Genomic DNA, 57671 nt, shown 5'->3' with positions numbered 1-57671 from the left:
ATGCCGCTGACGTTTCTTGCTGGGATCTATGGGATGAATTTTAATAATATGCCGGAGCTCAGCTGGCACTGGGGATATTTTGGCCTCATAGGCTTTATGGTGTTGATCGGGGCAGGTATGTACGTCTGGTTCCGTAGAAAAGGCTGGTTCGATTAGGAAGAGAATGGCGGGGGATTGAAGTACATAATGAATAACGAATCGATAGAGACAATCAATCGAAAAAGAAAGCTGCAAATCATTGGTGTGATGGTTGGGATCTTTCTAGTCCTTGCGTTGCTGTTTGCTGTTATGCTCTACGCCCTTCAGGTGAAGAGTAAAGGGTCTGTGGAAAAGGGGCCAACTGCTTATACATACAAAGAGCTGTTAGCATCAAACGGAATGGAACTGCATGTGCTAAAGACAAGTCCATCGAATGTAACGCTCACTTCTATTCAGAATAATGTTGCGCTAACACCGTATTATGGCGTGAATGGCGGATTCTTCTACGAGAAGGCGCTGCTTAGCATTGCTGTTGTTGATGGGATGCCCGTTAACGGTGACATTAAAGAGTATGGTTCAGGTGATGAAAATGCTAAATATGCACGGGGAACACTCGTCTGGGATGGAGCATCCGATAAGTTGTCTGTCCAAGTGGTACGTAACGCATCTGATTTGAAGGTAATGGATCATACGAGATTTTGGGCGCAGGGCGGAATTAGTATGAGCCTTGGCGAGGATCAAGATTGGCTTAAACAAATGAAGAACGAGCAGGCACCAAATCCAGAGGATAATCGTCTTCGTTCCGCGATGGTATATGACCATGAAGGTATGCTGTATTTGATCGTCAGCAGTACAAAAGGCTCCCTGCAAGTGTTCCGTGATGCAATTGTGGAGCAGGTGGCAGGAGGCAACCTGGAAGACGGAATTTTCTTGGACGGTGATGGCTCCTCCCAGCTTCGGTCAGCGGAAAAAATATTGACCGGCGATAATCGCCCGGTTGCTCAGATGGTCCGGCTTGTAAAATAATTTACGGCATTAATTATTAGTTATTTTACGTCATTAAATAATATTTATTAATGGCATTAATTTGTCGGTGATTAACGAGGTTAAACGAATGAGAGGAAATGTGTGAATCATGACGCAACTGCCAATAGACCAAGTATTGCCTCAAGTTTTGGAGGCGCTGCAGAAAGGAACAAATGCCGTATTAGTCGCTGAGCCCGGGGCAGGTAAGACGACTCGAGTTCCGCTTGCTCTTCTTAAGGAAGCTTGGCTGGAGGGACGCAAGATTATTATGCTGGAGCCGCGCCGGCTTGCTGCACGATCTGCTGCGAAGTATATGGCGAGCATGCTTGGAGAACAAGTTGGTGAAACCGTTGGTTACCGTGTCCGTCTTGATACAAAGGTAGGCGCACGAACGAAGATTGAAGTCGTTACGGAAGGTGTCCTGACGAGAATGCTGCAGGAGGATCAGGCTCTGGAACAGGTTGGGGCTGTGTTGTTTGATGAATTTCATGAGCGGCATCTTCATGGTGATCTAGGACTGGCGTTAGCCTTGCAATCCCAAACCCTGCTGCGAGAGGATCTACGCCTTGTAGTTATGTCTGCAACACTTGATGCTGAGCCGGTGGCAGAGCTGCTAGGTGGAGCACCAATCATTAAGAGCAGCGGTCGAGTATACCCGGTGGAGACGTTTTATCGGAGCACAAGGATAGAAGGCAAAGTAGAGCCTCAGATTGCTCAGACAATCGTACAAGCCCTTCGTGAACATGACGGCGATGTGCTAGTTTTTCTGCCTGGTATAGGGGAGATTCGGCGTACAGCTGGTTTACTTGCTCAAGCCGGACTAGATTCATCCATACGAATTGCCGAGCTGCATGGCAGTATGCCGCTGGAAGCACAGGATGCGGCAGTTGCACCATGCAAGCCAGGGGAGCGCAAAGTTGTTCTCGCCACCTCGATTGCGGAGTCCAGCTTAACAGTAGAAGGAATACGGATCGTTGTGGACAGCGGACTTATGCGGGTACCACGCTTCTCGCCTCGTACGGGAATGACAAGACTTGCGACAACATCTGTATCGCAGGCTTCCGCTGATCAGCGGCGAGGTCGGGCAGGACGCCTCGCACCTGGTGTCTGTTACCGGCTTTGGACCGAGCAGGAGCATCCTTATTTGCCACTTCATAACACACCAGAACTGCTAGAGACAGACTTGACACCGTTAGCGCTCGAGCTTGCCGTATGGGGAGTGATGGAACCAACTGAACTGGCATGGCTAGATTCCCCACCACAAGTTGCCTACCGCCAATCGATTGCTCTCTTAATGCTGCTGCATGCTATAGATGAAGAGGGAAGGCCAACGGAGTGGGGGAGCCAAATCGCGAAGCTAGGCCTCCATCCAAGGCTAGGCTTTATGCTGCTGAAGGCAGAGCAGCTTGGCTTAGCAGCGGCAGCATGTGAACTCGCTGCTTTGCTTAGTGAGCGTGATCTGCTGCCACAGGAGCGTAATGTGGATGTTAGGCTTCGACTAGAAGCGCTGCATGGCCATAGTAGCCGAATGGAAGCGGATCGGGGAGCCAAGCAGCGAATCAAAGCTCAAGCTCAGCAATGGAGCCGAATGCTTCAAGAGAATGGGAAGCAGCAGCAACTAGCTGTTGGATCAGGAGATACGGCCGATGTAGGATTGCTTCTTGCTCTCGCTTATCCGGACCGGATTGCACAGCGGCGATCGGATGGCCGATATTTGCTTGCGAACGGGAGAGGAGCTGTGCTGCCAGAGCTTCAGCCCATTTCTCGAGCGGCGTATCTTGTGGCTGCTGAGCTGGATGATGCGGGTACGGAAAGTCGAATCCGGCTCGCGGCTGAGCTGGATATGGACAGGCTGGAGCAGGCAGCAGGTGAACAGCTGCAAGTTGAAGAAGCTGTGGAATGGGACATGGACGCACACGCGGTTCGAGCCCGCCGAAGAATCCGGCTTGGCGCTATTATTTTAAAGGAAGCACCGCTTCAGCAGCCTTCACCTGAACGAGTAGCTGTAGCGCTGGCTGACGGGATTGCCCGCGAAGGGCTGGAGCTGTTATCCATGTCGAAAGCTGCTAAGCAGCTGCAGGCGAGAATGCTCCTGATGGCACATCATAACAGCGGATGGCCAGACGTATCCGAAGAAACACTTCTAGCAACGGTCCAAGAATGGCTGTTGCCTCATCTATATGGAATGAAAAACCGCTCCGATCTGCAACGGCTTAATATGGTCCAGCTGTTGGAAGGCATGCTGAGCTGGACACAGCGGCAGGAGCTTGACGAGCAGGTGCCCACACATATGACGGTTCCAAGCGGTTCGCGGATACCGATTGATTATAGCGATCCAGATGCCCCGTTTATTGCGGTTCGTCTCCAGGAGCTGTTTGGACTTCAGGAAACGCCGCGTCTAGCAGGAGGAAGGCTGCCATTGACGCTGCATTTGCTGTCTCCTTCGCAGCGACCGGTTCAGGTGACAAGAGATTTGCGAAGCTTCTGGAATGAGGCTTATTTTGAAGTGAAGAAGGATTTAAAGGGACGATATCCGAAGCATTATTGGCCGGATGATCCTTATGCGGCGCAGCCGACGAATCGGGTAAAGCCGCGTACTTAAGCAGGAGCAGGGGGATTATTATGCAGATTCTTATTATCTATTTTCTTGTTATTAATATTATTGGCTTTGTCATTATGGGGATGGACAAGAGTTATGCCAGACATAAGAAGAGACGTATTCCTGAGAAAAGGCTATTTGGTATCAGTGCAATCGGCGGCGCACTTGGTGCTTGGATCGGGATGCAGGTATGGCGGCACAAAACCAAACACACTTCTTTCCGGGTAGGTATTCCTCTCTTATTTGTCTTTAATCTAGTCGTCATCTATTATCTAATGGAATTGATCGGAATGAATTTCGAGCTGTAATTGCTTACAGCTCTCGTCCTGTGGTATATTGGGTATTCGTTTTTTCCACATTCTTACGAGCTAAGAATCACCGCCAACGGCTGTAGTGCAGCCTATGGTACGATAATTCTTTGGATTATGCTTACGTTGCAAGAATCACCGCCAACTATGGTACGATAATTCTTTTTAGGAGGTAACTGACATGACACAGGTTCAAAGTGCCTATCAAGAAGAGCAAGAGAGACTGGCTCGATCGATGGACGATATTAAGAGTCAGCTGGCTGGCATTGGTCCCCGTTATACGGGTGATGATTTTACGGAGCAAATGCTCGATTTGCAGCGTGAAGAACGCAAACGGCGTTTGGAGGTAGCCTTCCGCGAACCCTACTTCGGGAGAATTGACTTCGAAGAGCTGCCAAATGGCGAGAATAAGCCGCTGTATATCGGCAAAGCTGGTGTTGCTAAGCAAGGCAGCAATGAGCTTCTCGTCGTTGATTGGCGTGCGCCTGTAGCCAGCCTATTCTATTCCTTTACAGGCGGGGAGGATGCAGCAACCTATGTCGCGCCGGAAGGCGAGATAGAAGGCTTTGTTCATCTGAAGCGTAACTTTATGATAAGGCAAGGCGAGCTTGTCCGTATGGTAGACAGCTATGTTCGTGGGAAAGATGAAGAATCCGTAACGGATGAATTCCTCTTATACCGCCTAGGCGAGAACAAAGATAATAAATTGCGGGATATCGTTTCTACAATTCAGCATGAGCAGGACCGGATTATCCGATCGGAACGTAATAAAGCCCTGTTCATTCAAGGGGTTGCAGGTAGTGGTAAAACAACAGTAGCTCTTCATCGTCTGGCGTTCCTTCTTTATCAATATGCCGACCGAGTAAAAGCCGAGCGGATGATTATTTTCGCTCCCAACCGTATGTTCCTTGATTACATCTCCGGAGTCCTCCCTGAGCTTGGGGTAGGCGACATTCTGCAAACGACATTCGTTGACTGGTCGTTGGAGCTGCTTGGCCATGAGGTGAAGCTGCGCAGTGCATCGGATGCCCTATCGTATTGGTTTGAGGAGCATCGGTCGGCAGAAGAGATGGCGACTGCACCGGGCAGAATAAAAGGCTCGCTAACATTTAAAGAAGCGATCGACGCCCGCATCGAAGAACTCGAACAGCGGCTTGTACCCGTTATTCCTTTTGAGCCTCTGCCTGGATTAGTTTTAAAGCCTGAACTGATGAAAGAATGGTTCGAAACCGATTACGGTGATGAGACTTTAATGAAGAAGCGGGATCGGCTCGTCAACCGTATTCGCCGCTGGTTTGAATCGGAGCTGAAGCTTCGGAAGGTAGTAGATAAGAAGCTGCGCGCCAAAGCACAGACCAAACTGAATGCTTTTTCGAAGAAAATCCCTTCTTACACGGCACCTCAGCTATACGCTTCCTTGTTCCAAGGAAAACAAGCCGTAACGGTTATCCCGAAAGCAATTGCTTCGGCGACTGCTGCTTCCTTAAAGAACGAACAGGTAGAAGCTGAAGACCTAGCACCGCTAGTGTACATTCATCTTCGTTTGTATGGCCTGCAGATCTCGTCTTACGACCATATCGTTATTGACGAAGCGCAAGACTACTCTCCATTCCAGTTGGAGGCACTGCGGTTGTGTCAGAAATCGCCATCGATGACAGTGCTTGGTGACTTGCAGCAGGGGATTCATGCTTACGCTGGTATTCAAAGCTGGACGGAGCTTATTGATCTATTCACAGAAGAACAGACAGGTTTCTTCGAACTGAACCGAAGCTATCGTTCAACAATGGAGATTATTGAATTCGCGAACCGTATTCTGGGAGCAATGGGCGGCGGTGTAAAACCAGCGGTACCTGTGTTCCGTAGCGGCGATCCGGTTGAGGTCGAGCAAGTCACAGATAAAGAATGGCTGAGCAAAATTGTATCGTCCGTTCAAGAATGGCAGGCTACTGGCCAGTTCCAGACAATTTCGGTCATCGGCCGCACAGCAGAACAGTGTTCAGAACTACATGAATTCTTGCTTAGCAAGGGACTTGATGCATCATTAGTCCAAAGCAAACAGCCGGAATATGGCGGAGGCTTATCTGTTGTGCCGGTGTATTTGTCCAAAGGATTGGAGTTCGACGCGGTATTAATTGCTGACGCAGGGGCAGATAAGTATTCGGAAAATGATGCGAAGCTGTTGTATGTTGGCTGTACAAGAGCACTTCATAAGTTGAAACTGCTTCATCGCGATTCGTTAACATCATTAATTAGTAAAGAATAGTTACTTAAAATATGACAGTATTTCGTCATGTTTCAGCTTCATATTGACATTAAAGCCCGTTGTAACTAGGCTACAAGTATAGGCATACAAGAGCATCGTGCACGCGAGAAAGGTGTGCGGTGCTGCTGAGCCTCATTCAAATGCCGGGAAGGAATGGACAAGTTTGAGTAATCAAATGAAAGCAAAACAACGGCCTAGGCCAAATACGAAGTATCAACCGGTCAAGAAGCAATCCAACAAGTCGCTTATCGTATTAACACTGGCGATTGTAGCAGTTATTGTTGTTATTATTCTAGGTATCAATCATCAATCGAATCAACAAGCGGAGTTAAGCAACAAGGTATATGATATCGATTTAACTGGCATGCCTGTGAAGGGCAATGCAGATGCTCCGGTTAAAATTGTCGAGTTCGGTGATTACAAATGTCCGATTTGTCAATATTTTGCTCAGAACGTAGAGCCTCAGATTGAAAAAGATTTCATAGATACGGGTAAAGCAGCACTTTATTTCGCGAATTATACGTTTATCGGTCCTGATTCCGTAACCGCTGCACTAGCGGCAGAATCTGTACAACAGCAAAGCAATGATGCTTTCTGGCCTTATTACAAAGCGATCTATGATAACCAAAAAGATGAGAAGACCAATTGGGCAACATCCGATTATCTCGTACAGCTCGCGAAGGATGCGAATCTTTCGATTGACTTCGACAAGCTGAAGAAGGATATCGATGATAAGACATATCAAAGCGAAGTAAACAAGGATAATGCAATGGTAGGCCCGCTGAATGTTACCGGTACACCAACACTCTTTATTAATGGTATGCAATATGCAGGCAACCTGGATTACGCAAGCATTAAAGCAGCAATTGATAAAGCGGTTAATAAGGAGTAGGAACGATTGACAACGACAACCGAAACCGAAATCTATGAAAGCTGGTTCCAGCGATATGGTTTGTATTTGGCGTGGATTGTCTCATTAGTTGCTACAGGAGGATCCTTATATTTCAGCGAAATACGAGGCTTTATCCCATGCGATTTGTGCTGGTACCAGCGCATCTTCATGTATCCGCAAGTTATTCTGCTTGGTATAGCTGTTTACCGCAGCGACCGTAGAATCATTGGATATGTATTGCCGCTTAGTGTGATTGGGATGCTTATTTCGATCTATCATAATTTCGAGATCTGGTTCCCAAAGGTTGGCGAAATGATGCCGTGCCGCTCAGGTATTCCATGCAACTATGATTATTTGAACTGGCTTGGTTTCATTACGATCCCGCTAATGGCTTTGACGGCATTTATTTTAATTCTTATTTTCTTGGTGCTTGGCCGTCAGAAAAGCGAATAATTAAGATGGTTAATTATAATCGCCGCATTCTCTTCAGATGAGGGAATGTGGCGATTGTTCTGTTTAATATTGATGTGACATTTACACCTTGCATAGGGCTTGTCTATAATGGTTTACATCATGGCTATTGGTATCGGAGTGAATCAGATTGTCGGAATGGACATGGGAGGATTGGTCAGCACCACTGGCGTTATCCTTGAAAATATGTTTAACAGCCAGCCTATTCGTAGCCATTCTTGGTGTATGGGCTGCCTGGTGGATGACCAGAAAGAAACGCCGAGGGAGGCTGATTCTTGAGACGATCTTTATGCTGCCGCTTGTATTGCCGCCAACGGTCATTGGATTCCTTTTGCTTGTTACGCTAGGGCGCAGAGGATGGGTTGGAATCGCTTATGAATGGCTGTTTAATCAGCCCATTATCTTCACTTGGATTGCTGGCGTCGTTGCAGCTGTAGTAGTAGCTTTCCCGCTAGTTTACCAAACGATGAAGACCGGTTTTCAAGGGGTAGAGCGGCATCTGGAGGATTCAGCAAGATCGGTAGGAGCAGGAGAATGGCAGGTATTTCGTTATATTACGCTGCCATTAGCTGGTCGTTCGTTTATATCTTCTTATATTCTCGGCTTCGCTAGAAGTCTTGGCGAGTTTGGAGCAACACTTATGATAGCAGGTAATATCCCTGGAGTGACCCAAACAACGCCAACAGCAATCTATACAGCAGTCGAATCCGGACATATGCCGTTAGCCTGGTCCTGGACTGCAGCAATTATCGCAGTATCCTTCTTGATGTTAATTGTGACAGGCCGGTTAAATGAAACGTTGAACAATAAGTGAACTCCGTTGTTTCTGGGCTTGCCGAGGTGGCGACAGCGGATAAAATACGGTATCGTAAGAGGAAAGTCGTTTTAGGAAGTAGGCATAAAGGATGATTGCAACAGAACTCTACAAAGAGGCAGAGCAGTTTATCGCCGATTGTTATATAGAACTAGGTAAATCTGAAGTAGAAGCAAAGCTGCGTCTTACGGAAATTGAGCAGTCTATCGTAAAGACAGGCAGCTATGAGCATACCATGGAGGAGCTCCGTCACGGGGCAAGAGTGGCTTGGCGCAACAGCAATCGCTGTATTGGCCGTTTATTCTGGCAGTCACTTGAAGTGAGAGATGCTCGTTTTTTACATAAGCCGGATGAAATTGCAGACTCGATATTTAGCCACATGAAATATGCAACAAATGATGGGCGTATCCGTCCGACGATTACGGTCTTTGCCCCGCAGCAGAGAGAGAAGCGAATTCGTATATGGAATCACCAGCTGGTACGTTATGCAGGGTACGATACGGAGAAGGGAATGGTCGGTGATCCGGCTTCAGTAGCTTTTACTCAAGTATGTACAACACTAGGCTGGCAAGGTGCAGGAACAGCCTTTGATATTCTGCCGCTTGTCATTCAAGTGAATAACGAGCCGCCAAGCTGGTATGAGCTGCCGGCGGGACTTGTGAAGGAAGTGCCCTTATCCCATCCCGATATCACAAACTTCGAGGAGCTGAAGCTGCAATGGTATGCCGTTCCGTTCATCTCGGATATGTTGCTGGAGATCGGTGGTATTACGTATACAGCGGCGCCGTTTAACGGCTGGTACATGGGAACGGAAATCGGAGCACGCAATCTCGCTGATATTGGCCGATATAATCAGCTTCCGAACGTTGCCAAGCTTATGGGCCTTGATACATCGTCCAACACTTCCCTTTGGAAGGACCGTGCGATGACAGAGCTGAACGTTGCTGTTATTCATTCTTACAAAAAACATGGTGTCAGCATTGTGGATCATCATACAGCAGCCGAGCAGTTCATGCGTTTCGCTCAGCAGGAGCAAAATAACGGTCGCCAATTAACTGGCAATTGGTCGTGGTTAATTCCGCCTATGTCGCCTTCTACAACTCCTGTCTGGCATCGCGGATTTGATAACACGGAGCTGAAGCCGACCTATCGCTATCAGAAGCTGCCATATGTTCTTAATGATTATGAAGCTTAATGACATGGGGGAAACGACAAAGTGGATTTCAGAATGGAATATTTATCTTTCTTCGTTATCGTAACAGATGGTGAGGACAGCTCGTCCTCGAAACGTTACAAGCATTTTCAAACGCTGGATGAGGACGATTATGAAGATAGTGAGATCAAGCGATTCCTTGATGGCGAGTTTACCCGGATTGTTAAACGTAAGGTAGAGCGCAACCCTAATACGGAGAATGCTCCGACGAAAATTGGACGATTTATGGTTGAACCAGGCTATGAGCTGGGTAGTAATCAAAACTATAACTTGTTCCAACGTCTACGGGAAGCCGATAGCAAGGAACGTTTTATCGGTATCGCCGATGAATTGGTACATATTTATATGGATACGACAGCGGTTCGCGGCGGGGCGTTTATAATCGCCAGAGCGAAGCTGAACACTTATTTCGATGAACCATTCTTGTTCCTGCTCAAATGTGATTTTGAACCAAAAATCGCACGGATCTCGGACGAACGAAGCTTGATCTCCCATGTTGAGATGGCTATCAGTGCTCGTGGCATGAAGTCAATCCAATATCCGCATATGCCGGAGGAAGGATCTCTTGATCAATGGGAGCTCAAAATTCATCAGGCTTCACATGCCCGTTATTTCGAGGATTTCTTGAAATTCGTATCCTACGAGAAGCCTTTGCCTGAAGTAATGGGTGAGCAGGTGCTTGGGATGGTCCAGCAGTATATGGAGAACAAATGGCAGGCTGCTCCTGAAAGTGTGGAACGTCGTGAGGAAGAGAATGCTATTGAAGTTTGGGCGGCAAGCGAGAAGCGTGAGCTGCAGGAATATTGGACGCATGAGCAGGTAACAACCGCTTCCGCCGCTCTTGTTGAGCAGAAGCCGGACCTGCCATTCTCGTTTAAGCTTGGTGGGGTAACGATTAAAGGGCTGCTTGCTGACTTTGGGGTGACTTTGCATTTCGCTAAACATAATGGACGTTATGTAACCGTAATTGAGGGTGATGCGTTCCAATTCGAAAAAGGCGTCTCACCAGTTGAGCTGCTGCTCCCGCCGGATCTCGAAGAAATTCTGCCGATTATCGGTACGAATGTGAAGGAAGAGCCAGCAATACCGACGTATGAAGATGACAACTCGATAGCGGCGCAAGATGATGATGTACCTTGGTAATGGAGGGGAACGGAATGGATAAATTATTTTTTATTGAGATTGGAATGGGCTGTGATCTTCATGGTCAGAACATCACGAAAGCGTCAATACGTGCGGTTCAGAATGCGATTCATCATAATTCAATGCCGGGTCTTCGATCGGTCTTGCCAGGTGGTACGCTCGACAATATGAAGGTACATGTCAAGCTTGCCGTTCCTTGTGATAAGGAATTGCTTGATGTAGAGCAGGTTAAGGCTGTTCTGCCTTATGGTCAGGTTACGGTAGAAATCATGGACGGCGGCATGATGACAACAAGTGGTGTCGTTCTGCCGGATAAAGAGGATAAGAATGATCTGATCTACATCGTGAATGCATCGGTGGAAGTGGGTTATTAATAGGCGAGGTAAAGTGTAAACCGTATATCTGTCCTTTAGTGGATAGGTATACGGTTTATTTTTGCAGGATTCATGAACGCGTGGACGGGGTAACATACAAGTAGTTATCAACAGTTCAGAAGAAAAGAAGGAGACGCTCATGGTTCTGAAACTGATCTTGTTTGCGGTGCTGCTGTTTTGTTCCGCTTTCTTCGTAGCAACTGAATTTGCAGTCGTCCGCCTTCGTACCAGCAGGGTACAGCAATTGGTCGCTGAAGGGGTTCGTAATGGGGCAGCGGTTCAAAATGTTCTGCAGCACTTGGACAGCTATTTGTCCGCCTGCCAGCTTGGCATAACCATCACTGCGCTGGGACTCGGCTGGCTTGGAGAGCCGACGGTTCATGATTTGCTGGATCCGTTGTTTCACCAGCTTCATATTGGCGGCGAACTGGTTAATGTCCTGTCGTTTATTTTATCTTTCGCCGTTGTTACCTACTTGCATGTCGTTCTTGGCGAGCTGGCACCAAAGACCGTAGCCATTATCAAACCGGAGCAAATTAGTTTATCCGTTGCTCCTATTATCATTGGCTTTTATAAAGTGATGTTTCCGTTTATCTGGCTGCTTAACGGCTCCGCAAACGGCGTCGTCAGGCTGCTTGGCTTCAAGCCAACAGGAGAGCAGGAAGCTCATTCCGAAGAAGAGATCCGGAGTATTATGTCGGAGAGCTACGAAAGCGGAAAAATTAATAAGAGCGAGCTCAGCTATGTAAACCGGATATTCGAATTTGACGAACGGTTAGCTCGGGAGATCATGGTTCCGCGGACGGATATGGTCTGTTTGTTTATGGAGAACTCCAAGGTGGAAAATATCTCGATAATCCGAAGAGAACAATATACCCGGTTCCCTGTCGCAAAGGGCAGCAAGGATAATATCGTCGGGATTATCAATACGAAGCAGTTCTTTATGCAATATTTTGGTAACAATGAGACAGATGTTGCAACGATGCTTCAACCTGTGATGTCTGTGCCGGAAGTGATGCCAATCAAGAAGCTGCTTCGTAAGATGCAGCTGGAACGGGTGCATATCGCTATTTTGCATGATGAATACGGGGGGACATCCGGACTGATTACGATCGAGGACATTATCGAGGAGATCGTTGGCGAAATTCGTGATGAATTTGATGCCGATGAGGTGAAGGAAATTGATGCGGTTGAGCCGAATCGTTTTATTATAGACGGCAAAGCGCTAATTGGTGAGGTTAATGAAGCCATTGGCTGTCATCTGGAAAGCCATGATGTAGATTCGATTGGCGGCTGGTTATATAATCAATACCCGGATCTGGAAGTCGGGGAGCCACAGGATCACGAGGAGCTGACTTTTATCATCCGGGAGAAAGAACGGCATCGGATCCGCAAAATCGAAATTATCTTCCATGTCGTTAACCCCGTTAATGAATAGGGACTGATGAGCCGTTTTCCTATGATGGAAATGCGGCTTTTCTCCTAAAACGTTGGTTGCTTTCGCTCGTCTTACGCTTGTGCTATTATTAAAAGGTTGGTTTAAAGAGAAGTGCCACATACGGAAATAATAGGAGATGGAGGACTACATTTGGGAGATTTATTTAATGCCATAATTATGGGCATCATTGAAGGCTTGACGGAGTTTTTACCTGTCTCGTCAACCGGACATTTGATTCTGACTGCAGATTTGCTGAACTTCCAGGATGACCGTGCCAAAGTGTTCGAGGTTGTTATACAACTTGGTGCCGTGCTAGCCGTCCTCGTGCTGTATCGGAGAAAGTTTATCAGCTTGCTTAACTTTAACTTCAAGGAATCATCTGGCATTAACGCCTTGCACATTATTTTGGCCATGATTCCAGCTGGCGTAATTGGCGTGTTGCTTCATGGATTCATCAAAGATTATTTATTCAGCTCACAAACGGTTCTTATTGGTCTCGTTGCAGGCGGTATACTTATGATTGTTGCAGATCGCATCAAGAAGAAAGTTACAGCAGAAGAGCTTGATGACATTACATACAAGCAAGCATTCGCTATTGGTTTATTCCAGGTTCTCGCGCTTTGGCCAGGCTTCTCGCGTTCTGGCTCTACGATGTCTGGCGGTATGTTCTTCGGAACAAGCCAAAAGGCTGCTGCCGAGTTCACTTTTCTTGTATCGGTACCAATTATGGCAGGTGCAAGTGGTGTAGACTTGATTCAGAGCCGTGAGTTTCTGACTGCGTCGGATACACCGCTCTTCCTTATTGGTTTTATCGCTGCATTTATCGTTGCAATGATTGCTATCGTAACCTTCTTGAATCTGATTAAAAAGCTTAGCTTGTCTTGGTTCGCGTATTATCGCTTTGTACTTGCTATTGTATTTGCATTTATTATCTTGTAAACAAACAAAAAAGGATGATTCAAAGGGTCGAGAGACCTTTCGAATCATCCTTTTATTTATACTCGTTTACACCAGGAACATCGCTACGACTGTAGTCACGCACAAGCCTATAATAACTGGCTTCAAATTGCGGCGGGCTAATTCAAACGGACTGACACCACAAATAGCTGCTGCAGGGATAAGCGCCCAAGGTACAAGAGTACCGCCGCCAACCCAAATCGCGGCTACTTGACCGAGAGCGGTTAAAGTAGCGACACCAGAACCGATTGCACCGCCGAAGAGCTGGGCGATAGAGCCAGCAAGCGAGATGCCGGAGAAGCCAGATCCATCAAGACCGGTGACGGCTCCCACGAGCGTCAAGGTCACAGAGCCAACCTCGCCATTGACGGGGACATTATTAGCAAGGGCAACACCTAGATCGTTCACGATGCCTTGAGAGCCGGCTGGCAGTGTATCTCCGAAGATAGCGGTAAAGCCGGAATCACCAAGGTAGAAGAACGCTGCGATTGGAATGACAGGTCCAAACACTTTGAAGCCAAACACGAAGCCTTCGATCAAATAACTTGTTGTTTTCTCCAGACCTTTGTTCTTATGAGCCAGCATTGTGATGAGGAGCATGATGAAGATGGCAGTTCCGCCTACAAGTGCGGTTGCATCGCCGCCCTGGAGATCTAACAGGAACATCGTAACGACGTCAGCAGCAAAGAGCAGTGGGATCAAGACGGCTAAAAAGATTTTTGCTCCGCGAGACAGTACATTTTTATAGGCTAGATCTTCACCGCCTGTAAGCTCTTTATCTCCTTCGACATTGCTGATAATGCCGTCATTCCATTTGCCGGTCTTCATATCCCGGCGCATCATCCAGAAGGCAGCGATTGTTGTTACTAAGCCCATCACGATGACGAGGGGAATACTCGCCTGCATTACTTCGCTGACGGGCAGGCCTGCCGCATCAGCTGTAAGCTTTGGAGCGCCTTGGATAATGTAGTCACCTGATAACGCAATACCGTGACCAAACAAATTCATGGCCATTGCTGCTCCAAGTGCTGGCAGACCTACTCGTAGAGCAACAGGCAGTAATACTGCACCAATCAAGGCAACGGCAGGAGAAGGCCAGAAGAACCAGGAGGTAACCATCATAATTATTCCGATTCCCCAGAAAGCTAGTGTAGGTGTTCGTAGGAAACGGGTGAACGGGTAGATCATCACTTCGTTTATGCCGGTTCGGATCAGGACCCGGCTCATTGCAACGATTATGGATATAATGAGAATAGTGCCCATTAATTCTGTAATTGCGTAGATGAAGCTGTTGAACACGCCGCTGACGGAGTCGCTCAGCGATTCGGTTGCCAATAGGCCAAGTACAAAGATGCCGACGATACATATGAGCGACGTATCGCGCCGCATCAGCATAAAGCCGATGATGGCAACGATAAACACGAGATACACCCAATGCAGCGCCACTAAATCAATGGCCATAACAATCACCCTCTCATGGGATACCTGGCTGCGGTATCCGCTGCCGTAATGTACAGTATGCAAAGCCCATCATAGGCGTTCATCACGGGAGTTATGAGAATGTGCTTAAGAGCAGTGATCATTTGTTGACGAATGTCACAAACCGTATACAATGAATAAACAGGCTATTTTTACAAAATGAACGAATCTCGGAGGGAAGATTAGAACAAATGGATAATGTAAAAATATTAGGTGCATCAATGGACTATACGAAGGAAAATGGCTTCGTTGGCCGTATACAGTTCGAAATTGCTGGACAACAGAACCAATACGAAATGACCATTCATAGCCGTAAAAGAACAGAATGGGGATATGGTTTGTTCTTTCTGAATGAATCTGGGGACGAGGACGAGCTGCTTGCTGTGGAGGATATGCTGGAAGAGGATGACGAGCTGTTTGATTACCTGGTAAATGCAGCAGAAGAGAAGTTAGTATTAGAGCACCATTAAGAATGGATATAAAAAAAACCTCCGATGCATCCCGAAGCGGGAATCGGAGGTTTTTTATGCTTACATGGAACGTTCTGCTTTTTCGTTCTTCTTCGCAGTACGGTTCCGGAGGAACAGCCAGGCTGCTGCACCAGCCGCTACGGCTAGAAGGACATATACAACGATCATGCCATTATCGGCAATCGTATTACCGAGGGATTGAACCTTGTCGCCTACAAACGTACCGATAATAAAGTAAATCAATGTCCATAAGAAGGCGCTTGGATAAGCAAATAGGGCAAATCGTCTGTAATTCATTTTGTTCGTGCCTCCAACAAACGGCATCACATGCCGCAGGACAGGGAGGACAAGACCGATACTAAGCGCGAAACCACCGTATTTTTCACTCATATGTTGAGCTTGATTGACGAATTTATCCAAATTCTTCTTTTTCATAAACCAATCGAACACTTTGCTTCCGGCAAATCGGCCGATAGAGTAATTAAAGGTCATAGCCGAGCAGATTCCAAGGAAGACCATTAAGTAAGCTGGAACCGGGCTCAGCAGACCCGATGCTGCGAATGCTCCTCCTGTCATGACGACAACCTCATTCGGAACAGGCAGCCCGATCAAGCCCAAACACAGGACAAGGAAGAGGGAGACATAGCCGAACTGATCAATAATGGATACTAAGAAGTCATAACCCATTTGTATATTCATCCCTTACTAATAAGCATTTTTTGAGTTACATTTTTAATTTTAAGGCACTCCTATAAGGCTAACATAAAATGAGTGGTTTCGGGTAGGGTGATTTCTCATCCAAAAAGCCAAAAAGGATTGATCTTTTCCAGCTGTGAGTACCATAATAGAGAGCTCAGACAAATGACATAAATTCATAATAGCACCGGAAAGGAGAAATAATGAATACAACAAGCAACCGACGTACTGTAACTATTGCGTTATTCGTCGCAACCTTCCTGGCAGCGATTGAAGGAACAATCGTCAGTACCGCGATGCCCAGCATAACTGGCGAGTTGCATGGCATTCAGCAATACAGCTGGATTATTTCGATTTACTTATTGGCTACGGTCATTACCACGCCGATTTATGGCAAACTATCCGACCTGTTCGGACGGAAAAGAATGTTTATTGCGGGAGCAGTCATTTTTCTTGCAGGCTCTATGTTGTCCGGGCTTGCCCAGACGATGTCGCAGCTTATTGCTTTTCGAGCTTTACAAGGCCTTGGGGCAGGAGCTTTAACGACGATTCCTTACACCATTATCGGTGATTTATATCCATTCGAACAACGGGCTAAAGTCCAGGGCTGGATGTCAAGCATTTGGGGCATTGCAGGCATCACAGGCCCGCTGGCAGGCGGCTTGCTCGTCGATTATGTCTCCTGGCGGGCGATCTTTTATATGAACCTCCCGTTTGGCATCGTGGCGATCTTGCTGCTTTCCATATCCATGAAGGAAGCGTTCGCGAAACAGAAGCGTTATATTGATTATCCGGGAATAGCTGCTTTCTCTATAGGGATGTTTGCGTTCCTGTATGCTCTGACTATTCTTCGTGAGACGAATGAATCAAGTCATTCATCGATGCTTATCGTCATATTATTGCTTGCTGCTGTATTCTTCTTGGCCTTATTCTTCTTCATTGAGAAACGCTCTCCTGAGCCGATAATCCCGCTTCAATTATTTAAGCTGCGCACGATAAGCACGGTGAATGCCATTAGCTTTCTGCTTTGTGTGATCAATGTTGTTGCCATCTTTTATCTGCCTTTGTGGATTCAAGGCGTCATCGGAGAGAGTGCTACATACTCAGGACTGGCCATGATCCCATTGTCTATTGGCTGGCCGCTTGGAGCTATCTTGGCTGGTAATTTGATCGCAAAGCTTGGCATGCGCAAGATTGCCTTTGTTGGTTCGGTGTTTCTTGTTGTCGGAAGCATAGGATTCATGCTGTTGACGGAACATTCGTCAATCGTTCTTTTTATGATTTATACGTTCCTGTCCGGCATGTCATTCGGGTTATCCTTAACAAGCTTTACGGTTGCAGTCAGTTCATCGGTAACATGGGAGCTGCGCGGCGCAGCTGTCGGGAGCAATAACTTTATCCGAACGCTTGGTCAGACGGTTGGGATCGCGTTATTTGGACTTCTGCTGCATACTGGCAGCACAGAAATCATCGATGCAGTCAAGCTGGAACACAGCCTTCATCGGATATTTATCATACTGGTCGGACTATCTGTATTAGTCCTGCTGGCTATGCTTGCTTTGCCAAGGACGACTAAGCAAGCCACAGCTTCCGATATCGCAGATGCTTCTTCCTAGAAAAGAAAGGCTGATCAATGAGCATGACAATAACATCTAGCACTGATGATCTTTTCTTACGCTCTGTATCCGCATCCGTTGCAGGACTAGATGATGCAAAGCTGGATCAAATGAAGGAACGGCTGGTGGAGTGGAAGATGACCACCGCCATCATTTTACGGGATGATGAAATCGCCTGGGAATGGTACAGCGAAGGCAAAGACACGGTTGGACCGCTGTTGTCCTGTACGAAGAGCCTCTTGTCTGCTTTGGTCGGGATCGCTATAGCTGAAGGTCATATCCAAAGTGTGGAGCAGCCTATTGCCGATTATTTCGAAGGTCTGCCGGATGATGCCATACGAATTAAGCATTTGCTGACGATGACGTCCGGTTGGGATTGGCCCGACTTCGATAAGCCGTATAAAGCAATGAAGAAATCGGCAGATCCCATTCGGTTTGTACTTGATCGTCCACTTATCAGTGAACCCGGGACTGCCTATCTTTACAATTCTGGCGGATCACATCTTCTATCTGTCATCCTGTCGAAAGCAATAGGGCAAAGCGCGCTGGATTATGCGACAAGCCGCCTTTTTAAGCCGATGGGCTTCCATCAAGCAAAATGGACTTCTCACAAGGGGATTAACGAAGGAGGAACCGGGCTGCAGCTTTATGGCCGTGATCTGGCGAAGCTCGGCCTTCTTTATTTGCGGGAAGGGGATTGGTTTGGCAAGCAGCTGATCTCAGCAGAATGGATTCAAGAGTCAACGAGAAAGCATCATCGCGGACTTCTTCACTACGAGCCTCCTATCTATGGGGCCTACGGCTATCATTGGTGGCAGTCGCCAGTCGAACATAATGGGGCATTTGACTGTTATTTTGCCTTTGGTCATGGGGGGCAATATTTACTCATTGCGCCTGAAGAACGACTGGTAGTTGTGCTTCGTAAAGCACTTGCGGGACGGAACGAGGCGGTCCAATCTCGTAATATTATATTTGAACATATTGCAGGAGCTAGAAAAAAATAGTCTTAAAGGTGCAACCTTTTGTGCTAGGATGCGTTTAATCTATGTCTGTTCAAACCATCCATTTAGAGAAAAGGAGAATCCCATGTTTAAGAAAGTCACCTTAGTCGTACTTGCTGCATTGCTCTTGTTTGCAGTACCTGTTGGAGCACAAAGCTCCGGCGCAGGGCAAAACCAACTGATCCTTCTTCAGAAAACAAAGCAAATGTACCATAACGGCAAACTTTATTTAGCAGCTCAGCCGCTTACAGAATTAAAAGGGACAACCTATATTTCCGCTACTGCTATTGCCGGTAGATTAGGTGCAACTGTCCAGTATGATGCCAGCAAAAAGGAATATATCCTTCGTGATGCAACTAGAGAGCTTCGTTATGCGGTGAACAAATCTTCCTATACCGTTAACGGAACCCGCATGACGTTTACAGGTACGCCTTTTGTACAAAACGGCAGTCTGATGATTCCACTTCGTTCGGTGCTCAGTCCTTTTGGCATCACACTTTCTTCTATTCCGGCTGAGAAAAAGCTGGTCTTGAAATGGACAATTAAGCCGATTGCCAAATTTACGGTCAGCCCTTCGGTTATCTATGCGGGCCAGACAGAAGTGACTTATGCTGATCAATCCTCTCAGCCTAGCGGCGCTGCTATTGTAAACGAACGCTGGGAAGGCAAACAAACAATGTTTGCCGAAGCGGGAACTTATAAAGTGACCAAATGGGTTCAAGATGCAAACGGCGTATGGAGCGATCCTTATTCTGTAATGGTGAACGTGTTGCCGCAGAATATGCCGCCAGAAGCACGTTTTGCAACGGATAAGTCCTATTACAAGATGGGCGAACTCATTCAATATAACGATATCAGCTCGGATGACGAGAACAAGATTACGAAGCGGGAATGGACGAATAACGCTAAAGCCTTCTTCGAACCGGGCGAACAGACCGTAACTTTGAAAGTAACAGATTCACATGGCTTAACGAGCGAATTCTCACAGAACGTTACGATTACAAGTGAATCGCTTTATACGAAACAAGAGTTCGATCAGCTATACACCGATCAAGGTGAGAAATTTACGATCGACGGCGCCAGCGTTTTGAAGCTTCCTACGCAACCATACACGGTTGTAAATACGGGGCAGCAAACATTTATTCGCAGCAACAGCCCTGAAATGATTAATGACGAGGGTATCTATTATCAAGATACCGCTAGCGGCAATGTTCGTTTCCTTATTCATAACCAGAATAACCGTCCTAATCCTGTAAAAGTTTATATCGTAGCAACAAATGAGAACAGTACAGCAGCTACTGTGACAGATGAGCGTATTGGACTTGGTGGTCCTGCGCCTTATGTCACACAAGCTGGTAAAGCAGCGACTGCGAATTACCTGCTGTCCAGAACGACTAATCCGGTAGGAACGGTTACAACGATTCCTGCAGGCCAAAGCCGTGTTGTTCTCAGCCCGCTTAGCAGCAAAGAAGTTGTTAATGGCCGTATTCTTACGATGTACGCGGATGTGACAACTTCAGCTCCAATTAAATTCAGCGTAATTGTTGTTGATGCAAGCAAAGACGTGCTGCAGGCATTGCCGCAGCTTCCGATCCTGCCACGCGACGGCAAGCATGTTCGTGGTACATTCGAGAATGCTAACCGCAGCATCAACGTACTGCAGACGATTGGCGATGTTCCGTCCCGTATGATTCTTGCGGACAAAGTAGTGGACACTCGTTTGTCGGGTTATGATGTACTGACAGGTGAAGCTATGTCTAACGACGGCAACAATGGAGCAATGTATGTTCTGAATCTATGGCATGTGAAGCCACATACACTTATTGCGCTGAACCCTCGCGGCGGCCATTACGGCGGTGCATTCCTGATCAATAACAAGCTTGTCTATGCGACTAACACGACAATTCTCAGTAATGCGAATGAAGCTGGCGTCCTTTATCGGACGGGAGATACGGAAGAAGCGGTAACAATTGCGTTCACACCAGCTTCCGGCAGTAATCTTCCGATTAACTTACTTTTCCTTCCATTACCTGAATTGCAGCAATAGTCCTTATCCTATCGATGTCGATGCCGATAAAAGCGAATTTCGCTTTTATCGGCATTTTTTTCGTTCACTTGATGTATTCTATGTCGAGACCTTTTAAATGTAATATTCAATGTTAAGTTTATGTAATGTATTTGGGGTAAATCCCCAAAAATATTGTCAATCAGGCGAAAAATCGCTAGTTTAAGAGTTTATGTGGTTAAATATATTCACATCCCTATTGATTAACGCCACTCTCTGATTTAAGATGTTATATAAAATGACGTCGATTAGTTTTACATATGGAGCGGAGGTGCGCGATGCATTTGACAGTTGAACAGGCGCTGAATGTATTCCCTTTATCAGAGGGGAAGCTTGTCGCCGGTACAGCAGGTCGCAATCGGATTGTTAGATCTGTCAATGTAATGGATGCGCCGGATATTACGGATTGGATCAAGGAAGGGGAAATGTTATTTACAACCGCCTACTTGATCAAAGATCATCCGCAGGATGCAACCGAACTGCTCGCTAAGCTGAATCAGCGGGGTTCATCAGGACTTGGGATCAAGCTCGGACGGTTCTGGGATGCTATCCCTGATCAATTGATTGCTTATGCTGATGAGCTTGGTTTTCCATTAATAGAGCTGCCGTACCAATTTACTTTCTCCGATCAGATGAGCGGTCTGTTTAAGGAAGAATTAAGGCGAAATACCGGTGTCCTGCAGGATATATTCGATAAGCAGGTCCGCTTGATGCGGATGGCGCTTAAGACGGATCATATTACAGAGCTGTTTGATTCCGTTGCAGATATTATTGGGTTTCCGATGGCAATCATTGGATCAAGAGGCCAGATGGTCTATAACAGCTCGCAAGTTCCTGATGTTGAATTAACTAGCAGCTGGCCATGGCCGCAGCAGCACAAGTGGATGAAGAACAAGCAATGGCAGGCGTTCCGAATTCCACTTATGAAGCAGTCGCGCTGTACGGGTTTTGTCCTATTTTTTAATCCCCAATTATTCCTTTCTACAATAGAAGAGAGTTTGTATTTGCAAGCTGCGGAGCTATTATCCTATCAAATGAATTTTAATTACGAAGACTATTTCGAGCTGTCAGTTCAAAAGGACTTTGGCGTCCTTATCAAACGATATCTTCGTAATGGAATGCCGATTGACAAAGTGGTAGAGTATGCAGACCGCTGGGAGCTTGAGCTTTTTGCGGGGAACTATACTTGTGTACTTAGTGATACGACGCAGGCTGTGGGCGGACAAAGGATCGAGAAGCTGGAAAAGCTGAAGTCGGATTTTTTAAGCCACACGAAACTGCAAGAACTGAAGGGTATGCATATTGTGATGGAAGAAGGTTTGCTTTCCGTATTCCCTGAGATTGAAGGGCAGACTGAGGGCAGTCTGGAATCCGCGTTAAATGTATGCTTCGCATCCATTCAACGTGAGAGCGGAGATAGCCCGCGTGCGGCAGTCAGTGCTAGAAAGAAAAGGCCTGATCAGCTTTATGAATGCTTTGATGAATGCAGACAGACGCAAAGGCTTGCGACCGAGTGGGGGGTTGGGCAATCCATCACGACATTCGCGACGATGGACTTAGCCATTGTATTCGAACATGTGTCTAGAGATCGGATGGAAGCCTTCTGTAATCGATGGTTAGGTGGGCTTGTGAGTAAAGATCCTGACTATGCGAGCGAAATGCTGCGGACACTAGAAACCTATTTAGAGCAGGATGGTCAGCTAAATGAGACCGCGAAGAAGCTTTACATTCACCGTAATACGGCAACTTATCGGATTGAGAAGCTGAGTGAAATCCTAGGCGTTGATTTTAAGAAAATGAATGATCTGCTTAGACTAAAGATCGCTTTCCTGTTCCGTAAGCTGCTCATTAACGAACAATCCTAAACGACATTAATTAAATAAGCATCATAGCAAAGGAGCGGTACACATGGGTTCCACATTAATACGCAATGCCGTCATTATGACGATGAATGAGACGAATGATATTTTAGTCGGAGATGTTCTCGTAACTGGTAATCAGATTGCCCAAATTGGTGCGAATATTCAGGTAACAGATGTTGGTCGAATTATTGAAGCGGACAGGAAAGTGCTGCTGCCTGGATTTATTCAGACTCATATACACTTATGCCAGACGTTATTCCGCGGACGTGCGGATGATCTGGAATTGATCGATTGGCTTAGAACTCGGATATGGCCACTGGAAGCTGCTCATAATGCGGATTCTGTCTACTATTCAGCAATGCTTGGTATTGGAGAATTGATCCGCAGCGGCACAACAACGATTCTGGATATGGAGACTGTTAATCATACCGAATCGGCATTCCAGGCTATTCTCGAGAGTGGTATCCGTGCCGTCTCCGGCAAGGTAATGATGGATCATGGGACTGAGGTGCCGCAGGCGCTTCAAGAGAAGACGGAGCAGTCGCTGAAGGAAAGCGTGGAGCTGCTTGAGAAGTGGCATGGAGCGGCTGGCGGCAGAATCGAATATGCTTTCTGCCCACGGTTTGTTGTCTCCTGTACGGAAGAGCTGCTTATTGGAGTTAGAGATCTTTCCGCACAATACGGCGTGAAGGTACATACTCATGCGTCGGAAAACAGGGAAGAAATCTCGATCGTTGAATCGGAACGTGGGCTCAGGAATGTTGTCTATCTGGATCATATTGGGCTCGCGAAGCCAAATCTGATTCTAGCTCATAGCATTTGGCTCGATGAGGAAGAGAAGCGGATTATTAAGGAAAGAGGCGTTAAGGTTACCCACTGTCCCGGTTCGAATCTGAAGCTGGCATCAGGTGTCGCAGAGGTGCCGGAGCTGCTGAAAGAAGGGATTGATGTAGGGATTGGTGCGGACGGTGCGCCTTGTAATAACAATCTGGATATGTTCCAGGAGATGCGCCTCACCGCCTTTATTCAGAAGGTAAAGCATGGTCCAACCGTTATGAATGCCAAAACAGTGCTGCAGATGGCGACCATGGGTGGTGCGCGGGTGCTTGGTCTGGAGAATAAGATCGGAAGTATTGAAGTCGGTAAATTAGCGGATCTGCAATTGCTTGATCTGGAAGACTTCCACGTCTATCCGTCCTTTGATGCAGATTGGTATTCGAGAGTTGTCTATGCCGCTACTCGCGGTGATGTTGACACGGTTATGATTGATGGGCAAGTTGTGATGGAAAGCCGAATTATGAAGACAATTGATAAGCCGCTAGTCTTACGTGAAGCGGATCGGACGTTAAAGGAACTGCTGGCGAGATTATAGCAGAGGGTATAGGAATAGGCCTTGATCATGGAATGGAAAAGGTGGGACAGCCGATGGATATGTTAGACATCTTGCGGGCAATTCGGCAGCTTGAACAGCCGGCGGTCCTGGCAACCATTGTTGAGGTTGAAGGCCACGCGTATCGAAAGGCCGGTGCAGCTATGCTGCTCAAGTGGAGCGGGGAGACAGTCGGAACGGTAAGTCCGGGTTGTATTGAATCGGATTTGCTGGAACGCGTACCGGCCATCTGTGAAGCCAATCAATATGAAATGGTTGAATACAATATGCAGCCTGATGAAGACCCGATCTGGGGAGAATCGGTAGGCTGCGGAGGGGTTATTCGTATTCTTCTCGAGCCTGTCGAGGGAGAGTTACGAGAGCTTTTGCTTACAATGTTAGAGCATCTAAATAGAGGGCTTGAAGTTCAGCTTTCTCGTGAAATTCGGGACCAAGAGCTCTGCTATGAGCTTTGCACCAAAGATACAGCTGTTATCTCTACATCTAATGATTGGCGATACTCCATGGTCTTGAAACCTCGCCAAAGAGTCATTTTATTTGGAGCGGGGCTGGATGCCATTCCGATCTACCATCTCTTAACTCAAAGCAGCTTCCGTGTTATTGTCGCAGATTGGAGGCCAGGATTACTTGCATCCTTCTCCGGGGCGGAGATTGCTCTTGGGACACCAGGGCGGTTGGAAGGAGAATTACAGCTTCATGAGAATGATGCGGTTATCGTGTGCAGTCATCATCTTCATTACGACCGTGAGATGATTCATATGTCGCTAGCTCAAAAGGCGAGGTATATTGGCGTGATGGGTTCATCCAAGCGAATTAATATGTTATTTGAAGGAGAAAATCCTCCTGCTAATGTAAAAGCTCCCATTGGTCTTTCCATTGGTGCTGAAGGGCCATACGAGATTGCTGTCAGTATCACTGCTGAGCTTATTGCATTACGTAAGGAATGGCTGAATAAGAACCAACAGTCCAATAAGGAGGCACGAAATGATCATATCCGGAATTTATTTGGCGGCGGGGCAGAGCAGTCGGATGGGCAAACCGAAGCTGCCGCTCGAGCTTTCCCCGGGCTTAGCGCTCGGCAGTATGGCGCTTCGTGCTCTATTGGATAGTGGAATGGAGCGAGTGCATGTGGTTGTCCGTCCGGACGATCCGCTGAACTGGCTTACAGGCTTGAGAAACGATCCTCGTTATACCATCAAACTTCATATTGTCGTCTGCGAAGAAGCCAGCCTTGGAATGTCTTATTCGATTCGTGCTGGTGTAGACGCCGCGCTTTCCAGCCCTCCTACATCCGATGCGATCGTGATCGGACTTGGTGACCAACCTTTTGTTACGGCTGCTATGGTGCGGCGTCTTCTTTCTATTGTGGGAGAGCGTCCTGAGCTGGATTTCGCGGCTTCCTCAGTAGAAGGTGTAGTTATGCCGCCGGCTGTTATTACCAAATCGATGTTTGCTGCACTTCGTGGACTTCGTGGAGATATGGGAGCTCGCAAGCTGTTTGGATCTCCTGATTATAGTGGGGAAGTTATCGAATACGAAGGGGAAGAGTCTGATCTGCTGTTGGATGTGGATGATGAGAACAGTCTCCATTTGGCAGAGTGTAGATATCGACTTATTCGCGAACGAAGATAACGATGTTACTTATTGTTACATATAAAATAAGAGAGACGTGCATCGTGCACAATGAGTGTTCGTAATTTTATCCCTACTCCCAATCTCATGTCATATATATTGACGCTACTATTACGCGGAAGTATAGTGAAGCTACATCAACCACAGCGGTCATGATGATTAAAGAGAGTCGGGGAGGAACTATATGAAATATCTCGTTAAAGCACGTACAGTGGGGTTAGCATTTCTCGTATTAATGGTCGTTATCTTATCCGCTTGTTCCAGTAATAACAACAATAAGACAAACGAAGCAGCGAATAACGGCAATACGCAGGCATCGGCAGATCCGGCAGCCACAGACAGCGGCAAGAAGCTTCCACGAGTTGCATTCGTGTATATCGGGCCTCCAGGAGACGGTGGCTGGACCTTCGAGCATGACAACGGCAGAAAGTACATGGAAGAAAAGCTTGGCATTAAAGCTGACACGGTAGAAAATGTACCGGAAAGCGCGGACGCTGAACGCGTCATTACAGAACTGGCCCAAAACCATGACATCATTTTCACAACTAGCTTCGGTTACATGGACCCGACTCTGAATGTGGCGAAGAAATTCCCAGATGTGAAATTTATGCACACAGCCGGCTACAAAACAGCGGACAATATGTCCACTTACTTCGGTAAGAACTATGAAGCCAGCTACCTCAGTGGTATTGCAGCAGGCAAAATGACCAAATCGAATGTAATCGGTTATGTCGGTGCCTTCCCGATTCCAGAAGTTATTTATAACATTAACGCTTTTGCCCTTGGCATTCAAAGTGTAAATCCGGAAGCAAAAGTTGACGTGGTATGGAGCAACACTTGGTATGATCCAACGGCTGAGCGTCAAGCGGCAATCAGCTTGCTGGATAAAGGAGCAGACGTTCTGCTTGCTTACCAGGATTCCCCTGCAACTCTGCAAGCAGCAGCTGAGCGCGGCGCACTCGCTGGCGGTAATGACTCTGATATGACTCGTTATGCACCAGAAGCATACTTAACGAACCCTACTTGGAACTGGGGTCCCTATTATACGAAAGTTGTTCAATCCGTTATTGACGGTACATGGAAGAGTGAACAGTACTCCGGCGATATGGTAGACGGCATGGTTGGTCTTGCTCCGCTTGGACCTAGCATTCCAGATGACGTGAAGAAGCTGGTTGAAGACGCGAAGGCGAAAGTCTTGAGCGGCGAGCTGAATGTATTCAACGGACCAATCGTAGATGCATCCGGCGCTTCGAAGCTGGAAGCAGGCCAAACCATGAGCCTTGAGGACATTCTTGGGATGAACTGGTTCGTAAAAGGCGTAGAAGGAACTATTCCTCAATAATAGGAAGTAGGCCTAAGCGCCGATCAACAAATCCCTTACCCAAGGGATTTGTTGATTTATAGGCCTCCACTTAGGTGACAATTCTTTAATCAGATGCTTACGAAGTAAGAATCATCACATACAGCCTGAAACCAGGCTGTATAGGTGACAATTCTTTTGAGGAGGAAGCGCGAATGCTCGAAACCTACTCCGTAGAAATGCAGCATATCGTCAAGCAATTCGGCTCCGTTATCGCCAATGATCAAGTTGATTTCAAGGCTAAATCCGGAGAAATTCATGCTCTTCTTGGAGAGAACGGTGCAGGTAAAAGCACGATGATGTGTATGCTGTCCGGTGTGTATCGTCCAACAAGCGGTGACATTTACATCCACGGTAAGAATGTGAAGATCCGATCTCCCAAGGATGCGATGAAGCTAGGCATCGGCATGGTGTTCCAGAACTTCAGGCTGGTGCAAACCTTAACAGCAGCTGAGAATATCATTCTTGGTGAGAAAACGTCCTTCTGGCGTGGGCCAGGCTGGATGAAGAAGAAGCAGGAAGAAATCGATGCAATTGCGACTAAGTTTGGACTAACCTTTCCGGTTGACCGCCCGATTTGGCAGCTCTCAGTTGGTGAGCAGCAGCGGGTGGAAATCGTCAAGACGTTATACCGCGGTGCAGATCTCATTATTTTGGATGAACCAACCTCGGTACTTACACCGGGCGAAGCAGAACAGCTGTTCATCACGCTTGCTCAGTTGAAGGCTGAAGGCAAAACAGTCATTATTACGACGCATAAATTAAAAGAAGTGATGGCCATCTCCGACAGCATCTCGATTATGCGCAAAGGCCGCCTTACCCATACGATAGAGAAAAGTGAGACGAATGAGCGAGAGCTGGCTAGGCTTATGGTTGGCAAAGAGCTGGCCGCTGCCAAACCGCTAGCGAGTCGTCCGAAGGGCAAACCACTCTTGATCGTAGATGAGCTGGATGTGTTTGCCGATCATGGGCGTAAAGCGCTGGATCAAATGGAATTCACTGTACATGAAGGTGAAATCGTTGGTGTTGCAGGTGTTGCGGGCAATGGTCAGAAGGAGCTTGCTGAGGTACTTACCGGACTTCGCCCATGGCGTAAAGGTACGATTGAATTCAACAGCGCTCCATTAAAAAATGCATCGGTTCGTGGAGCAATTGAAGCTCGAATCGCGCATGTGCCGGAGAACCGGATGAAAAGTGGTTTAGCCGGAAGCCTTGGTGCTGTTGATAACCTGCTGTTCAAATCATACCGGACTAATGAACGTTCCCGATTCGGATTCTTACGCTCAAGTGCGAACCGCAGCTGGTCACAGAAGCTCGTGGAGCAGTTCGACGTAAAGACACCAGGACTCGATACACCAGTTAGACAATTATCCGGCGGTAATCAGCAGAAGCTGCTATTCGCTAGAGAAGTGGAACAGGATCCACTCTTAATGGTCGCCGTTCACCCTACGCAAGGGTTGGATGTTGGCGCAACGGAGGGCGTACACCGCCTCCTGACAGAAATGCGTGGACAAGGCAAAAGTGTTCTGCTCATTTCTGAAGATTTGGATGAGGTTATGCAGCTGTCCGACCGCATATTAGTAATCTATAACGGTCGTATGGTTGGCGAGCTTGCAAGAGGAGAGGCTACCCGTGAGCAGATCGGTCTATACATGGCTGGTGTGCGGGATACGGAAGCAGAGGAGGAGAAGGTCGTATGAGCAAGCAGCCGGTACAAAGCACAATTGCAATCGAACAGCCTGAAGCCGCACCACGCCGCAAGCTGCTGTCGCTAAGAATCGAACTGGATCCGTCAAGGAAAGAAAGCCCATGGTGGATGACGATCATCTCCGTGCTGCTTGCCTTGATCTTCTGCGGTATCTTTATTGCAGCCAATGGCATGAATCCGATCACGGTCTATTCCAAAATGATTACCGGAGCATTCGGATCCTCATTTGGCATTACCGAAACGCTTGTCAAATCAATTCCGCTTCTATTATGCGGTATTGGTGTAGCGATTGCTTACCGCATCTCGGTATGGAATATCGGGGCGGAAGGTCAATTCCTTGCCGGCGCAATGGCGGCAACGGCGGTTACGGTATATTTCCCGAATATGCCTGGGTACCTGGTTATCCCGGCTATGGTCGTATTCAGTATCGCAGGTGGAGGAATATGGGGTCTATTGACCGCGATTCCACGCACTTACTTCCAAGTAAATGAACTTATTACTTCCTTGATGTTGAACTATGTAGCGCTGCTTGCGTTGAACTATTTCGTATTTGGTCCCTGGAAAGATCCAAAAGGCTTTAACTTCCCAGGTACACCGGTATTTACAGATGCGCAGTCGCTTCCTTTGTTTGGCGACACAAGGCTTCACCTAGGTATAGTATTCGCTATCGTTGCGGTTCTGCTGTACGCTTTCCTAATGAAATATACGCGCTGGGGCTATGAGCTTCGATTAATTGGCGCTAACCCGGAAGCAGCGAAAAATGCAGGCATTAAGATCAGCCGACACATCTTGCTTGTTATGTTAATCAGCGGCGGTATGGCTGGCCTTGCAGGCATGGCGGAAGTATCCGGCGTGACGCATCGTCTGATGTACGGCATTTCCCCAGGCTATGGCTACACAGCCATTATTGTAGCTTGGCTTGCGAAGCTGAATCCGGTTGGTCTCGTTGTATCTTCAGTCCTGTTCGGTGGTCTGATTGTCGGAGGGTTCAGTGTTCAAACGATTGGCTTGCCTTCTTCGATCTCTTCTATGATTCAAGGTGCGATTCTCTTCTTCCTGATCGCAGGCAGTATGGCCAGCAAATTCCGTATTCGTAGAAACGCATAGAAGGGGCGGTGTAGACAATGGATGTATTTGTACAAATTATCGTGGCCGCCATCTCTTCAGGCACACCGCTCTTATTCGCAACGCTGGGCGGTATACTGATCGAACGCTCCGGCATTATCCAGCTTGGCGCCGAGGGACTTATGTTAATGGGGGCTGTTATCGCTTGTATGACATACCTGCACACTGGCAATCTAGCTCTTACCTTGCTTGCCGCATGTGCAATCAGCGCTGTACTTGGTGTCGTTCATGCCTTTATGTGCGTCACGCTGAGGGCGAATCAAATTGTGAGTGGTCTTGCCTTAACGTTATTTGGCACCGGACTTAGCGCATATATCGGGAAAAGCATCACTGGCCAGCCAGTTGCTGGTGCTGTACCAAAGGTTAACCTGAATTGGCTCGAAGATGTACCTATTATTGGCGGAATATTCGCACATCTTGATGTTTTAACCTGGTTCAGCTTCATTCTTGTTATTGTTCTGCACTTATACATTCACCGGACTTCATGGGGCTTACACCTGAGAGCGATCGGCGATAACCCACCAACGGCAGATGTGATGGGGATTCGGGTACAGACCTTCCGTTACGGCTATATCATTATTGGTTCGATGTTGATTGGTCTTGCTGGTGCGGATCTGCTTATGGTGTATTCGCCTACTTGGATCGAAGGAATGACAGCGGGCCGTGGATGGATTGCTGTAGCTCTCATTATCTTCGCAAGATGGAATCCAATTCGCGCTTTGTTCTGTGCTTACTTCTTTGGTGCACTGGATACAATCGGCTTCCGCATACAATTAATAGGCAGCGAGATTCCATCCTATTTCCTCAAAATGATTCCTTACATCGTTACGATTCTTGTCTTGATGTTCCTCGGCTGGCGTAACCGCAACAAGCCGTCGGGCTCACCGGAATCACTTGGTACACCATATATTCGTGAACAAAGATTCTAGAGCGAAAGGGGATGGAGTTATGGCTGCGAATGCACAAGGAGTGGCTGAAGCTCCTTTCGTATGGCATCCAAGGAGTGCTGCGGAGGCTTGGCAGCTGAAGCAGACGCTTGGAACGGAAGGTGTGTTTACCGCAGGAGCTACACTGCTGCGGACGCAATGGGAGTCGGGGCTGGCGGTTATGCCGAACCACTTCATTAATATTGGAGCAATTGAAGAGCTGCATGGATTTGAGATCGATAGTGTGTCAGGAACAGGGAGCTTCGGGGCTATGACAACTCTATCGAATATTCGAACGAGTCCGCAGGTAGGAGAAAGCTTCCCGGTCCTGGCCGAAGCTACTCGCAATATTGCAGCACCGTCCATTCGTAATTTGGCTACAATCGGCGGCAATATCTTGTCGATGGTTGGTGATTCGCTGCCGGCATTGCTCCTATATGATTCCGTCTTGCATTGGCATGATGGTACAAATGGTCTCCAGGAGCCACTGTCGGAATGGCTGTCTACGGCTTCGGCCCATGCTGCCTGGAAGGAACGGCTGCTTATGTCGGTCGTGCTTACTTTGCCCATTCTAGATTCGAATACGAAGCGATTCGTCGCTTACCATAAAGTCGGCAGACGGGATGCCTTTACACCATCTGTTGTCACAGCTGCGCTAACGATGCAGCTCAATTCAGAGGATCGGCTGAGCGATGTACGCCTTGCACTTGGCGGCGGACAGACAATTCCGTATCGCTTGGAATCTATCGAATCGTATTTAAACGGCAAGCTTGCGAATAAGAAGACGATTACAGAGGTGTATGCCTTGATCGTCGAACAATTCGAGCCTAAGGGTGATGCGTTCGTACCGGTCAGCTATCGCAAGAAAGCAGCGGCGAATTTGATTGCCTCGGAATTATGGAAGGCAGCAAGAACGGCTCGTTAAAGAGAGGGTGGGTGGTCAAACATGCTGTTAAATAGACAAGGAAGCGGAGCCCGCTGGCGGAATCGTCCTGACGGTCCCGATAAAGTAATGGGGAAGCTGGCTTATCTAACCGATATGACAGCCCCAGATATGCTGATAGGCCGAGTACTTCGAAGTCCTCATCCGCATGCGAGGATTACAGCCATCCGGACGGATAAGGCTGCAGAACTGGATGGAGTTCATGCCGTTATAACACATAAAGACGTTCCGGGCTTGAATCGATATGGAATCGCTCAACCTGACCAGCCGGTACTATGCGAGGATCGCGTACGTTATGTCGGTGATGCTGTTGCAGCGGTAGCGGCGGATACACTGGAAATCGCAGAGCAGGCGCTGCTGCTGATTGAGGTCGATTATGAACTGCTTCCAATCGTTGAGGATGCGGAATATGCGCTCACGGATGATGCGCCTCAGCTTCATCCGCAAGGCAATCTGCTTCACCGAAAAGAATTCAAGCGTGGTGATGTATCTGTAGGCTTTGACCGCTGTGCGCATGTCGTGGAAGAGACGTACTACACGCCTCGGCAGATGCATACGTACATGGAGACCGAAGGGGGATTATTCATCTTTGGTGAAGATGGCCGGTTAACCGTCTATGCACCTACCCAGCACGGTTTTATGGACCGTATGCAGCTCGCTCGTATTCTCGCCATTCCACAAAGTGAGATTCGGATCGTATCCAGTCCTATAGGCGGATCCTTTGGTGGTAAAGATGAATTGAACGTCCAGCCATATGGAGCGCTGCTCGCAAGAGTAACGAATCGTCCGGTGAAGTTTCATAATTCCAGATGGGAATCGGTTCGGGCGGGTCTCAAGCGGCATCCGATGAAAATTACGATGAAGACCGGTGTTGATGAGAGCGGAAGGCTGATCGCCCATCAAGTCAGGATTATTGCAGATACTGGACCGTATGCCACCTTAGGAGCAGAAGTATTAAACTTTGCTGTCGAGCATGTCATTGGTCCTTATCAATATCAACATCTCGATGTTGATGGGTTCTCGGTCTATACGAATAACGGTATGTCGGGCGAGTTCCGTGGTTTTGGAGGCAATCAGGCGATATTTGCGCTTGAAGGTCAATTCGATCGTCTGGCGGAAAAGCTCGGCATGGATCCTTGGGAGCTGAGGCTAGTCAATATGCGGAAGTCAGAGGATCTTGGTCCGTTTAATCAGCCGATTGCAACGACGGAAGGTGCAAAGCAGGTATCTGATGCGATGACATCCAGTGCGTTGTGGCAGGAACGTGGCAAATCAAACGCCAAGGAGGATGAGCTGGTTGAACCATGGATCCATACAGGTATCGGTGCTGCCTTTACGATGCATGGAGCCGGACTTGGCTTTGGTATCCCCGATCCGGGGGGCGGCCGACTAACGCTTGCTCGTGATGGCAAGATCGAAGCGGTATTCAGTTATGAAGAGTTTGGTCAAGGACTTATTGCTTCCCTGGAACAAATGCTGATCGAACAGTTCGGCTTCGCGGCACAAGACATTCGCATCATTATCGGTGATTCGGATGTCGTACCTGACGGTGGTTCAACGACTGCCTCCAGAGCTACAAGTATGATGTGGAAATCACTGCAGAACCTGAGGCCATTATTTGAAGAAGCTGTTCTTGGCAAGGCAGCAGAGCATATTAAGATGCCAGTCGGACAGCTTAGATTTGGCGAAGGTGGTATATATGGCATCGATGCTAGTCCGGATACACTTACAGACAAATGTCTAATCTCTTATCCGGAACTTGCAGCCGTATGCGGCGAACCAGTTAGCTGTACAACGCAATTCAACTTCCCGACTTCAGCAACCGATATGGTGGGCGCCCATTTTCTGTATACGTACTCTGCAGTTGCCGTGAAGGTAGAAGTGAATCAATTAACTGGGCGTGTCCGTGTGCTTCATCAATATCATGCGGTTGCAGCCGGTCCGGTCATCAATCCGCAAGGGTTTCTCGGACAAATTGAAGGCGGAAGCAGCATGGCGCTCGGATTTGCGCTTACAGAGGATGCCGTCATGAGCGGCGGCCAATATGTAACGAAAAACCTGGATACGTATCTTGTTCCAACCATCGCTGAGCATCGAGGGACGATTGATGTCCAGCCGATTGAAGAATTGCCGGAAAGTGATAACTATGGACCACGCGGCATCGGCGAGGTTGGCTCGGTAACGCTGGCACCAGCGATAGCAGCAGCGATCTATGACGCGGTAGGCATACGGGTAACGAAGCTGCCTATTGATCCTGAGCTATTGCAAGCCGAATCTTTCGACACTTTACTAGATAAGGCGGTGAGCAGAGAATGAAAGATTCGATGAAGCCGGTATCTCCACTAGACACGAGTTCAATTCCCTGCACCATCAACGGCAGTGAGATCAGCTTGAATGTCCCTCCAGCCAAACGCCTGTTGTCTGTCCTGCGTGACGATCTGGCGATGACAGGTACGAAGCGTTCCTGTGATATCGGCAGATGTGGTGCTTGTATGGTTATGGTAGACGGTGTGCCCGTCAATTCATGCCTTACGATGGCTTATCAATGTACAGGCAAGTCGATCACAACCATCGAAGGTGTCTCAGCTGGCGGGATGGACCCGATCCAGCGTGCTTTTCTCCAGGAAGGCGGCTTCCAATGCGGCTACTGCACGCCAGGCATGATTATTTCAGTGAAAGCACTCCTTGACCATAACCCTGATCCTAGTGCACTCGAAATTGAAGAAGCGTTATCCGGCAATATATGCCGCTGTACCGGTTATGGCGGAATTAAGAGAGCCGTACAGAAAGCGATAGAGTGGAGGAAGGAAGCCTATGAATCTATCATTGATTAATGATTTGACGAAGGAACAGTTTACCGAAGCTCTTGGAGCTGTCTTCGAGCATTCCCCTTGGGTGGCCGAGCAAGCCTACGAGGCTCGTCCTTTCCGCTCAATTGATGAGCTGCATGATGCAATGGTCAAAGTTGTTGTAAATTCCCCCGAAGAATCAAAGATCGCATTATTCCGGGCACATCCCGATCTGGCTACAAGAATCAAGATCGGCGAATATTCGACGAAGGAGCAGCAAGGAGCGGGACTTGACCGGCTGACACCGGAAGAGTTCGAGGTATTCTCGGCTTCCAATGAGCAATATACCGATAAATTTGGATTCCCTTTCATCCTGGCGGTTCGAGGAAAGAACAAGTCTGATATCTTAGCCGCTATGAAAGATAGAATCGATAACAGCTTGAAAGATGAAGCAGACGAGGCATTATGGCAAATCGCCCGAATTACGAAATTTCGATTACACGATCTCATTACAGAATAGAAGGGACTGGTATTCATGCTTAAACTTCGCAGTGGTCGTACTCTTTATTATGGTAAAGGTGATGTACTCTCCTATCGCACATATGCTAATCCATTATCTGTAAAAGCAGTTCCTGAATCCGCCTATACTGGTGATAGCAATGTCATCTTTGCCCATAATATAACGTTTGCCGTAAGTGGCGAACAGCTTCTCACCTCGTTTACTGAAGGGGATAACTCCCTTGTTGTGGCGACGGATTCGATGAAAAATTTCATCCTGCGTAATACAGCTTCTTATGAAGGAAGCACCACAGAAGGACTGCTTGCCTTTATCAGCTCGAAATTTATGGATAGATACCCGCATATTGATGCGGTGGAGCTCAGTGCGGATCGTATTCCGTTCCAAACTTTGGTGGTTGCTTCTGCTTCAGGTGAAGGATTAGAGCCAAGCCCTCTCGTCTACCGCCGTTCGCATAATGATCATTCCAGCGTTTCTATGAAGCTTACCCGCAAAGATGGTGCGCCAGTGATTGAATCACATGAATGTGCGATTACGGATCTCCAGTTGATCAAAGTAAGCGGCAGCTCGTTCTATGGATTTGTTCGTGATGAATATACGACATTACCGGAGAGCTATGATCGCCCTCTATTTATCTTCTTGGATGTGTTCTGGAAGTATGCTGATCCCGAGCATGCGCTTGATGCCGAGCTTGGCAGCTATGTTCCGGCGGAACAAATTCGCGATATTACGCACAACCTATTCCATGAACTGAAATCGCCATCCATCCAGTTCTTGATCTACCAAGTAGGACTTCGTATATTAACCCGCTTCCCGCAATTGTCCGAGGTTCGTTTCGAATCCAATAACCGGACTTGGGAGACGATCGTAGATAATACAGAAGCTGATCCAGCTGGTGTCTATACAGAACCACGTCCGCCATTTGGTTTCCAAGGCTTTACGATGACCCAAGAAGACTTGATTCAAGGCGGGGAGTGAGCTGGATGAGCGGCGGACGAATTACGACACATGTGCTGGATACGTCAAGAGGCAAGCCTGCAGCAGATTTGCAGGTTGAACTGTGGTTGATCGAGCATACAGAAAGCTCCGTGGAAGGCCGTACGTTATTACGAACAGCAGCAACAAATGAAGACGGGCGGCTTAACGACCCTCTTCTTGATAGTGATGAAATGCTCGCCGCCGTTTACGAGATTGTGTTTTGCGCAGGAAACTATTTCCGAGATGAGCGAAGAAGACATATTCTCGAAGCTGAGCCAGTCTTCGACCGCATTCCAATAAGGTTCTATGCTTCAGATGCAAATGCCCATTATCATATTCCGCTGCTGGTCGCACCAGGCGGCTACAGCACCTATCGAGGAAGCTAGGAGGGAAGCAGGATGAACCAAGTTTTTGATCGTATTATTCGTAACGGGATGGTCGTGCTTCCTGATGGAACTTATAAACTCGACATTGGTATTCTTTCTGGTAAAATCGCATCGATCTCGGACTTACTCGCTGATTCTGCTGCTGATGATGTGCTCGATGCTGAGGGCCAATATGTGATGCCAGGCATGATCGATATCCACGTTCACTTTAATGAACCAAATTTCGGTCACTGGGAAGGATTCGCGACCGGATCGTCAGCACTCGCTGCCGGTGGATGTACAGCATATGCGGATATGCCGCTTAACGGCAATCCGCCTACAGTTACTCCGGAAGCGCTGGAGCTAAAGGGTAAGCTGGCTGCAGGAAACTCAGCTGTTGATTACACATTCTGGGGCGGCTTGGTTCCGGGTAAGTTAGATCAGCTGGAAGCCATGTATGCCAACGGGGTACGAGGCTTTAAAGCATTCATGTCCAATCCAGGCGGTGAAGGAGAAGGCCGGTTCCGTGAGGTAGATGACTGGACGTTATACGAAGGGATGAAGCGAATTGCCGCATTAGGCGAAGGCGGCTTTGTCGCCCTCCATGCGGAGAGTGATGCAATAACTTCCCATTTGGCTGAACAAGCCATTCGTGAGGGTCGTACCGATGCCCGTGCCTTCGTCCAATCCCGCCCAGTCATTGCTGAGCTCGAAGCGGTGAACAAAGCAATTCTGTTCTCGGAGCAAACGGGCTGTGAGGTTCATTTTGTTCATATCAGCAGTGTAGAAGCCGTCGAACTGATCGACCGGGCGAAGAAGCGTGGTGTCGCGGTGACGGTCGAGACTTGTCCTCATTACTTGGTACTGACCGATGAAGATATGGCTGCTATTGGCCCTGCTGCCAAATGTGCGCCTCCCCTTCGGAATGTTGATCAGAAGGAAGGACTATGGCAGCTGATTAAGGAAGGGAAGCTTGATGTGATTGCCTCCGATCATTCGCCTTGTCCGCCGGATCTGAAGTTTAATGAGTCCCTTACCTTCTTCGAAGCATGGGGCGGCATTGCCGGTGCACAAAGCAGTCTGGAGCTTATGCTGGATGAAGGCTGGGTGAAACGCCAAATTCCGCTGCATCAGTTATCGGAACTGCTGTCAGCAGGACCTGCAAAGCGGTTTGGACTATACCCGCAGAAGGGTCTTATCGCTGAAGGAGCAGATGCTGATCTGGTGCTTGTGGATCCGAACCGTTCATATACCCTGACAAGTGAGCAATTATGGCAAAGGCATCAAGTCAGCCCTTATATCGGCCGGGAATTCACCTGCAAAGTGACAACAACCTTGGTCAGAGGCATAACCGTTTATTCAGAAGAACTTGGCGTACAAGCGGCGAAGCAAGGACAACTTCTGCTGAAGCCTATTCATACACCCCAACAAACCCCATAAGAGGAGGCTGTTACGATGAGGATACCGATGGAACAAGAAGCCGCCTCCTTTGTTTCCCGCCTTCTTGATGAACTGGCCTCCTTTGGCGCAGATGAACAAGGAGGAGTGACGAGGCTTTTATACTCTCCTGAATGGCTGCAAGCGCAAATTTACTTGGCGGAGCAGATGAAGACTCTTGGCATGGATGTCCGGTTTGACCGTGTGGGTAATCTATTCGGTCGTCTGGAAGGAAGCACCATAGGAGCTCCTGTTATTCTGACCGGCTCCCATATCGATACGGTACGCTCGGGGGGTCAATACGACGGTGCCTATGGCATCGCCGCAGCAATTGCAGCTGTTACTTACTTGAAAGATACGTATGGACAACCGATAAATACACTTGAGATTGTCTCCTTCTGCGAGGAAGAAGGCAGCCGATTCCCTCTCACTTATTGGGGATCAGGCAATATGACAGGGTTATACGACTGGCAAAGCGGCGGCATTGTGTTTGATTCCGATGGCATAAGCCTGCAAGAAGCGATGGAGTCAGCAGGCTTTGGCAAGCCGGAGCAAGAAGCAAGCATAAGGCGGGATATTGGCGCATTCGTTGAGCTTCATATTGAGCAAGGCCCAGTCCTAGAGCGTCAGCGTAAGCGGATCGGTATCGTTGAAGCGATTGTTGGTCAGCGGCGATATGTTGTAACCGTACGCGGGGAGACGAATCATGCAGGAACAACACCGATGTCCATGCGTCATGATGCCTTGGTTGGTGCCGCGGAGATGATCCTTCAGCTTGAAGCGGATGCGCTCCTAAGCGGTGAGCCGCTTGTCGCTACAGTTGGTCGAATCGAGTGCTTGCCGAACACGCCTAACGTTGTACCTGGATCCGTAAGCTTTACCGTAGATATCCGGCATATTGATGAAGCGGTTATTGCAAAATTTTGCGATAATGTCATTGCGAAGTTTAATGAAGTAGCCAAGTGGCGGGGACTGGAACTAACAATTGTTCCTTGGCTCGAAGCAAAGCCTGCACCAATGAACCGTGAGCTAAGTGATAAGCTGGAGCGTATCTCGAATGATTTGTCTCTGCCATACCGTAGAATGGTTAGTGGTGCGGGACATGATGCTCAAATGTTTACCGGGCTTTGTCCAACGGCAATGCTGTTCGTGCCTAGCAAGTCAGGTATCAGCCATTCTCCGCAGGAATATACATCACCTGAAGAGCTGGCTGAGGGAGTCTCCGTACTTGCCGCATTACTATACGAGTTAGCCTACGAGGGGAAATTACCATGAAACAATATGCCGAACTAGCGCCATCCCAAAGAACGATTATGACTCCTGGCCCTGTTGAAGTGGACCCAAGAGTCCTTCGTGCACTTTCTTATCCGATACTCGGCCAATTCGATCCGGAGTTCACCTCCTATATGAACGATACGATGGAGATGCTGCGTGCTCTTTTCCAGACGAGCAACCAATGGGCATTCCCGATTGATGGGACTTCGCGCTCCGGAATCGAAGCTGTTCTGACGAGTTTGATTGAACCAGGGGATAAAGTGCTCATTCCGATCTATGGCCGCTTCGGCAATCTGCTCTTTGAGATCGCGGAACGCTGTGGCGCAGAGGTTACTTCAATCGAGAAGGAATGGGGCACTGTCTTCGCACCTGAGGAAGTGATCAGCGCTATTCATCGTGTGAAGCCAGTGCTAGTGCTGATGGTACACGGGGAGACCTCTACAGGTCGTATACAGCCGCTCGCAGAGATCGGCAAAACATGCCGAGAGCTAGGTATACTCTTTGTCGTAGATGCAGTGGCCACGATTGGCGGCGTTCCTGTTCTGACAGATGAATGGTGTATCGATGCGGTTATCGGTGGTACGCAAAAATGTTTGTCCGTGCCATCCGGTATGGCTCCTATTACGTATAACGATATCGCAGCGAAAAAGATCAATGCTCGTAAAACAATCGAACGTGGATTGCGTACATCACTAGATTCAAATACGGACGAGTTAGTTAACCGCCCACCGGTTATTAGGAGCAACTACTTTGATCTCAGCCAGTTACAGGATTATTGGAGCTCGGCTAGGCTAAATCACCATACCGAAATGACCTCTATGCTGTATGCCCTGCGGGAAGGACTACGTCTCGTGCTCGATGAAGGACTACATGAACGGTTTGCGCGTCATCGTTTTCATGAATCGGCTTTGGTCGCGGGCCTCGAAGCGATGGGGCTTACCTTATATGGTGATCCAAGCTGCAAGCTTCCTGTCGTTACGTGTATCAACATCCCAGATGGCATTGACGGAGAATCGGTCCGCAATATGCTGCTTAACAGCTTTGGTATTGAAATCGCCAGCTCCTTCGGCAGCTTGAAAGGGAAAATATGGCGGATCGGCACGATGGGCTATAGCTGCCGCCAGACGAACATCCTCCAATTGCTTGGTGCACTGGAAGCGGTGCTGCTCCGTCATGGTGCATCCATTCATACCGGAGCGGGATTACAGGCTGCACTGGATGTTTATGAGCAAAAATAGTAAAATGACGAGACGAGCGTAAACGGCTGCTCCCTTCTAAGAAGGATCAGCATACATTTCGCGTGTGAAATATAAGCCCTGTATTGAGCAAAACATATACTTTCTTATATTTGAAACGGTATCCACCTTCGGCTAACGCTTAGAAGGGAGATGCCGTTTCTGCTATCGACCTATTGAATAATCGAACTGGAAGGAAGGTGTTACATCATGGATCAAGCTTTGCTGGAACAAATTAAACGACTGCCCAAGATCGATCTGCATGTGCATTTGGACGGCAGTGTGAAGCCGGATACGATTCGTGAGCTTGCTGAGGCACAAGGGAAAGCACTGCCTGCAGGAGCAGAAGGTGATTTAACACCTTGGATGCAAATAGATGAGAACTGTACTAGTCTGGTGGAATATTTGAGTAAGTTTGATTTTGTGCTGCCATTTATGCAGACGGCTGAAGCCCTTGAGCGTATTGCGCAAGAGGTCGTTCAACAAGCGGCAGAAGCAGGCTGTTTATACGTAGAAGTACGTTTTGCCCCGATGCTTCATACGCTCGAAGGACTGTCTGCAAGTGACGCCATACGTCATACGATTGCCGGATTACGGGATGGAGAACATTTGTTCGGTATCAAAGCAAGGGTCATTGTGATCTGCATGCGGCATGATTCCGTCGAGAAGAATCTTGAGGTAATAGAGGCTGCAAAAGAGTATTACGGTCAAGGAGTAGTGGCCGTAGATCTGGCAGGTGACGAAGCGGGATTCCCGCCGCAAATTCATCGTTCAGTATTCGAGCTTGCAAGCTCTTACGAGCTGCCAATTACTATTCACGCAGGAGAAGCCGGCGGTTCGGGTAATGTACGCGAATCGATCACTAGACTTGGTGCGCGCCGAATTGGTCATGGTGTTCGTATTACCGAAGATCCCACGGTCATAGAATTAGTAAAGGCAACTAGAACGCCGCTGGAGATGTGCCCCGTGAGCAATATTCAGACGAAGGCCGTATCCGGCTGGGATACTTACCCGATTCGTTCCTTCATGGAGCAAGGCATCATCGTTACGGTAAATACGGACAATATGACCGTTTCAGGCACAACGATGAACCTTGAGTACGAAATGCTGGCAGAGCATTGCGGCTTCACGCTGAAGGAGCTTGCACAGCTCGCTATGAACAGCGCGGAAGCAGCCTTTCTGGTAGGCGAGGAAAAAGAAGAGCTGAAAGCGGCTGTACAAAGTGCCCTGAACCAACTTGATCTATCACTCTAGTCTTATTTTTGCGCGGGAAGGCAGGGATAACGGAATAGATGGCGAACCTATCCGAGTAGTGTGGGAACGTTATCATAGGTTACCTGCCAACCTTCAGCGTGAAGAAAAGAAAGGGTGTTCTAACGATGAGCCAATCAGCAATTGGAAACAAAATGATTACCCAAATCGGAATTCTTGTGCATGATATCGAAGCCGTAAGCAAAGCCTATGCCGATTTCTTTGGCGTAGACACCCCAGAATGGTTTTGGACGGATACGCCGGATAAGGCGCAAACCGAATTCCTCGGCGAGCCTTCACAGGCACGCGCGAAGCTGGCTTTTTTCAATATGGATTCGATTCAGCTGGAGCTTATTGAGCCGGACTCCTATCCGAGCACTTGGCGCAATCATCTGAATGAGCATGGCGAAGGTCCTCATCATATCGCTTTTGTTATAGAAGGCATGAAAGAGAAGATCGCAATCATGGAAGGCAAAGGGATGAAGCTGCAGCAGAAGGGCGAATACACAGGCGGGCGTTATGCTTATTTGGATTCCGTTCCTCAGCTTAAAATATTGGTGGAGTTGCTGGAAAACGATAGATAACAACAGATAACAACAGATAACAACAGATAACAACAGGGAGGAGCTATACAGCTTATGCACAAACTATTGGCGGTTATCGGAGACTACTATCATCCGGAGGCGGATATAGCAGACGGACTCGAGCAAAGTCTAGCTTCATGGCTGAATAGCGGTAAGGTAAGCCTATCCTATACAACGGTAGATCGGCTTGCCAAGGCACTTCAAGATAAGCCTGACGCGGTCATCCTCTTCAAAGACGATAAAATCAATCCAGCCGACGAGCATCCTACTCACTGGCTCGATGCAGATACAGAACAGGCAATGCTTCAATATGTGTATGAAGGAGGCGGCTGGTTATCTTGGCATTCCGGCCTTGCTTCCTTTCCGGAGGACGGCGCTTATGTATCCATGACTAGAGGATATTTCAAATATCATCCTGAGCAAAAGCTTGTTCGGTTCACAGCCGCTCCAAGCGCAGCAGCAGACGGTACTGAGCATTTTTCCATCGATCCAGCTCTTAGCTTCGAATCAAAAGAAGAGCATTATTTCGTCCATTGTGAAGAAGCGAGTACAAATGTATTCATGCGTTCCTCTTCGGAAGACGGCGAATCGATTGGAGGATGGTCTCATCCTTATGGCAAAGGAAGAGTGTGCTGCCTGACACCGGCTCATAATCTTGATACGCTTATCTTACCGGAGATGAAACAATTGCTTGAAGCTTGTGTACGCTGGTGCGCACGGGCATAAACGTTCATACAGACGCTTAAGCTCCTTATATAGAGGAGCTTCTTCTTTTTCTGCTATAATGTCGATATGTACATAAGGTGGTGCTCCAAGTGGAAAAAATGATCGATGACCAATGTGACGATTCCTGTCTGGGCACGGATCTGCATGATGACAGTCTGGTGAATGCCAGGGTAGAGGAGAAGACGGCGATAGATTTGGCGGAGTTGTTCAAGGCGCTTGGTGATCCAACCCGTGTGAAGATGATCTATGCACTGCTTGATCGCGAACTATGTGTTCATGATCTTTGCCAAGTGCTTGAGATGGCACAATCCGCTGTTTCCCATCAATTACGTTATTTACGTAATGTCCGCATCGTGAAACGCCGCAAAGCCGGCAAGACCGTCTATTATTCGTTAGACGATGATCATGTGAAGGAAATATTCATACAGACGCTCCAGCATGTGCAGCATTATTCCTGAGAGATCCGAATTCGGAACGTAAAGGAGTGCGCGCGATGAAAATTGTAGTCGTCTCGGATACCCATATGCCGCGAATGGCGAAGGCTCTCCCACCGCGTCTTATAGTGGAGCTGGACAACGCTGATCTCATTCTTCATGCAGGAGACTGGACCAGCCCGTTGGTATATGGCGAATTATCGAAATACGCACCTGTGAAAGGGGTAGCCGGCAATAATGACGGGGAGGCCATCGTCAAGAAGCTGGGCTATAAGAAAGTCGTAACCTGCGGAGGGAAGCGGATTGGTCTCGTGCATGGACATCTTCCTCACTCCAGCAAGAAAGCAGAGCAAAACGCTGCTCTATCCTTTACGCCTAAGCAAGTGGATGCGATTGTGTTCGGACATTCCCATATACCGTTCATGCAGGAGCAGAATGGCATCTTGTTGTTTAATCCTGGCTCCCCAACAGCCAAGCGCAAGCAGCCTCAATATTCGTTTGGCATTATGAGTATAATCAACGGTCACTTAACGGCTCGACATATCTTTTACGATAATAAGGTGTAATAGGGAGGTTAGAATGATCGTCTATATTCTGATCGGGCTGGCAGCCCTTATTGTTCTAGTCTACTGTCTGCTCATCCTGCCCACTCAATGGCTGAAGGTAGAACAAGTGCATTATAAGACTGGAGCGGGAATTAAAGTGCTGCAGATCAGCGATATTCATATCGAGCACATCAGAATTCCGGCACGCCGATTAATTCAATTAATAGGGACAGAACGTCCCTCGTATATTGTGTTAACGGGAGATTTCACGGAGCTTGCTCCCTATTTGTCTAAAGTTCATCGATATATTAAGGAGCTTGCATCTACAGGTGTGCCGATGCTGGCTGTGTATGGAAATCACGACCATCATTTGGCACCAGCCGAGCTTCAGCAATTGACGAAGATGCTTGAAGAGGAAGGCGTTCGTCTTTTGCATAATGAGGTGTATGCTGCTGGGCATTATCAGTTTATTGGCATTGACGATTGGACGAGTAAGAAGAGTGATCCGGACAAGGCTTTTGCAAAGGCAGATCCGACTAAGCCAACTATTGTTCTGACTCATGATCCAAACGTCGTGCTGCATATTAAGCAGAGATTCACGTATCTGATGGCGGGACATTTCCACGGGATGCAGTTTCATCTTCCGTTCCTATTTAAGTATTTGAGAAAAGGCGCGCTTCCAGCAGCAGGTATTTATAAAGGCATGCATCAGATGGATAATGGGATGATTTATATTTCGAAGGGAATCAGCCAGACAGGTACCAATGCGAGATTCCTTATGCGCAGTGAAGTAACCATTCATCATCTGTAATCGTTGCTGAGGGAGCGGGTAAGGTTGGCGCTTGATAAACATTGTAAGATTGAAAGAATCGGGATTGTAAAGCAGATTGAGGAACAACAGGTTACTTTAGAAGTTGAAGGCAAACCTGTGAACGTACCACGTGCCAAGACATCGGATTCATTGGAAATTAACGATTCTGTACGCTGGAGCGGGACGATGTGGATCAAGATGATGGAATAGGAGGTGAATTCAATATGAAAATGAGCGTTACTCCTGCCGCAACGGCACTTTTCAAACAAGAATGGGGTTTCAAGAACAACGATAGCGTGCGCATCTTTGTCCGGTACAGCGGCGGCGGAGAAGACGCCTTCTCCTTTGGCATTATGAAGGATACCGCGCGTTACCCGGCGGCTAAGATCGTGGAAGACGGAATTATGTTCTATATGGAGGAAAATGATGCGTGGTACATGGAAGGAAAAGATCTCACCATCGACTGCCGCAATGACAATATCGTATTTCTTCGTTAATAGTAAGACACAAAGAAAGACGCTTCACCCTAGTGATGAATGGGATGCGAAGCGTCTTTCTTTGTATCTGCTTAGAAAAACGGCAGCTTAATTGACTTCTTGTAAAGAGGATACAGCCATTTCACACCACTTGGCGTAAGTGTATCCGCAATCAGATGAGATAAGTACCCAGCGACTGCAACGTGCATAAGGCCTTCAAGCTCAAGCTGCTTCTCCAGCCCCAAGGCGATGGCGCCCCATGCAATGACCGCCCATACCGTGTGTGTCAAACCACGATGCTTCAGCCAAGGCGCCCAGGCGACAAACACGCCAAAACCGATTAACCAGCTCATGTTATACGCAATCCCGCCATAGATCAGAGCAGCGCCAACGCTGCTTACCAGTGCGTTCCGAATCACGCCTGTTCGGACGACCAGACCAAGCAGCAGTAGAGCTGCACATGCGATGATAAGCGGAATATCAACATAATGATCGGATATGTACAAATAAGCGGTAACCGCTGTTAACAGCCAGCCTCCACCAAGCAGAAGACCATGCAGCCATTGGGATAACTTGCTGGCTTTCGAGCTGAGCAGACTTGGGCCATCCAGATCGGCACTTAAAGCAGAAAATGACGCAACTGCCAAATAAGTCGCCGCATGAACCATCGTAAATGGATAGTGTGCAGCCGCTGCCGCACCAATCGCAACGCCAATTGTAAGATGAGTAGTCCCTTTCATTCGTCCTCCTATGACTGACCTTGCAGCAGTAATCAAACATATGTTCGCGTAGCTATTATAGCGCATATTTAATGATAATACTACATTAGTTAGTTGACATAACTCTTTTTATGTCGATCAAGTTATGAGGAGTCGAGATTCTATTCTAACGATTCTTTCTAGGACGACGGTCCATCTCTTCCGATACAACAAAAGCAAGCTCTTCGTTGCCAAATAGTGACAACACCTGAAGCACTGTATCATCATCAATATCACCAGCTTGCTCCTTAGGAGCCGTTAATGTCATCGCATCAAGCAACCGACCATTACTTGCTTGATGCGGATAGGCTCTCGCATATAACTCCACAGCATCTAGACCATAATTCACGCACCATTGAGCGAACACAAGGATCATTGTATCTTCATCCTGTTTATATCTTTCTATGATAATCTGTTCCATTTCTTTTGAATTCATTGCTATTTCTCCTTTAAGAAGGTAATATAATTACGAAAAATATTCCTATTAGACGGATTGTAAGATGAATTTTGACAGATAGCCATCCATTAAGCAGCCTATAATTCTGGGGGAATATTCCATGTCATCGTACTATTTAACAGATCTTGATGGAACGTTGCTTCGTTCAGATGAGACGATGTCGGATGATACGATTGAGCAGCTTAAGGAAGCAATTGAAGCGGGAATTGTGTTTAGCTATTCGACGGCAAGGAGTTATACGAGTTCAACTAAGGTGACTTCTGACATTCCATGGCGGTATCCTGTTGTCATATACAATGGTGCCATGATCTACGATCCGGTGGAGAAGCGAGTTCTTGGCGGAAACTGGTTAAGTGCGGAGCTTTCCAATCGAATTATTGAAGCGGGACGCAGGCATCAGTTAGTGCCGCTTGTGTTTGCCTTAGATGAGAATGACCAAGAGAAAGTACTGCACGAGAGACTGCATCGCATAGGAGATCTTTCTTTTTATAATAGTAGACCGAATGATCCTCGTTTTCAAGAAAGCGATCGGCTGGATCTAGGTGCGAAGTACCGTATTCTTATTATGTCGTACATTGGTTTGTATGAAGAATTGGAACCTGTCAAACAAACGATAGAACAATTATACAACGGACTTGTTCATATTGAGTTCATAAAAGATGCGTATATTAAAGATCATTATTTTCTTGAAATCAGTCATCCCTTGGCGAATAAAGGCGAAGGGGTACGGTTGTGGTCACAGCATGTTGGCTGTGAGGTTAATGATGTAACCGTTTTCGGTGATAACCTGAACGATATCGGTATGTTTCAAGTGGCAGGCACTCGAGTCGCGGTTGCAAATGCCCATGAACGGATCATAGCATTAGCGGATCACGTCATTGGAACAAGTAATGAAGATGCAGTAGCCGGATATATTACGGAACAAAGGTCGCGTTTGACTACAAGATGATAAAGAGGGAAGCTATGAGACCATTTCAAGGCCTGATTGCTATGATGTTTGTTTTTCTCATATTTTTATCACCCATGCAAGTTTATGCGGAAGATTCCTTACAGACGACGGAGCAAACGGAGCAATCCGCTGAGCCGCCTCCAGATCTGCCTAATGCAGGAGCAGCTATTCTCATTGATGCTAAATCCGGCGCCGTACTGGTTGCCAAGAATGAAACAGAACGTCTCTATCCTGCAAGCATTACGAAGATTGTGACGGGCATCATTGCTTTGGAACAATCAGATCCAGCAGATATTGTGACGGTGTCAAAGAACGCACGTAGGGAAGACGGTACGCGGATCTACCTGGCGGAAGGCGAGCAGAAGCCGATGCTGGACCTTATTGAAGGCATGTTAATTAATTCGGGTAACGATGCGGCAACTGCGATTGCCGAGCATATAGACGGAACAAAGGAACAATTCGCAGAGCGCATGAATGAATTTGTTCATAAGCTTGGTGCATGGGACACGAACTTTGTGAATCCCAGCGGTCTGCCGGATGATAATCAATATACGACGGCAAAGGATATGGCGAAGATTGCCCAATATGCCATGCATAATGAGCAATTCCGCCAAGTTGTCTCGACGAAATCCAGACCATGGATTGGGGAAGAATGGGTCTCCAAGCTTGAAAATCATAATAAACTGCTGAGCAGCTATGAGGGTGCCATTGGCGTGAAGAATGGTTTTACCCAAGCTGCAGGTTATACGCTGGTCTCTGCGGCTGAACGCGGGGATACGGAACTAATTGGCGTCATTCTGAAAGGCACAACGGACGCTGGTGTGTATAAGGATATGACCAAGCTGCTTGATTACGGATTTGCTCATTTTACAAGCACTTTATATATGGATGCCAATGAGAAACATACGTTCGTGACTCGGGATACAGGTAAACAAATGGAGTTCATTAGCGCAACACCTCTGTGGGTGACGATCAAGGATGGTGAGATTCCTGTCCTTGCAGTCGATTCGAATGGCACGACGTTTGTTCAATCCTCACAGGTGTATACGCCATCCGAATCGGTAGCTATCTTAATGCCAATCTTGCCTCTGGCCGACCAAGCTGAAGTGCAGATTGCATCAGTTACGAAAACTGACGCGACAACTACCGGTGAACAAAGAGCGGAGTCTTCCGGCTGGCATTTGGGAGTTACGATCACATGGTCCATCATGTTAGTGTTCATGCTGCTGTCTGGCCGAATCATGTATGTAAGGCAGCGAAAAAGACGATTTTATAAATATAAATAGTAATGTGAATGCTGAAGAGCCAGGACTTCTGATAAGTCTTGGCTCTTTTGTATAGGGTGAATTAGCACTGATCACAAGAGAACGGCTATTTTTTAGGTATCAGAACCAATCCTGGCGTATTCAAACGCAAAGCATGGCTAATTCGTTTACAATAAAGATATATGGATAGGAGGAATAGCCGATGAGCGAGAAAACGCATATTATACTTGATGTAGACACAGGAATCGACGATGCATTGGCGATTCTATATGCTTTGCTGTCACCAGACATTCATGTCGAAGGATTGACTACTGGCTTTGGTAATATTGATGTAGGACAAGCTACTGAGAACACGCTTCGGCTAATCAAGCTGGCGAATTGCGGCTATGAAGTGCCAGTAGCAGCAGGAGCAGCTGGCCCGTTAAAACGGGAATATGCTGGGCCTGTTCCACATATACACGGTCATAACGGGATTGGCGACGCCGAGCTCCCACCATCTGAGCAGCAGCCTCTCAAGGAATCAGCAGCCGAGTTTATTGTCCGCAAGGCGTACGAGATGCCTGGTCAGCTTGTCGTTGTTACGGTAGGCAGAATGACGAATTTGGCGTTGGCTTTGGCGCTAGATCCAGCGATCGCAAGCAAGATTAAGAAGGTTGTTGTAATGGGTGGTACTGTCTTTGCTCCAGGCAATGTTACGCCGGTTAGTGAAGCAAATCTATGGGGTGACCCTGAAGCGGCTGCACAGGTGTTCCGCTCGGAGGTGCCACTTACGATTGTTGGTCTGGATGTCACGCTGCAAGTTAGATTGTCTCGCAGCCATCTCGACCAATTACGCCGGTTAGCTCCGGCTCAGAAGCAGCCCATTGTCGATTTTCTGCATGTGGCGTTGGAGCGTTATTTCGACTTTTATCTGGAATCGAATCAATACCTTGGCGAATGTCCGATGCATGATCCACTGGCTGTACTAGTTGCCGTAAATCCATCTCTTGTTGCCACTCGTGAATGGCATGCTGACATTGACTGCGGACAAGGACATACGGCTGGAATGATCATTACAGATCGAAGAGTGAATCCGAAGGTTGGACGTGTGATTACTTTCTGCTTAGAGGTAGAGGAGGATCGGGCATTGCGGCAAATGCTGTCCGTGTTCTTACAACCATGAGTACATTACTAATTAAGAATGCCCGCAGCATTGTTACCATGGATGGCGAGAACCGTGTCATTCGTAATGGTAGTCTCTATGCGGTAGGACAGGAAATAGTCGCAATCGGTGAGGATCTGCCTTATGAGACAGCGGATCGCGTTATAGACGCCAAGCATAAAATTGTTTATCCGGGCCTAATTAATACGCATCATCATTTGTACCAAACCTTAACCCGGAACATTCCCCTGGCGCAGGATTGCTCGTTATTTGACTGGCTCCTGACGTTATATGAAATCTGGCGCCATCTGGAGCCGGAGGATGTCTACCTGAGTGCTATGACAGGACTTGGCGAGCTGCTGAAGAGTGGTTGTACTACTTCCTCGGATCACTTCTATGTTTTCCCTAACGGTGTCTCCGAGCACTTGCTGGACGAAGAGATTCGGGCGGCTTCCGAGCTTGGCATGCGGTTCTTCCCGACAAGAGGCTCGATGAGTCTTGGCCGGTCAAAGGGCGGCTTGCCACCTGATGAAGTGACACAGACTGAATCCGTTATCTTGCGCGACACACAACGTGTTATTGAGCGATATCATAATGCGGATCGGTTCTCCATGCTGCGTGTTGGTGTAGCACCGTGCTCGCCGTTCTCTGTATCCCGAGACTTGTTGAAGGAATCTTCGGATCTTGCACGGAGCTACGGGGTTAGAATGCATACTCATCTCGCCGAGACGATGGATGAAGAACAATTCTGCATCGAGAAGCTAGGCGTTAGACCACTCGAATATATGGAGCAGACAGGCTGGGTTGGGGATGATGTCTGGTATGCACATGGTATCTGGTTTAATGACAGTGAGATCCATCGTATGGGAGCTTGCGGCTGCGGCGTAGCCCATTGTCCATCAAGCAATATGAAGCTGTCCTCAGGCGCCATACCGATCCGCAAACTGCTTGATGCAGGCGTAAAGGTTGGACTTGGTGTTGATGGTTCGGCATCCAATGATGCTTCCAATATGCTGTGGGATCTGCGAATGGCCTATTTGCTTCATAAACATGAACTGCAGGGACGAGGCCTTACAACCAATGAGACTTTATCACTTGCGACTCGTGGCTCAGCACGAGTGCTTGGCTGGGAGAATGATATCGGAACGCTTGAGGTAGGAAAAGCAGCAGATTTGTTTATGCTTGATTCGAGAAAGCTGGGGTTTTCAGGCGCTTTATTCGATGATGCAGCACTGCCTTTAACAGTTGGGGCTACACAAGCCGATATGACGATTGTTGGCGGCCGTGTAGTCGTTGAGGATGGAAGGCTGGTAGGAATCGATGAGGAACAGCTTGCCTTCCGTACTCAGCTTGCTGCAGACCGACTTGTCAATTCAGCCTCTCTGCGACTTGGAATAGATTATAGAAAATATAGAGGATAGCATACTACATATACAATATTAGAAAAGGGTGGGTCACATGGAAGAACGTTATTCTCGCGCATCCAGATGTTATAAGACAGCAAGGATTTTTCCTACGGATGTGAACAATCACAATACTTTATTCGGCGGTAAGCTGATGGCTTATATTGATGATATTGCCTCAATTGCAGCAACCAAGCACTGCCGGAAAACGGTTGTTACGGCTTCAACCGACTCCGTCGATTTCTTGTCCCCGATCCGGCCTTCGGATTCGGTGTGTCTGGTGTCCTTCGTGACTTGGACTGGCCGAACTTCCGTTGAAGTATTTGTTAAGGTCATTAAAGAAGATTTGTTAAGCGGAGAGCGCGTAGTGGCAGCAACTTCGTTCCTTACTTTTGTTGCCCTTGATCAGGATAATCGGCCCGTTCCGGTGCCGCAGGTTATCCCTGAATCGGAAGAGGAAATCAAGCTGCATGAGACTGCGCCTCACCGCGCAGAAATGCGCCGGATCCGTCGTGAGGAAAGCAAGAAATTTGCTGATTATTTAACAGTTTCCCATCCTTGGGACTAATAAAGCTGCAACAAAAAATGCGCAATCAGCTTGATTGCGCATTAACTACATATTGGATACAGCAATAAACGAAGATGGCCATGGCGATACATACTCCAATTACTATATATACAGCTCTTTTTCCATTCATACGAGGGCACCAGCTTTCTATGTACATCGATCTTGTCTATTATAAACGAATCCGATTGTAATGTCATATCGAGTCAATGCTTGATTCATACCCCGTTGTTACATATACTTTTAGAATCGGGTTGTAAATCCGGAGTAGAAAGTAAGGCAAGAGGGGAATGACGACAAAATGGAGCAAGCTTCCAAATCGCTGAAGGATGATACGAACATTCCGCAAGAGGAATTTTTCGCTGCTGCCGCATTATTTTGCCGCGCATATCCGACATTCGTAGCGGAGATTGACCGAGTAGAAGCTGAACGTGGTAAGCTCAATGACTTCCAGCTTATGCGTGCGGTGAACAAAGCCAAGGAAAGTCTAGTGATTCTAGGCTGGGACTGTAGAAAAGCCGTTAATGCGTTATTTGAAACGTATGTAGAAGTTTATAAGCATAGCAGTAAGGAAGAGGCTAATCATTGGGCGGAATCAACCTTTGGCTGCAGTAAAACACTAATCTACGAGCCTTCGATTGAAGATGAAGAGATTGTGGAACAAGGCTTGTACCTGGAAATGCGAATCGAGCAGCTTACCGCACTTATTCATGAGCAGGAAACCACTCTGCTGCAAAATTATCGTGAGCTGTACCGGCTCAAGATTGCCGCTGCCCATGAAGCGGAGGCAGAGAATACTTTCGAGGCTTCAGAGCCTGAAAGTAAAGAAGAGGAAGACGAGTAACAGAGGAGAGGCCGTTGTCCAATTGGGACAACGGTCTCTTAATGCCTGAAAGATCGTTGTCCCGTGACAACGGTCTTTTTGTGCTGCGATGCTTCGTAATCGATTTCATGTTAAAATGATGTGAGGTGCATTGGAGAGAGAGGACTGTGAAATAGATGAGCAAAGCGATCGTTGTAACTGGTGCGGACCGCGGGGTTGGTCTTGCTCTAACTGCGGAATGGCTGAGAGGTGGAAACCGGGTATTCGCTGGACAATATGCCGAAAGCGCTGGATTACTGGAGCTTAAGCAGGAATTTGGAGATCGCCTTACCATCTTTCCTCTGGATGTGTCGAGTGAGGCTAGTGTGAAGCAAGCTTATGATTTGGTAGCATCCCTGACGGATAAACTGGATGTTCTTATAAATAACGCAGCGGTATTGGGAGATATTAGAAATACCATTCTTGATGAGCTTCAGTATGAAGAAATGCTGAATGTCTTTAATGTCAATGCCTTAGGCAGTCTGCGCATGAGCCAAGCCTTCACGCCGCTGCTGCTGCAAAGTGACTCGAAGCTGATCGCCAATATTTCATCGGAAGCAGGAAGTATTGCCGATTGCTGGCGTGATGCCTGGTATGCGTATTGTATGTCCAAAGCTGCAGTCAATATGCAGTCGAAGCTCATTCATAATGGCCTGAAGCCGCATGGCGGACGTGTGCTCGTTATTCATCCGGGCTGGGTGAAGACTCATATGCAAGGGAAGCTTGATGAGGCGGCTGAGCTCACACCGGAACAATCCGCGTCTGGTATTACGAACGTTATACTTACAGCACTGACAAAAGACGTTATGGAATGCGAATATGTAGACTATGAAGGTAGGAAATTAAATTGGTAAACACACTTCTAGAAGCTTTTAATAGAACGACTTACCCAGTTTTAGGACATGGTAAACGAAATGTTCAAGTATTGAAGGATACTTTTGATGATCTAGATGGCACAATCGAAAGCGATATATATGGCACTGGGAAAGTCATTGAGGATTTCCAGGCCAAAATGGCTGCCTATCTGGGCAAGCCTTCTGCGGTATTTTTCCCAAGCGGCACAATGGCACAGCAAATTGCTCTTCGTATGTGGTGTGATGAGAAGGGGATTCGCAAAGTTGCCTATCATCCTTTGTGTCATCTGGAGATTCATGAACAGAATGGCTTAAGAGAGCTGCATCAGATCGAGCCGGTGCTTCTTGCAGATAAGAATAGCTTAATTACGCTCGAAGATGTGCTGCAAATGAAGGAAGATATCGCATGTCTCTTACTCGAGCTGCCTCAGCGGGAGATTGGCGGTCAGTTGCCAGCTTATGAGGAGCTTGAAGCGATTGCTGCACATTGTAAAGAGAAAGGCATTAAACTGCATCTTGACGGAGCTAGATTGTATGAGATATTGCCTTATTACGGGAAAACCGCAGCGGAAGTCTGCAGCTTGTTTGACAGCGTCTATGTATCCTTTTACAAAGGAATCGGTGGTATTGCAGGAGCTATTCTTGCTGGTGAGGAAGCTTTTACGACTCAATCGAAGATCTGGAAACGGCGCCATGGCGGGGATCTGATCAGTCTATATCCTTATATCATAAGTGCAGATCAAGCCTTCGATGAGCGGCTGCCGAAGATGGAGCAGTACTATCAAGCTGCGGTTGAATTGGCTGCAATGTACAATGACTGCGAAGGGATTACGACGAGACCTGTTGTGCCGGTGTCGAATATGTTCCATGTTCATACGGAGCTGCCGAAGGAATCTATCGAGAAGCTTCTCATCTCGGTGTATGAAGAAACGGGAATTGGATTGACAGGCAATGTGCGGGATTTTGGTGAAGGCGGCTCGTATTTTGAAGTAAGCCTTGGGGACCGGTATGCAGATATTCCAAAGAAGCAGCTGGGACAAGCTTTCTCACTGCTTAATCAGAAAATAAAACAAATTACTGCATAAACATGATAAAATTTTCGTTATAGCGAGGTTGAGGAGGAATCGATATGTCGGATTTTGATCAGGATGAGTTAGCGGAAAGACGACGTAATAAATTGAAGCTTATTCAGTTTAACAAAGATGATCAATCCTTGATCGAATCGGAGAAGCCAAAGGAAACCTTCGAGGATGTTGGCGGGCTGGAAGAGGTGAAGAAGAAGATTCGTTTGAACTTCATTCTTCCACTGAAGCAGCCGGAAATCTTTAAGGCCTATGGCAAGGAAGCCGGCGGCAGCTTGCTGCTGTTTGGACCACCAGGATGCGGGAAAACATTCTTAGCGCGTGCTGTTGCTGGAGAAATCGATGCCAATTTCATTCATATTGAGCTGCAAGCCATTCTATCGATGTACGTTGGACAAAGCGAGCATAATTTGCATGATGTATTCCAAAAGGCCCGGGACAACAAGCCATGTGTCATCTTTATAGATGAGCTTGATGCGATGGGGGGAAGCCGTCATCAGATGAGGCAGCATCATGAGCGGATGCTCGTCAATCAGCTATTAACGGAGCTTGACGGGCTGCAATCCGGTAATGACAATGTGTTTGTCATCGGTGCGACGAATACACCATGGTATCTGGATTCCGCTTTGCGGCGGCCAGGACGGTTCAACCATCTCGTATTCGTACCGCCTCCAGAAGAGGAAGAGCGGAATACCATTCTGCAGTTAAAGCTTGCGGGTAAGCCTACTAATAGTTTGAATCTAACTAAGCTGGCTGGGGAGACGAAGCTCTTCTCTGGCGCGGACCTCGAGCAGGTTGTGGCTGATGCCGTTGATTCGGCTATGGAGCGTACATTCGAGACCGGAGAGATTCAGCCGATCACACAGGATGATCTGAGGAAGTCTATTAAAGGCCGTAAGGCCACGACGGTAGAATGGTTCTCTACAGCAAGAAACTATGCCACATTCAGTGATGTGAATGGTGATTATCAGATCGTGCTCGATTATGCGAAGAAGCATGGTATCAAATAGTTTTTTAGGCGGGAGGACTGTCTTGTGGAAGATACAGAAGATACGATAACCCCATCGTCTCCGACAGCCTATACGGCAATATACCAGCTGATATATTGGAAGCGATATAAGGAAGCGCTTGTTGAGACGGAGAAGCTGTTGCGTGAAGACCCTCATGATCCGGATCCTTATGCGTTATATGGTCAGATATTTTTGCTTATGGGGGATAATGGAAAAGCGATACACTGGGTGAATGAGGCTTTGAGAAGAGATCCTGAGAATCATTTGGGATGGTATGTTCGAGTCTCGGCTTATTATGAAGCTGATAACGAAACGGCATTTAACGAAGCGGTATCGGAAGCGCTGCGGATTGACCCTTATGAAGCTCATTATTATTTTTTGAAGGCAAATCAACATATTAAAAAAGGCAAACATGCTCTGGCCAAAGCACAAATGGAGATCGCACTTGATCTAGAGCCGGAGAAGCCGATTTATCTGGCAATTCTTTGTTACATTGAAGCTTTGTTAGGCAATGATGAGGTATCCAAAGCGCTGGACCGTCAGGCTATCCGCTATGATGCCGAGCAACCGGATGTTCTTATGTATCTAGCATGGGCAGCAGCTAGGCGTGGTGATTATAAACTGCAAGAGACGTATATGCGTAGCAGCATACGTTTAAATCCGGATGACAAGCAGTATCAGAATGAATATTTGGAGTCGCTGCAGCATAATTTTTTACTCTATCGAGTCTGTTTATGGCCAAATAAATTATTCCGTAAAATGAAGCCTTGGCAAATTCTCGTCGTATGGGCGGTGTGCTGGCTGCTCTTTAAGCCATTGGTTCTCGTATTTATTGCCCTTCATATTCTAGCCCATTGGTCGACAAAAGCTATTATCCATGTTCGTGTGTTTGGCTGGCGCAGGCGAAGAAGCTAAAAGATATACCGGATCGATACTCTTAGGAGATCGATCCGGTTTTTTTCATTATTTTGATTCGGGATGAAAGTACGACCCCAAGAACTCCAAGTACTGCTTAGCGGCTCGAGGCAAATATCGCTTCTCATTCCAGGCAATTGAGAATTCTCGCTCACAACATGGTGACTTAATGCTGAGCAGCTTAACGTTCGGATCATCGTTTGTGTTACGAGGGACGAAGGCAACGCCAAGTCCCGCTTGTACTAGGCTCCATAACGCCGATGGCTCATCCACTTCGCAAATAACATTCCTAGTGATGCCGGCAGCATCGCAATACGCATTATTAATATGACGGAAAGGATGCTCGGTGTGATACTCGATAAAAGCTTCATTTGCTGCTTCGGCTAATGAGATACTGTCTCTAGCTGCCAATCGATGTGTAGTTGGAACGGCAAGGTTAACTTCTGCCTTTAATACGATTTGTTCTCGAATCCAGGATTGATTCAAGGAAGCAGCAATGAAGCAGAGATCAACATCGCCACGCTCTAGAAGAGAGATCATATCGTTAGATGCGGCAGGAGGGATCTGAACCACGCGAAACAGGATCTCTGGATTAACCTTACGGAATTCGCTTATAGATGAGGAGAGACGACTAAGCGTTGGTGTGGCAAGTCTAATAGTTCCTTGCTCTGTGTCTAACATATCCACCAATTCCCGCCGTCCTTCTTCCAGCGCTCCCAGCGCAATCTCAACCTGCAGCAGGAATGCTCGGCCGTACCGATTCAATCGGATCTGACGGTTCTGCCGATCAAACAGGGGGACGCCAACATCCTCTTCGAGTCGAGAGATCGTCTTGCTAAGCGCTGGCTGCGCGATTCGCAGCTCCTCGGCTGCCCTTGTCATGTGCTCATGTCTGGCAACCGTGCTAAAATATTGAAGCTGCAGCAGTTCCATAATAACGACCTCCAAGCCTTATATTGAACTTTTTCCATATACCTGAGTATATAATAACATACATAAATATATATTATCATTTATCAATTCGGAGGGGTATATTGGTAAGTGCAAAGATAAATAGGAGGGAGATCGTTATGGCTGTCGAACAAACGGATTCCACTCAACCTCTGAATGGAAACCTATTAATCAAACTACTTGCGTTCACATTGATTCTGTCATCAATGAGCGCTACGATGTTCAACATCGTTCTTCCGGAGATCCGAGTGGACTATGACCTGTCAGTTGCTCAGGTCAGCTGGGT

58 protein-coding genes (2 of these 58 cut by a window edge) are annotated in these 57671 nt (G+C 47.5%); 53 read left to right on the top strand and 5 right to left on the bottom strand.

Annotated elements, in window-relative coordinates; genetic code table 11:
- From corA to AB4Y93_RS03420, 13 genes are all read left to right on the top strand, one after another.
- Window positions 1-156: the 3' portion of a magnesium/cobalt transporter CorA gene (gene corA, locus AB4Y93_RS03480; RefSeq protein WP_441888977.1), read on the top strand. Its footprint begins 798 nt before the window's first position; the window shows 156 of its 954 coding nt (coding positions 799-954); the start codon falls outside the window, past its left edge; its stop codon occupies window positions 154-156.
- A gap of 30 nt (window positions 157-186) precedes the next feature.
- On the top strand, window positions 187-1005 hold the full coding sequence (locus tag AB4Y93_RS03475; RefSeq protein ID WP_441888975.1) for a hypothetical protein: 819 nt from the start codon (window positions 187-189) through the stop codon (window positions 1003-1005).
- 109 nt (window positions 1006-1114) lie between these two features.
- A complete protein-coding gene (gene hrpB, locus AB4Y93_RS03470) occupies window positions 1115-3607 on the top strand; it encodes an ATP-dependent helicase HrpB (RefSeq protein ID WP_441888973.1) in 2493 nt (830 codons plus the stop codon).
- A gap of 20 nt (window positions 3608-3627) precedes the next feature.
- On the top strand, window positions 3628-3912 hold the full coding sequence (locus AB4Y93_RS03465; protein WP_441888971.1) for a DUF1294 domain-containing protein: 285 nt from the start codon (window positions 3628-3630) through the stop codon (window positions 3910-3912).
- 181 nt (window positions 3913-4093) lie between these two features.
- Entirely contained in the window at window positions 4094-6175 is a 2082-nt protein-coding gene (locus tag AB4Y93_RS03460; protein ID WP_441888969.1) for a HelD family protein, read from the top strand.
- Between the two features lie 163 nt (window positions 6176-6338).
- The gene (locus AB4Y93_RS03455) at window positions 6339-7067 is read left to right on the top strand and encodes a DsbA family protein (RefSeq protein ID WP_441888967.1); all 729 of its coding nucleotides are present in this window, start codon (window positions 6339-6341) and stop codon (window positions 7065-7067) included.
- Between the two features lie 6 nt (window positions 7068-7073).
- Window positions 7074-7520 (top strand): disulfide oxidoreductase, encoded by a 447-nt coding sequence (locus tag AB4Y93_RS03450; RefSeq protein ID WP_441888965.1) that lies wholly within the window; start codon window positions 7074-7076, stop codon window positions 7518-7520.
- Window positions 7521-7668: 148 nt separating this feature from the next.
- On the top strand, window positions 7669-8352 hold the full coding sequence (gene modB / locus AB4Y93_RS03445) for a molybdate ABC transporter permease subunit (protein WP_441888963.1): 684 nt from the start codon (window positions 7669-7671) through the stop codon (window positions 8350-8352).
- A gap of 91 nt (window positions 8353-8443) precedes the next feature.
- On the top strand, window positions 8444-9547 hold the full coding sequence (locus tag AB4Y93_RS03440; RefSeq protein WP_441888961.1) for a nitric oxide synthase oxygenase: 1104 nt from the start codon (window positions 8444-8446) through the stop codon (window positions 9545-9547).
- Window positions 9548-9568: 21 nt separating this feature from the next.
- Window positions 9569-10708, top strand: a complete 1140-nt coding sequence (locus AB4Y93_RS03435; protein WP_441888959.1) for a DUF3900 domain-containing protein — start codon at window positions 9569-9571, stop codon at window positions 10706-10708.
- Between the two features lie 14 nt (window positions 10709-10722).
- On the top strand, window positions 10723-11082 hold the full coding sequence (locus tag AB4Y93_RS03430; protein ID WP_167280644.1) for a Lin0512 family protein: 360 nt from the start codon (window positions 10723-10725) through the stop codon (window positions 11080-11082).
- A gap of 139 nt (window positions 11083-11221) precedes the next feature.
- A complete protein-coding gene (locus tag AB4Y93_RS03425; RefSeq protein WP_441888957.1) occupies window positions 11222-12520 on the top strand; it encodes a hemolysin family protein in 1299 nt (432 codons plus the stop codon).
- A gap of 150 nt (window positions 12521-12670) precedes the next feature.
- The gene (locus AB4Y93_RS03420; protein WP_441888955.1) at window positions 12671-13459 is read left to right on the top strand and encodes an undecaprenyl-diphosphate phosphatase; all 789 of its coding nucleotides are present in this window, start codon (window positions 12671-12673) and stop codon (window positions 13457-13459) included.
- Window positions 13460-13525: 66 nt separating this feature from the next.
- Here AB4Y93_RS03420 and AB4Y93_RS03415 read toward each other — a convergent pair whose 3' ends face one another.
- Window positions 13526-14938 carry a hypothetical protein gene (locus tag AB4Y93_RS03415; RefSeq protein ID WP_441888953.1) on the bottom strand — a complete coding sequence of 471 codons (1413 nt, stop codon included), beginning with the start codon at window positions 14936-14938 and terminating at the stop codon, window positions 13526-13528.
- A gap of 209 nt (window positions 14939-15147) precedes the next feature.
- Here AB4Y93_RS03415 and AB4Y93_RS03410 point away from each other — a divergent pair, with 209 nt between their 5' ends.
- Complete coding sequence (locus AB4Y93_RS03410) at window positions 15148-15426, top strand: hypothetical protein (protein WP_441888951.1); 279 nt, start codon at window positions 15148-15150, stop codon at window positions 15424-15426.
- A gap of 60 nt (window positions 15427-15486) precedes the next feature.
- On the opposite strand, the gene AB4Y93_RS03405 is transcribed toward AB4Y93_RS03410, so the two are convergent.
- The gene (locus AB4Y93_RS03405; RefSeq protein ID WP_441888949.1) at window positions 15487-16113 is read right to left on the bottom strand and encodes a DedA family protein; all 627 of its coding nucleotides are present in this window, start codon (window positions 16111-16113) and stop codon (window positions 15487-15489) included.
- A 212-nt stretch (window positions 16114-16325) separates the two neighbouring features.
- Between AB4Y93_RS03405 and AB4Y93_RS03400 the strand changes: the two genes are divergently transcribed.
- The 28 genes from AB4Y93_RS03400 to AB4Y93_RS03265 all read left to right on the top strand — a co-directional run bounded on the left by AB4Y93_RS03400 (window position 16326) and on the right by AB4Y93_RS03265 (window position 45194).
- A complete protein-coding gene (locus AB4Y93_RS03400) occupies window positions 16326-17738 on the top strand; it encodes an MDR family MFS transporter (protein WP_441888947.1) in 1413 nt (470 codons plus the stop codon).
- A gap of 23 nt (window positions 17739-17761) precedes the next feature.
- Window positions 17762-18742, top strand: a complete 981-nt coding sequence (locus tag AB4Y93_RS03395) for a serine hydrolase domain-containing protein (protein WP_441888945.1) — start codon at window positions 17762-17764, stop codon at window positions 18740-18742.
- Window positions 18743-18824: 82 nt separating this feature from the next.
- Window positions 18825-20786 (top strand): stalk domain-containing protein, encoded by a 1962-nt coding sequence (locus tag AB4Y93_RS03390; RefSeq protein ID WP_441888943.1) that lies wholly within the window; start codon window positions 18825-18827, stop codon window positions 20784-20786.
- Window positions 20787-21082: 296 nt separating this feature from the next.
- Window positions 21083-22669 carry a PucR family transcriptional regulator gene (locus AB4Y93_RS03385; protein ID WP_441888941.1) on the top strand — a complete coding sequence of 529 codons (1587 nt, stop codon included), beginning with the start codon at window positions 21083-21085 and terminating at the stop codon, window positions 22667-22669.
- Window positions 22670-22712: 43 nt separating this feature from the next.
- On the top strand, window positions 22713-24038 hold the full coding sequence (locus tag AB4Y93_RS03380) for a 5'-deoxyadenosine deaminase (RefSeq protein WP_441888939.1): 1326 nt from the start codon (window positions 22713-22715) through the stop codon (window positions 24036-24038).
- A 53-nt stretch (window positions 24039-24091) separates the two neighbouring features.
- Complete coding sequence (locus tag AB4Y93_RS03375; RefSeq protein ID WP_441888937.1) at window positions 24092-25165, top strand: XdhC family protein; 1074 nt, start codon at window positions 24092-24094, stop codon at window positions 25163-25165.
- On the top strand, window positions 25086-25688 hold the full coding sequence (locus AB4Y93_RS03370; RefSeq protein WP_441888935.1) for a nucleotidyltransferase family protein: 603 nt from the start codon (window positions 25086-25088) through the stop codon (window positions 25686-25688). Before AB4Y93_RS03375 ends, AB4Y93_RS03370 begins: the two co-directional genes overlap by 80 nt.
- A 184-nt stretch (window positions 25689-25872) precedes the next feature.
- Window positions 25873-27030 carry a BMP family ABC transporter substrate-binding protein gene (locus tag AB4Y93_RS03365; RefSeq protein ID WP_441888933.1) on the top strand — a complete coding sequence of 386 codons (1158 nt, stop codon included), beginning with the start codon at window positions 25873-25875 and terminating at the stop codon, window positions 27028-27030.
- Between the two features lie 173 nt (window positions 27031-27203).
- Window positions 27204-28748, top strand: coding sequence for an ABC transporter ATP-binding protein (locus AB4Y93_RS03360; RefSeq protein ID WP_441888931.1), 1545 nt, complete (start codon window positions 27204-27206; stop codon window positions 28746-28748).
- On the top strand, window positions 28745-29863 hold the full coding sequence (locus AB4Y93_RS03355; RefSeq protein ID WP_441888929.1) for an ABC transporter permease: 1119 nt from the start codon (window positions 28745-28747) through the stop codon (window positions 29861-29863). The genes AB4Y93_RS03360 and AB4Y93_RS03355 overlap by 4 nt, the downstream gene beginning before the upstream one ends.
- Before the next feature lie 17 nt (window positions 29864-29880).
- Window positions 29881-30810 (top strand): ABC transporter permease, encoded by a 930-nt coding sequence (locus AB4Y93_RS03350; RefSeq protein ID WP_441888927.1) that lies wholly within the window; start codon window positions 29881-29883, stop codon window positions 30808-30810.
- Window positions 30811-30829: 19 nt separating this feature from the next.
- Entirely contained in the window at window positions 30830-31732 is a 903-nt protein-coding gene (locus tag AB4Y93_RS03345; protein ID WP_441888925.1) for an FAD binding domain-containing protein, read from the top strand.
- 21 nt (window positions 31733-31753) lie between these two features.
- Window positions 31754-34066, top strand: coding sequence for a xanthine dehydrogenase subunit D (pucD, locus tag AB4Y93_RS03340; RefSeq protein WP_441888923.1), 2313 nt, complete (start codon window positions 31754-31756; stop codon window positions 34064-34066).
- On the top strand, window positions 34063-34584 hold the full coding sequence (locus AB4Y93_RS03335; protein WP_441888921.1) for a (2Fe-2S)-binding protein: 522 nt from the start codon (window positions 34063-34065) through the stop codon (window positions 34582-34584). The genes pucD and AB4Y93_RS03335 overlap by 4 nt, the downstream gene beginning before the upstream one ends.
- Window positions 34565-35059, top strand: a complete 495-nt coding sequence (gene uraD / locus AB4Y93_RS03330; RefSeq protein WP_441888919.1) for a 2-oxo-4-hydroxy-4-carboxy-5-ureidoimidazoline decarboxylase — start codon at window positions 34565-34567, stop codon at window positions 35057-35059. The genes AB4Y93_RS03335 and uraD overlap by 20 nt, the downstream gene beginning before the upstream one ends.
- Window positions 35060-35074: 15 nt before the next feature.
- On the top strand, window positions 35075-36034 hold the full coding sequence (gene pucL, locus AB4Y93_RS03325; RefSeq protein ID WP_441888917.1) for a factor-independent urate hydroxylase: 960 nt from the start codon (window positions 35075-35077) through the stop codon (window positions 36032-36034).
- Window positions 36035-36039: 5 nt separating this feature from the next.
- The gene (uraH, locus tag AB4Y93_RS03320) at window positions 36040-36420 is read left to right on the top strand and encodes a hydroxyisourate hydrolase (RefSeq protein WP_441888915.1); all 381 of its coding nucleotides are present in this window, start codon (window positions 36040-36042) and stop codon (window positions 36418-36420) included.
- Between the two features lie 12 nt (window positions 36421-36432).
- Window positions 36433-37839, top strand: coding sequence for an allantoinase (locus tag AB4Y93_RS03315; protein WP_441888913.1), 1407 nt, complete (start codon window positions 36433-36435; stop codon window positions 37837-37839).
- Window positions 37840-37854: 15 nt separating this feature from the next.
- The gene (gene allC, locus AB4Y93_RS03310) at window positions 37855-39111 is read left to right on the top strand and encodes an allantoate deiminase (RefSeq protein ID WP_441888911.1); all 1257 of its coding nucleotides are present in this window, start codon (window positions 37855-37857) and stop codon (window positions 39109-39111) included.
- Window positions 39108-40349 (top strand): pyridoxal-phosphate-dependent aminotransferase family protein, encoded by a 1242-nt coding sequence (locus AB4Y93_RS03305; protein WP_441888909.1) that lies wholly within the window; start codon window positions 39108-39110, stop codon window positions 40347-40349. The genes allC and AB4Y93_RS03305 overlap by 4 nt, the downstream gene beginning before the upstream one ends.
- Before the next feature lie 207 nt (window positions 40350-40556).
- A complete protein-coding gene (gene add / locus AB4Y93_RS03300) occupies window positions 40557-41600 on the top strand; it encodes an adenosine deaminase (protein ID WP_441888907.1) in 1044 nt (347 codons plus the stop codon).
- A gap of 125 nt (window positions 41601-41725) precedes the next feature.
- Complete coding sequence (locus AB4Y93_RS03295) at window positions 41726-42181, top strand: VOC family protein (RefSeq protein WP_441888905.1); 456 nt, start codon at window positions 41726-41728, stop codon at window positions 42179-42181.
- A gap of 54 nt (window positions 42182-42235) precedes the next feature.
- The gene (locus tag AB4Y93_RS03290) at window positions 42236-42907 is read left to right on the top strand and encodes a ThuA domain-containing protein (protein ID WP_441888903.1); all 672 of its coding nucleotides are present in this window, start codon (window positions 42236-42238) and stop codon (window positions 42905-42907) included.
- Between the two features lie 89 nt (window positions 42908-42996).
- Window positions 42997-43365 (top strand): ArsR/SmtB family transcription factor, encoded by a 369-nt coding sequence (locus AB4Y93_RS03285; protein ID WP_441888901.1) that lies wholly within the window; start codon window positions 42997-42999, stop codon window positions 43363-43365.
- Window positions 43366-43400: 35 nt separating this feature from the next.
- A complete protein-coding gene (locus AB4Y93_RS03280) occupies window positions 43401-43907 on the top strand; it encodes a metallophosphoesterase family protein (protein WP_441888899.1) in 507 nt (168 codons plus the stop codon).
- 13 nt (window positions 43908-43920) lie between these two features.
- Window positions 43921-44697 carry a metallophosphoesterase gene (locus AB4Y93_RS03275; protein ID WP_441888897.1) on the top strand — a complete coding sequence of 259 codons (777 nt, stop codon included), beginning with the start codon at window positions 43921-43923 and terminating at the stop codon, window positions 44695-44697.
- A 24-nt stretch (window positions 44698-44721) separates the two neighbouring features.
- On the top strand, window positions 44722-44907 hold the full coding sequence (locus AB4Y93_RS03270) for a hypothetical protein (protein WP_441888895.1): 186 nt from the start codon (window positions 44722-44724) through the stop codon (window positions 44905-44907).
- A gap of 14 nt (window positions 44908-44921) precedes the next feature.
- Complete coding sequence (locus AB4Y93_RS03265; protein WP_441888893.1) at window positions 44922-45194, top strand: HesB/YadR/YfhF family protein; 273 nt, start codon at window positions 44922-44924, stop codon at window positions 45192-45194.
- A gap of 71 nt (window positions 45195-45265) precedes the next feature.
- On the opposite strand, the gene AB4Y93_RS03260 is transcribed toward AB4Y93_RS03265, so the two are convergent.
- Both AB4Y93_RS03260 and AB4Y93_RS03255 read right to left on the bottom strand, forming a co-directional pair.
- Complete coding sequence (locus AB4Y93_RS03260) at window positions 45266-45913, bottom strand: metal-dependent hydrolase (protein ID WP_441888891.1); 648 nt, start codon at window positions 45911-45913, stop codon at window positions 45266-45268.
- Between the two features lie 145 nt (window positions 45914-46058).
- Window positions 46059-46367, bottom strand: a complete 309-nt coding sequence (locus AB4Y93_RS03255; protein WP_441888889.1) for a hypothetical protein — start codon at window positions 46365-46367, stop codon at window positions 46059-46061.
- Window positions 46368-46488: 121 nt separating this feature from the next.
- Between AB4Y93_RS03255 and AB4Y93_RS03250 the strand changes: the two genes are divergently transcribed.
- From AB4Y93_RS03250 to AB4Y93_RS03205, 10 genes are all read left to right on the top strand, one after another.
- The gene (locus AB4Y93_RS03250; protein WP_441888887.1) at window positions 46489-47337 is read left to right on the top strand and encodes an HAD family hydrolase; all 849 of its coding nucleotides are present in this window, start codon (window positions 46489-46491) and stop codon (window positions 47335-47337) included.
- Between the two features lie 14 nt (window positions 47338-47351).
- Window positions 47352-48623, top strand: coding sequence for a D-alanyl-D-alanine carboxypeptidase family protein (locus tag AB4Y93_RS03245; protein ID WP_441888885.1), 1272 nt, complete (start codon window positions 47352-47354; stop codon window positions 48621-48623).
- A gap of 181 nt (window positions 48624-48804) precedes the next feature.
- Window positions 48805-49764, top strand: coding sequence for a nucleoside hydrolase (locus tag AB4Y93_RS03240; RefSeq protein WP_441888883.1), 960 nt, complete (start codon window positions 48805-48807; stop codon window positions 49762-49764).
- Window positions 49761-51164, top strand: coding sequence for an 8-oxoguanine deaminase (locus tag AB4Y93_RS03235; RefSeq protein ID WP_441888881.1), 1404 nt, complete (start codon window positions 49761-49763; stop codon window positions 51162-51164). Before AB4Y93_RS03240 ends, AB4Y93_RS03235 begins: the two co-directional genes overlap by 4 nt.
- Window positions 51165-51201: 37 nt before the next feature.
- Window positions 51202-51714 (top strand): acyl-CoA thioesterase, encoded by a 513-nt coding sequence (locus AB4Y93_RS03230; RefSeq protein ID WP_167280606.1) that lies wholly within the window; start codon window positions 51202-51204, stop codon window positions 51712-51714.
- 298 nt (window positions 51715-52012) lie between these two features.
- Complete coding sequence (locus AB4Y93_RS03225) at window positions 52013-52555, top strand: hypothetical protein (RefSeq protein ID WP_441888878.1); 543 nt, start codon at window positions 52013-52015, stop codon at window positions 52553-52555.
- A 155-nt stretch (window positions 52556-52710) separates the two neighbouring features.
- Window positions 52711-53427 (top strand): SDR family oxidoreductase, encoded by a 717-nt coding sequence (locus AB4Y93_RS03220; RefSeq protein ID WP_441888876.1) that lies wholly within the window; start codon window positions 52711-52713, stop codon window positions 53425-53427.
- A complete protein-coding gene (locus tag AB4Y93_RS03215; protein ID WP_441889249.1) occupies window positions 53415-54512 on the top strand; it encodes a threonine aldolase family protein in 1098 nt (365 codons plus the stop codon). Before AB4Y93_RS03220 ends, AB4Y93_RS03215 begins: the two co-directional genes overlap by 13 nt.
- 44 nt (window positions 54513-54556) lie before the next feature.
- On the top strand, window positions 54557-55519 hold the full coding sequence (locus AB4Y93_RS03210) for an ATP-binding protein (protein ID WP_441888874.1): 963 nt from the start codon (window positions 54557-54559) through the stop codon (window positions 55517-55519).
- 24 nt (window positions 55520-55543) lie between these two features.
- Entirely contained in the window at window positions 55544-56434 is an 891-nt protein-coding gene (locus tag AB4Y93_RS03205; protein WP_441888872.1) for a tetratricopeptide repeat protein, read from the top strand.
- A gap of 48 nt (window positions 56435-56482) precedes the next feature.
- On the opposite strand, the gene AB4Y93_RS03200 is transcribed toward AB4Y93_RS03205, so the two are convergent.
- Window positions 56483-57367 (bottom strand): LysR family transcriptional regulator, encoded by an 885-nt coding sequence (locus AB4Y93_RS03200; RefSeq protein WP_441888870.1) that lies wholly within the window; start codon window positions 57365-57367, stop codon window positions 56483-56485.
- A 137-nt stretch (window positions 57368-57504) separates the two neighbouring features.
- Between AB4Y93_RS03200 and AB4Y93_RS03195 the strand changes: the two genes are divergently transcribed.
- Window positions 57505-57671: the beginning of an MFS transporter gene (locus AB4Y93_RS03195; RefSeq protein ID WP_441888868.1), read on the top strand. Its footprint extends 1234 nt past the window's final position; only the first 167 of its 1401 coding nucleotides appear in the window; it begins with the start codon at window positions 57505-57507; its stop codon lies off the right edge, out of view.

Origin of the sequence: Paenibacillus sp. YAF4_2 (genome assembly GCF_052113225.1) — a bacterium.
Lineage (GTDB): Bacteria > Bacillota > Bacilli > Paenibacillales > Paenibacillaceae > Pristimantibacillus.
Note: the sequence above shows the minus strand (reverse complement) of the source record. Positions and strands in the feature narration are given on the sequence as shown.

What these genes read in the sequence shown, in the direction of transcription:
- AB4Y93_RS03475 (WP_441888975.1), top strand. Translation starts at nt 187, where the DNA reads ATGAATAACGAATCGATAGAGACAATCAATCGAAAAAGAAAGCTGCAA.
- hrpB (WP_441888973.1), top strand. Translation starts at nt 1,115, where the DNA reads ATGACGCAACTGCCAATAGACCAAGTATTGCCTCAAGTTTTGGAGGCG.
- AB4Y93_RS03465 (WP_441888971.1), top strand. Translation starts at nt 3,628, where the DNA reads ATGCAGATTCTTATTATCTATTTTCTTGTTATTAATATTATTGGCTTT.
- AB4Y93_RS03460 (WP_441888969.1), top strand. Translation starts at nt 4,094, where the DNA reads ATGACACAGGTTCAAAGTGCCTATCAAGAAGAGCAAGAGAGACTGGCT.
- AB4Y93_RS03440 (WP_441888961.1), top strand. Translation starts at nt 8,444, where the DNA reads ATGATTGCAACAGAACTCTACAAAGAGGCAGAGCAGTTTATCGCCGAT.
- AB4Y93_RS03430 (WP_167280644.1), top strand. Translation starts at nt 10,723, where the DNA reads ATGGATAAATTATTTTTTATTGAGATTGGAATGGGCTGTGATCTTCAT.
- AB4Y93_RS03425 (WP_441888957.1), top strand. Translation starts at nt 11,222, where the DNA reads ATGGTTCTGAAACTGATCTTGTTTGCGGTGCTGCTGTTTTGTTCCGCT.
- AB4Y93_RS03415 (WP_441888953.1), bottom strand. Translation starts at nt 14,938, where the DNA reads ATGGCCATTGATTTAGTGGCGCTGCATTGGGTGTATCTCGTGTTTATC.
- AB4Y93_RS03410 (WP_441888951.1), top strand. Translation starts at nt 15,148, where the DNA reads ATGGATAATGTAAAAATATTAGGTGCATCAATGGACTATACGAAGGAA.
- AB4Y93_RS03405 (WP_441888949.1), bottom strand. Translation starts at nt 16,113, where the DNA reads ATGGGTTATGACTTCTTAGTATCCATTATTGATCAGTTCGGCTATGTC.
- AB4Y93_RS03400 (WP_441888947.1), top strand. Translation starts at nt 16,326, where the DNA reads ATGAATACAACAAGCAACCGACGTACTGTAACTATTGCGTTATTCGTC.
- AB4Y93_RS03395 (WP_441888945.1), top strand. Translation starts at nt 17,762, where the DNA reads ATGACAATAACATCTAGCACTGATGATCTTTTCTTACGCTCTGTATCC.
- AB4Y93_RS03390 (WP_441888943.1), top strand. Translation starts at nt 18,825, where the DNA reads ATGTTTAAGAAAGTCACCTTAGTCGTACTTGCTGCATTGCTCTTGTTT.
- AB4Y93_RS03385 (WP_441888941.1), top strand. Translation starts at nt 21,083, where the DNA reads ATGCATTTGACAGTTGAACAGGCGCTGAATGTATTCCCTTTATCAGAG.
- AB4Y93_RS03380 (WP_441888939.1), top strand. Translation starts at nt 22,713, where the DNA reads ATGGGTTCCACATTAATACGCAATGCCGTCATTATGACGATGAATGAG.
- AB4Y93_RS03375 (WP_441888937.1), top strand. Translation starts at nt 24,092, where the DNA reads ATGGATATGTTAGACATCTTGCGGGCAATTCGGCAGCTTGAACAGCCG.
- AB4Y93_RS03370 (WP_441888935.1), top strand. Translation starts at nt 25,086, where the DNA reads ATGGGCAAACCGAAGCTGCCGCTCGAGCTTTCCCCGGGCTTAGCGCTC.
- AB4Y93_RS03365 (WP_441888933.1), top strand. Translation starts at nt 25,873, where the DNA reads ATGAAATATCTCGTTAAAGCACGTACAGTGGGGTTAGCATTTCTCGTA.
- AB4Y93_RS03360 (WP_441888931.1), top strand. Translation starts at nt 27,204, where the DNA reads ATGCTCGAAACCTACTCCGTAGAAATGCAGCATATCGTCAAGCAATTC.
- AB4Y93_RS03355 (WP_441888929.1), top strand. Translation starts at nt 28,745, where the DNA reads ATGAGCAAGCAGCCGGTACAAAGCACAATTGCAATCGAACAGCCTGAA.
- AB4Y93_RS03350 (WP_441888927.1), top strand. Translation starts at nt 29,881, where the DNA reads ATGGATGTATTTGTACAAATTATCGTGGCCGCCATCTCTTCAGGCACA.
- AB4Y93_RS03345 (WP_441888925.1), top strand. Translation starts at nt 30,830, where the DNA reads ATGGCTGCGAATGCACAAGGAGTGGCTGAAGCTCCTTTCGTATGGCAT.
- pucD (WP_441888923.1), top strand. Translation starts at nt 31,754, where the DNA reads ATGCTGTTAAATAGACAAGGAAGCGGAGCCCGCTGGCGGAATCGTCCT.
- AB4Y93_RS03335 (WP_441888921.1), top strand. Translation starts at nt 34,063, where the DNA reads ATGAAAGATTCGATGAAGCCGGTATCTCCACTAGACACGAGTTCAATT.
- uraD (WP_441888919.1), top strand. Translation starts at nt 34,565, where the DNA reads ATGAATCTATCATTGATTAATGATTTGACGAAGGAACAGTTTACCGAA.
- pucL (WP_441888917.1), top strand. Translation starts at nt 35,075, where the DNA reads ATGCTTAAACTTCGCAGTGGTCGTACTCTTTATTATGGTAAAGGTGAT.
- uraH (WP_441888915.1), top strand. Translation starts at nt 36,040, where the DNA reads ATGAGCGGCGGACGAATTACGACACATGTGCTGGATACGTCAAGAGGC.
- AB4Y93_RS03315 (WP_441888913.1), top strand. Translation starts at nt 36,433, where the DNA reads ATGAACCAAGTTTTTGATCGTATTATTCGTAACGGGATGGTCGTGCTT.
- allC (WP_441888911.1), top strand. Translation starts at nt 37,855, where the DNA reads ATGAGGATACCGATGGAACAAGAAGCCGCCTCCTTTGTTTCCCGCCTT.
- AB4Y93_RS03305 (WP_441888909.1), top strand. Translation starts at nt 39,108, where the DNA reads ATGAAACAATATGCCGAACTAGCGCCATCCCAAAGAACGATTATGACT.
- add (WP_441888907.1), top strand. Translation starts at nt 40,557, where the DNA reads ATGGATCAAGCTTTGCTGGAACAAATTAAACGACTGCCCAAGATCGAT.
- AB4Y93_RS03295 (WP_441888905.1), top strand. Translation starts at nt 41,726, where the DNA reads ATGAGCCAATCAGCAATTGGAAACAAAATGATTACCCAAATCGGAATT.
- AB4Y93_RS03290 (WP_441888903.1), top strand. Translation starts at nt 42,236, where the DNA reads ATGCACAAACTATTGGCGGTTATCGGAGACTACTATCATCCGGAGGCG.
- AB4Y93_RS03280 (WP_441888899.1), top strand. Translation starts at nt 43,401, where the DNA reads ATGAAAATTGTAGTCGTCTCGGATACCCATATGCCGCGAATGGCGAAG.
- AB4Y93_RS03275 (WP_441888897.1), top strand. Translation starts at nt 43,921, where the DNA reads ATGATCGTCTATATTCTGATCGGGCTGGCAGCCCTTATTGTTCTAGTC.
- AB4Y93_RS03265 (WP_441888893.1), top strand. Translation starts at nt 44,922, where the DNA reads ATGAAAATGAGCGTTACTCCTGCCGCAACGGCACTTTTCAAACAAGAA.
- AB4Y93_RS03260 (WP_441888891.1), bottom strand. Translation starts at nt 45,913, where the DNA reads ATGAAAGGGACTACTCATCTTACAATTGGCGTTGCGATTGGTGCGGCA.
- AB4Y93_RS03255 (WP_441888889.1), bottom strand. Translation starts at nt 46,367, where the DNA reads ATGAATTCAAAAGAAATGGAACAGATTATCATAGAAAGATATAAACAG.
- AB4Y93_RS03250 (WP_441888887.1), top strand. Translation starts at nt 46,489, where the DNA reads ATGTCATCGTACTATTTAACAGATCTTGATGGAACGTTGCTTCGTTCA.
- AB4Y93_RS03245 (WP_441888885.1), top strand. Translation starts at nt 47,352, where the DNA reads ATGAGACCATTTCAAGGCCTGATTGCTATGATGTTTGTTTTTCTCATA.
- AB4Y93_RS03240 (WP_441888883.1), top strand. Translation starts at nt 48,805, where the DNA reads ATGAGCGAGAAAACGCATATTATACTTGATGTAGACACAGGAATCGAC.
- AB4Y93_RS03235 (WP_441888881.1), top strand. Translation starts at nt 49,761, where the DNA reads ATGAGTACATTACTAATTAAGAATGCCCGCAGCATTGTTACCATGGAT.
- AB4Y93_RS03230 (WP_167280606.1), top strand. Translation starts at nt 51,202, where the DNA reads ATGGAAGAACGTTATTCTCGCGCATCCAGATGTTATAAGACAGCAAGG.
- AB4Y93_RS03225 (WP_441888878.1), top strand. Translation starts at nt 52,013, where the DNA reads ATGGAGCAAGCTTCCAAATCGCTGAAGGATGATACGAACATTCCGCAA.
- AB4Y93_RS03220 (WP_441888876.1), top strand. Translation starts at nt 52,711, where the DNA reads ATGAGCAAAGCGATCGTTGTAACTGGTGCGGACCGCGGGGTTGGTCTT.
- AB4Y93_RS03210 (WP_441888874.1), top strand. Translation starts at nt 54,557, where the DNA reads ATGTCGGATTTTGATCAGGATGAGTTAGCGGAAAGACGACGTAATAAA.
- AB4Y93_RS03200 (WP_441888870.1), bottom strand. Translation starts at nt 57,367, where the DNA reads ATGGAACTGCTGCAGCTTCAATATTTTAGCACGGTTGCCAGACATGAG.